The 42862-nt window shown below is 70.3% G+C and carries 37 protein-coding genes; 11 read left to right on the top strand and 26 right to left on the bottom strand.

Annotation, left to right across the window (positions count from 1 at the left end; translation table 11 throughout):
• On the bottom strand, positions 1 to 573 hold a 573-nt coding region (locus VIP82_RS19605; protein WP_414684708.1), incomplete at its 3' end, for an aminotransferase class V-fold PLP-dependent enzyme.
• Positions 574 to 686: 113 nt separating this feature from the next.
• Between VIP82_RS19605 and glgX (VIP82_RS19610) the strand changes: the two genes are divergently transcribed.
• The 3 genes from glgX (VIP82_RS19610) to glgB all read left to right on the top strand — a co-directional run bounded on the left by glgX (VIP82_RS19610) (position 687) and on the right by glgB (position 7106).
• Positions 687 to 2771: a glycogen debranching protein GlgX gene (gene glgX / locus VIP82_RS19610; protein WP_331911712.1), complete on the top strand. Its 2085-nt coding sequence runs from the start codon at positions 687 to 689 to the stop codon at positions 2769 to 2771.
• Positions 2772 to 2916: 145 nt separating this feature from the next.
• The gene (locus tag VIP82_RS19615; protein ID WP_414684709.1) at positions 2917 to 4932 is read left to right on the top strand and encodes a maltotransferase domain-containing protein; all 2016 of its coding nucleotides are present in this window, start codon (positions 2917 to 2919) and stop codon (positions 4930 to 4932) included.
• A complete protein-coding gene (glgB, locus tag VIP82_RS19620; RefSeq protein ID WP_331911716.1) occupies positions 4929 to 7106 on the top strand; it encodes a 1,4-alpha-glucan branching protein GlgB in 2178 nt (725 codons plus the stop codon). The genes VIP82_RS19615 and glgB overlap by 4 nt, the downstream gene beginning before the upstream one ends.
• A gap of 23 nt (positions 7107 to 7129) precedes the next feature.
• On the opposite strand, the gene VIP82_RS19625 is transcribed toward glgB, so the two are convergent.
• Complete coding sequence (locus tag VIP82_RS19625; protein WP_331911718.1) at positions 7130 to 8077, bottom strand: tetratricopeptide repeat protein; 948 nt, start codon at positions 8075 to 8077, stop codon at positions 7130 to 7132.
• Positions 8077 to 9942: a DUF8094 domain-containing protein gene (locus tag VIP82_RS19630; RefSeq protein ID WP_331911720.1), complete on the bottom strand. Its 1866-nt coding sequence runs from the start codon at positions 9940 to 9942 to the stop codon at positions 8077 to 8079. Before VIP82_RS19630 ends, VIP82_RS19625 begins: the two co-directional genes overlap by 1 nt.
• A 178-nt stretch (positions 9943 to 10120) precedes the next feature.
• Here VIP82_RS19630 and VIP82_RS19635 point away from each other — a divergent pair, with 178 nt between their 5' ends.
• Positions 10121 to 11188: an AI-2E family transporter gene (locus VIP82_RS19635; protein ID WP_331911722.1), complete on the top strand. Its 1068-nt coding sequence runs from the start codon at positions 10121 to 10123 to the stop codon at positions 11186 to 11188.
• Between the two features lie 43 nt (positions 11189 to 11231).
• Here VIP82_RS19635 and VIP82_RS19640 read toward each other — a convergent pair whose 3' ends face one another.
• The 9 genes from VIP82_RS19640 to rpsB form a co-directional block, all read right to left on the bottom strand.
• On the bottom strand, positions 11232 to 11960 hold the full coding sequence (locus VIP82_RS19640; protein ID WP_331911724.1) for an alpha/beta hydrolase: 729 nt from the start codon (positions 11958 to 11960) through the stop codon (positions 11232 to 11234).
• A 1-nt stretch (position 11961) separates the two neighbouring features.
• Entirely contained in the window at positions 11962 to 12246 is a 285-nt protein-coding gene (locus tag VIP82_RS19645) for an Rv1322 family protein (RefSeq protein WP_331911726.1), read from the bottom strand.
• A gap of 3 nt (positions 12247 to 12249) precedes the next feature.
• Positions 12250 to 13011: an aggregation-promoting factor C-terminal-like domain-containing protein gene (locus VIP82_RS19650; RefSeq protein ID WP_331911728.1), complete on the bottom strand. Its 762-nt coding sequence runs from the start codon at positions 13009 to 13011 to the stop codon at positions 12250 to 12252.
• A gap of 58 nt (positions 13012 to 13069) precedes the next feature.
• Positions 13070 to 13633 (bottom strand): DivIVA domain-containing protein, encoded by a 564-nt coding sequence (locus tag VIP82_RS19655; protein ID WP_331911730.1) that lies wholly within the window; start codon positions 13631 to 13633, stop codon positions 13070 to 13072.
• Positions 13630 to 14673 carry a phosphatidate cytidylyltransferase gene (locus VIP82_RS19660; protein WP_331911732.1) on the bottom strand — a complete coding sequence of 348 codons (1044 nt, stop codon included), beginning with the start codon at positions 14671 to 14673 and terminating at the stop codon, positions 13630 to 13632. Before VIP82_RS19660 ends, VIP82_RS19655 begins: the two co-directional genes overlap by 4 nt.
• A gap of 9 nt (positions 14674 to 14682) precedes the next feature.
• Entirely contained in the window at positions 14683 to 15237 is a 555-nt protein-coding gene (gene frr, locus VIP82_RS19665; RefSeq protein ID WP_331911734.1) for a ribosome recycling factor, read from the bottom strand.
• Positions 15238 to 15289: 52 nt separating this feature from the next.
• On the bottom strand, positions 15290 to 16009 hold the full coding sequence (gene pyrH / locus VIP82_RS19670) for a UMP kinase (RefSeq protein ID WP_331911736.1): 720 nt from the start codon (positions 16007 to 16009) through the stop codon (positions 15290 to 15292).
• A gap of 84 nt (positions 16010 to 16093) precedes the next feature.
• Positions 16094 to 16921, bottom strand: a complete 828-nt coding sequence (gene tsf, locus VIP82_RS19675) for a translation elongation factor Ts (protein WP_331911738.1) — start codon at positions 16919 to 16921, stop codon at positions 16094 to 16096.
• A 103-nt stretch (positions 16922 to 17024) separates the two neighbouring features.
• Entirely contained in the window at positions 17025 to 17948 is a 924-nt protein-coding gene (gene rpsB / locus VIP82_RS19680) for a 30S ribosomal protein S2 (RefSeq protein ID WP_331911740.1), read from the bottom strand.
• 336 nt (positions 17949 to 18284) lie between these two features.
• On the opposite strand from rpsB, the gene VIP82_RS19685 reads away from it, so the two are divergent.
• Positions 18285 to 18854: a murein hydrolase activator EnvC family protein gene (locus VIP82_RS19685; RefSeq protein WP_331911742.1), complete on the top strand. Its 570-nt coding sequence runs from the start codon at positions 18285 to 18287 to the stop codon at positions 18852 to 18854.
• A gap of 8 nt (positions 18855 to 18862) precedes the next feature.
• Here the strand turns inward: VIP82_RS19685 and VIP82_RS19690 are convergent, their stop codons facing one another.
• From VIP82_RS19690 to VIP82_RS19730, 9 genes are all read right to left on the bottom strand, one after another.
• Positions 18863 to 19768, bottom strand: coding sequence for a tyrosine recombinase XerC (locus tag VIP82_RS19690; RefSeq protein ID WP_331911744.1), 906 nt, complete (start codon positions 19766 to 19768; stop codon positions 18863 to 18865).
• Between the two features lie 155 nt (positions 19769 to 19923).
• A complete protein-coding gene (dprA, locus tag VIP82_RS19695) occupies positions 19924 to 21111 on the bottom strand; it encodes a DNA-processing protein DprA (protein WP_331911746.1) in 1188 nt (395 codons plus the stop codon).
• Positions 21108 to 22631: a YifB family Mg chelatase-like AAA ATPase gene (locus VIP82_RS19700; protein WP_331911748.1), complete on the bottom strand. Its 1524-nt coding sequence runs from the start codon at positions 22629 to 22631 to the stop codon at positions 21108 to 21110. Before VIP82_RS19700 ends, dprA begins: the two co-directional genes overlap by 4 nt.
• The gene (locus tag VIP82_RS19705) at positions 22628 to 22996 is read right to left on the bottom strand and encodes a YraN family protein (RefSeq protein ID WP_331911750.1); all 369 of its coding nucleotides are present in this window, start codon (positions 22994 to 22996) and stop codon (positions 22628 to 22630) included. Before VIP82_RS19705 ends, VIP82_RS19700 begins: the two co-directional genes overlap by 4 nt.
• A 107-nt stretch (positions 22997 to 23103) precedes the next feature.
• Positions 23104 to 23427 (bottom strand): DUF2469 family protein, encoded by a 324-nt coding sequence (locus VIP82_RS19710; RefSeq protein ID WP_045297888.1) that lies wholly within the window; start codon positions 23425 to 23427, stop codon positions 23104 to 23106.
• Positions 23428 to 23488: 61 nt separating this feature from the next.
• Positions 23489 to 24148, bottom strand: coding sequence for a ribonuclease HII (gene rnhB, locus VIP82_RS19715; RefSeq protein WP_331911752.1), 660 nt, complete (start codon positions 24146 to 24148; stop codon positions 23489 to 23491).
• Positions 24145 to 24921: a signal peptidase I gene (gene lepB, locus VIP82_RS19720; protein ID WP_331911754.1), complete on the bottom strand. Its 777-nt coding sequence runs from the start codon at positions 24919 to 24921 to the stop codon at positions 24145 to 24147. The genes rnhB and lepB overlap by 4 nt, the downstream gene beginning before the upstream one ends.
• Positions 24922 to 25054: 133 nt before the next feature.
• Entirely contained in the window at positions 25055 to 25402 is a 348-nt protein-coding gene (gene rplS / locus VIP82_RS19725; protein ID WP_179432961.1) for a 50S ribosomal protein L19, read from the bottom strand.
• Positions 25403 to 25570: 168 nt separating this feature from the next.
• Complete coding sequence (locus VIP82_RS19730) at positions 25571 to 26065, bottom strand: MFS transporter permease (RefSeq protein ID WP_331911756.1); 495 nt, start codon at positions 26063 to 26065, stop codon at positions 25571 to 25573.
• Between the two features lie 119 nt (positions 26066 to 26184).
• Here VIP82_RS19730 and map point away from each other — a divergent pair, with 119 nt between their 5' ends.
• A complete protein-coding gene (gene map, locus VIP82_RS19735; protein WP_331911758.1) occupies positions 26185 to 26967 on the top strand; it encodes a type I methionyl aminopeptidase in 783 nt (260 codons plus the stop codon).
• Between the two features lie 2 nt (positions 26968 to 26969).
• Here map and treZ read toward each other — a convergent pair whose 3' ends face one another.
• Genes treZ through glgX (VIP82_RS19750) form a run of 3 tightly spaced genes read right to left on the bottom strand, consistent with a single transcriptional unit; the run spans position 26970 to position 33269 of the window.
• Entirely contained in the window at positions 26970 to 28703 is a 1734-nt protein-coding gene (gene treZ / locus VIP82_RS19740; RefSeq protein ID WP_331911760.1) for a malto-oligosyltrehalose trehalohydrolase, read from the bottom strand.
• Entirely contained in the window at positions 28700 to 31045 is a 2346-nt protein-coding gene (gene treY, locus VIP82_RS19745; protein WP_331911762.1) for a malto-oligosyltrehalose synthase, read from the bottom strand. The genes treZ and treY overlap by 4 nt, the downstream gene beginning before the upstream one ends.
• 10 nt (positions 31046 to 31055) lie before the next feature.
• Positions 31056 to 33269, bottom strand: a complete 2214-nt coding sequence (gene glgX / locus VIP82_RS19750; protein ID WP_331911764.1) for a glycogen debranching protein GlgX — start codon at positions 33267 to 33269, stop codon at positions 31056 to 31058.
• A gap of 312 nt (positions 33270 to 33581) precedes the next feature.
• On the opposite strand from glgX (VIP82_RS19750), the gene nirB reads away from it, so the two are divergent.
• Genes nirB through VIP82_RS19770 form a run of 4 tightly spaced genes read left to right on the top strand, consistent with a single transcriptional unit; the run spans position 33582 to position 38459 of the window.
• Positions 33582 to 36161, top strand: coding sequence for a nitrite reductase large subunit NirB (nirB, locus tag VIP82_RS19755; protein ID WP_331911766.1), 2580 nt, complete (start codon positions 33582 to 33584; stop codon positions 36159 to 36161).
• Positions 36158 to 36556, top strand: a complete 399-nt coding sequence (gene nirD / locus VIP82_RS19760; protein ID WP_331911768.1) for a nitrite reductase small subunit NirD — start codon at positions 36158 to 36160, stop codon at positions 36554 to 36556. Before nirB ends, nirD begins: the two co-directional genes overlap by 4 nt.
• Complete coding sequence (cobA, locus tag VIP82_RS19765) at positions 36553 to 37326, top strand: uroporphyrinogen-III C-methyltransferase (RefSeq protein WP_331911770.1); 774 nt, start codon at positions 36553 to 36555, stop codon at positions 37324 to 37326. The genes nirD and cobA overlap by 4 nt, the downstream gene beginning before the upstream one ends.
• A complete protein-coding gene (locus VIP82_RS19770) occupies positions 37323 to 38459 on the top strand; it encodes a uroporphyrinogen-III synthase (protein WP_331911772.1) in 1137 nt (378 codons plus the stop codon). Before cobA ends, VIP82_RS19770 begins: the two co-directional genes overlap by 4 nt.
• Positions 38460 to 38465: 6 nt before the next feature.
• Here VIP82_RS19770 and trmD read toward each other — a convergent pair whose 3' ends face one another.
• Complete coding sequence (trmD, locus tag VIP82_RS19775; RefSeq protein WP_331911774.1) at positions 38466 to 39167, bottom strand: tRNA (guanosine(37)-N1)-methyltransferase TrmD; 702 nt, start codon at positions 39165 to 39167, stop codon at positions 38466 to 38468.
• Between the two features lie 183 nt (positions 39168 to 39350).
• Between trmD and VIP82_RS19780 the strand changes: the two genes are divergently transcribed.
• Complete coding sequence (locus tag VIP82_RS19780) at positions 39351 to 40784, top strand: MFS transporter (protein ID WP_331911776.1); 1434 nt, start codon at positions 39351 to 39353, stop codon at positions 40782 to 40784.
• A gap of 221 nt (positions 40785 to 41005) precedes the next feature.
• Here the strand turns inward: VIP82_RS19780 and VIP82_RS19785 are convergent.
• Positions 41006 to 42862, bottom strand: a 1857-nt coding sequence (locus VIP82_RS19785; RefSeq protein ID WP_331911778.1) for a diflavin oxidoreductase, incomplete at its 5' end; no start/stop codon positions are given.

Consider the following 42862-nt stretch of genomic DNA (forward strand, 5'->3'; position numbering starts at 1 on the left):
CCAGTCGCGGAACGACACCGGCACATGTCCGAACGCGGCGACCGCATCGAGGTGCAGCGGCACGCCGGCCCCGGCGGCCGCGGCCGAGAGAGCGGCGGCGTCGTTGATCGTCCCCGCCTCGTTGTTGGCGACGAGGGCCGTGGCGACCGCGGCCCCCGGCAGCGCAGCGGAGAACTCGGTGAGGCCGATGCGGGCGGTGGCGTCGATGCCGACGTGCCGTACGCGCGCGCCCTGCGCTTCGAGCCACTCGACCGCGTCGAGGGTGGCGTGATGTTCGCCGTCGGGCAGCACGACGGCGTCCGCATCGGCCGGACGCGCCCACCACAGGCCCTTGACGGCCAGGTTCACGGCCTCGGTGCCGCCGGACGTGAAGACGACCTCGATCGGGTCGGCGTCGATCACCGCTGCCAGGCGCTCGCGCGCCTCTTCGAGCACGCGCCGCGCGTGCTGGCCGGCGCCATGGATCGACGAAGCGTTGCCGACCGCGGCGGCGGCATCGAGCCACGCGTCGCGCGCCTCGGGGCGCAGCGGTGCGGTCGCGGCGTGGTCGAGATAGATCTGCACGTCGTTCATGACCGCTCGACCTCCTTCACGATCGCCTGCCCGGCCGGTGCATCCCAGTTCCGTGGACCGCGGGACCGGGTCTCGTAACAAGTCCGACTCGGACCATGGTTATGGTAGTCCGCATGATCAGCCCGGAGTCCGTCCTCTCGCCCCCAGCCGCGGGTCTGCTCAGCTCGCAGCTCGACGGGCTGGGCGTCGTGCTGCATTCCGACGGCGGCCGACTGCGTGTGTGGTCGGGCGCGGCGGACGCCGTCGACCTCGTCGTCTTCGACGACACCGACCTCGACTGGATCACGGCGACCGAGCCCCTCGCCCCCATCGGCGGTGGAGTGTGGGAGATCTCCACCCCGCTCCTGCGGCAGGGCACCCGGTACGCCATCCGCGTCGACGGTCCCCAGGGAGCCGGCAACACCTTCAACCGCGGCACGCTCCTGCTCGACCCCTACGCCCGCGGCCTCGAGCGCACCGGCTACGACGGCTGGCGGTCGGCCGTCGTCGAGGGCTCGTTCGACTGGGGCGGCGTGTCCAAGCCCGCTGTCCCCCTGGACCGCACCGTTCTCTACGAGGGACACCTCAAGGGCCTGTCGAAGCGGCATCCGGATGTTCCGGGGAGCCTGCGCGGCACGTACGCCGGGCTCGCGCACCCGGCGATGGTGCAGCACTTCCTCGACCTCGGCGTGACGAGCATCGAACTCCTGCCGGTCCACGCGTTCGCGACCGAGCCGCGCCTGCTCCAGCACGGTCTCGCGAACTACTGGGGCTACAACTCTCTCGGGTTCTTCGCGCCCCACGGTGCGTACGCGACTGAGGAGGCTCGCCGCCAGGGACCCGAGGCCGTCCTGCGCGAGTTCAAGGGCATGGTCCGGCTGCTGCACGAGGCGGGTCTCGAGGTGATCCTCGACGTCGTCTACAACCACACGGCGGAAGAGGGCATCGGCGGCCCGCGCTCGAGCCTGCGCGGCATCGACAACCGCGCGTACTACCGCCAGCAGGACGACGGGGTCTACATCGACGTCACGGGCTGCGGCAATTCGCTGGACACGTCGACGGATGCCGCGGCCCGCCTGGTGCTCGATTCGCTGCGGTACTGGGCGAACGACGTGCAGGTCGACGGGTTCCGGTTCGATCTCGCCGCGACGCTCGGCCGCAACGAGGCACACGCGTTCACGCCGGAGCACCCGCTGCTGCGCGCCATCGTGGACGACCCCGCGCTGGCGGATGTCAAGAAGATCGCAGAGCCCTGGGACGTGGGCATGGGGGGCTGGCAGACCGGCAATTTCGGAGACGGCTGGAGCGAGTGGAACGACCGCTACCGCGATCGCGTCCGCAACTTCTGGCTGAGCGACGTCGATTACGCGCGCCGCGCGTCCACCTCACCCGTCGGCATCGGCGGCTTCGCCAACCGGCTCGCCGGTTCGGCGAACACGTTCGCCGACGAGCGCGGCCCGCTCGCCGGCGTCAATTTCGTCACGGCGCACGACGGTTTCACGCTGCGCGATCTCGTCTCGTACGACGTCAAGCACAACTTCGGCAACGGGGAGCACAACCGCGACGGCGCCGACACGAACCGCTCCTTCAACCACGGCGCCGAAGGGCCGACAGACGACCAGGGGATCCTCGCCACGCGGCGCAGGGCCATGCGCAATCTCCTCGGCACGCTGCTGCTGTCGGCAGGCGTGCCGATGCTGACCGCCGGCGACGAGTTCGCACGCACGCAGCGCGGCAACAACAACGCGTACTGCCACGACTCGGTCCTCACCTGGCTGTCGTGGGAGCACGCTCCGTGGCAGCGCGATCTGTACGCGCACGTGCGGCACCTGCTGCGGCTGCGACGGGAGAACCCGGCCCTGCGCCCCAGCCGCTTCGCGCGCCTCGGCGAGCGGACGCCCTCGGCATCCGTCATGGAGTGGTACGACGAGCGCGGCGAGACCATGTCCCTCGAGCGGTGGACCGACCCCGCGCACCGCACGCTCCAGTACGTGGCGGCGTCCACGCCGGAGTTCGAAGGGTTCAACCGTGTGCTCCTCATGGTTCACGGCACCGAGCGTCCGACCACGGTCACCCTTCCCGACGTGGAGGGCGTGACCGGCTATGTCTCGCTGTGGTCGAGCGCCGACGAGACGCCCTCCGAGCGCACGCCGACCTTCGCACCGGGCGACACGGTCATGCTGCCCGGCACATCGATGCGCCTCTTCCGTGCCGAATAGACCGGAAGCGGTGACCCGGCGGACGCGCCCCGTCACGTCGCTGTCATCCCGGTCGGTCGCGCGATAGGTTCGACACGTGGTCACGACGACGCGCTCCGCGCGCTCCCGCCCGTGGCGGAGCGCCTCGGCCCTCCCTGTCCGCGACATCCATGCCTGGCAGGCTGAACGAGACACCGCCGCACGGCGCGTTCCGCTCGCCCAGCCGTCGCCCGCCGTCCCCTGGGGCGACTACCGGCCGAAGGCGTACGACGGCGAAGCGGTGCCGTTCCGCGTGACGGCGTTCCGCGAGGGACACGACCGCATCGGCGTCCAGGTGCGACTCTTCTCGCCGTCCGGCGACGAGTCGCTGCACCGCCTCGCATCGCTCGAGGACGGCTTCGACCGCTGGCAGACCGAGGTGGTGCTGCTCGAGCAGGGCGTCTGGCGCTTCCGGTTCGAGTCCTTCGGCGACGATTTCGCCACGTGGGAGCACGCCGCTTCGCTGAAGATCGCCGCCGGAGTGGATGCCGCGCTCATGCGCGAACTCGGTGCGCTCCTGTTCGATCGCGCCGGCGCCGAAAAGGGACGCCCGGTCGCCGAGCGCCGCGCTCTCGCCGCGGCGGCGGCATCGCTCCGCGACGCGACGCTCGATGACACGGCCGCGCTGACCATCGTCGAAGACCCGGTGATCGCCGGCTTCTTCCGACAGCGGCCTCTCATGTCGCTCGTCACGATCGGCGACGACCTCGAGCTGCTCGTCGAGCGCGAGCGCGCCGGAGTCGGCGCGTGGTACGAGTTCTTCCCGCGCTCCGAGGGCGCCCGACGACTCAAGGACGGCACGGTCAAGAGCGGCACCTTCCGCACTGCGACGAAACGCCTTCCGGCCGTGGCCGAGATGGGCTTCGACGTGCTCTATCTCCCGCCGATCCACCCGATCGGCACCGTCAACCGCAAGGGACCCAACAACACCCTCGACGCAGGTCCGGGCGATCCCGGCTCGCCCTGGGCGATCGGGTCGGCCGACGGCGGGCACGACACGGTCCATCCCGATCTCGGCACGCTCGCGGACTTCCGGGCTTTCGTGCGCAATGCCCGTGCCTCCGGCATCGAGGTCGCCCTGGACCTCGCGCTGCAGGCCGCTCCCGACCATCCCTGGGTCGCAGCTCACCCGGAGTGGTTCACGACGCTCCCCGACGGCTCCATCGCGTACGCCGAGAATCCGCCCAAGAAGTACCAGGACATCTACCCGGTCAACTTCGACAACGACCCGGCCGGCATCCGTGCCGAGGTCCTCCGCATCGTCCGCCACTGGATCGCGCAGGGCGTGCGCATCTTCCGCGTCGACAACCCGCACACGAAGCCCCTGCAGTTCTGGGAGTGGCTCATCGCGACCGTCACCGCGGAAGACCCCGACGTGGTGTTCCTCGCCGAGGCCTTCACACGCCCCGCGCCGCTGCAGAGCCTCGCGTCCGCGGGCTTCCAGCAGAGCTACACGTACTTCGCCTGGCGCAACACCAAGGCCGAGCTGGAGGAGTTCCTCTCGGCCTTGGCGCACCAGACCGACGACTTCCTGCGGCCGAACCTCTTCGTCAACACGCCCGACATCCTCACCGAGTACCTGCAGTTCGGCGGGCGCGCCGCCTACCGCATCCGGGCCGCCATCGCGGCCACCGCGGCGCCGACCTACGGCGTGTACGCCGGCTACGAGCTTTACGAGAACGTGGCGCGTCCGGGCTCGGAAGAGAACATCGACAACGAGAAGTACGAGTACAAGTTCCGCGATTGGGCGGGAGCCGCCGTGCGCGGCGATTCGCTGGCGCCGTTCCTGGCCCGGCTCAACGAGATCCGGCGCGCGCACCCCGCCCTCCGGCAGCTGCGCAACCTCAGCATCCACTGGAGCGACGACGACGCGATCCTCGTGTACGCCAAGCATCTGGACGCGGCGCTCTCCCCCGACGGTCGCAGTGACACCGTCATCGTCGTGGTCAATACCGACCCCCACTCGGTGCGCCAGACGATGGTCCACCTCGACACCCGCATCTGGGGCGTCGAGCCCGGTTCGCCGTACGAGGTCGAGGACCTCGTCACCGGCGGTCGGTGGACGTGGTCGGATCACAACTACGTGATGCTCGACGCGTTCACAGAGCCGGTCCACATCCTCCACGTCAAGGGGCCGCGATGACGCTCACCGACCAGATCCTCGATGCCGTCTCGACGGGCACGTACCACGACCCCCACGCCGTGCTCGGCATCCATCCCGACACGGATGCCGAGGGCACTGCGACGTGGATCATCCGCGCGCGCCGACCGCTCGCCCGCAGCGTCACGGCGGTGTTCGCCGACGGCACGCGCGTTCCGCTCGAGCACGTGCGCGCGGGGATCTGGGAGGGCACGCGCGCCGGCGCCCTCACCCGCTACGAGCTGCTCACCACCTACGCGCACGGACCCGACTACGTCGCGGACGACCCATACCGCCACACGCCGACGATCGGCGAGCTCGACCTGCACCTGATCGCCGAAGGACGCCACGAGGAGCTGTGGCGTGCGCTCGGCGCGCACGAGCGCGAGCACGACGGCACGATGGGCACCGCCTTCACGGTGTGGGCGCCCAACGCGCGGGCCGTGAGGGTGGTCGGCGACTTCAATGGCTGGGACGGCCAGGGCCACGCCATGCGCTCGATGGGCGCGAGCGGCGTGTGGGAGATCTTCGTCCCGGGCATCGGCCAGGGCACCACCTACAAGTTCGAGCTGCGCGGTCGTGGCGGCGAGTGGGCACTGAAGGCGGACCCCATGGCCCGGTTCGCCGAGGTGCCGCCGGCAACGGCATCCGTCGTCGTCGGCTCGTCGTACTCCTGGGGCGACGGCGCCTGGCTCGCCGAGCGCGCCCGCTCGACGCCCGTCTCGCGACCCATGTCGGTGTACGAGCTGCACTTCGGCTCATGGCGTCAGGGACTGACGTACCGCGACGCCGCGGATCAGCTGATCGACTACGTCACCGGCCAGGGATTCACGCACATCGAGTTCCTCCCGCTCGCCGAGCACCCGTTCGGCGGCTCGTGGGGCTATCAGGTCACCGGCTATTACGCACCCACCAGCCGGTTCGGGCACCCCGACGACCTGCGTTACCTCATCGACAGGCTCCACCAGGCCGGCATCGGCGTGATCATGGACTGGGTTCCCGGCCACTTCCCGAAGGATGCCTTCGCACTGGCCCGCTTCGACGGCGAGCCGCTGTACGAGCACGCCGATCCTCGACGCGGCGAGCACCGCGAATGGGGCACGTACATCTTCGACTACGGCCGCAGCGAGGTGCGCAACTTCCTCGTGGCCAACGCGCTGTACTGGTTCGAGGAGTTCCACGTCGACGGCCTGCGGGTGGACGCGGTCGCGTCCATGCTGTACCTCGACTACTCGCGCAACGAGGGCGAATGGGCGCCGAACGTCCACGGTGGCCGCGAGAACCTCGAGGCGATCCACTTCCTGCAGGAGGTCAATGCGACCGCGTACAAGCGGTACCCCGGCATCGCGATGATCGCCGAGGAGTCGACGAGCTTCCCCGGCGTGACGGCGCCGACGAGTCAGGCGGGCCTGGGATTCGGGTTCAAGTGGAACATGGGCTGGATGAACGACTCGCTCCAGTACATCAAGCGCGACCCGATCTATCGCGCGCATCACGAGGGCGAGCTGTCGTTCTCGTTCGTGTACGCGTTCAGCGAGAACTATGTGCTGCCGATCAGCCACGACGAGGTCGTGCACGGCAAGGGCAGCCTGTTCGCGCGGATGCCGGGCGACCACTGGCAGCAGCTCGCGAACATGCGCGCGTTCCTCGCCTACATGTGGGGGCACCCGGGCAAGCAGCTGCTGTTCATGGGCCAGGAGTTCGGCCAGCTGTCGGAGTGGTCGGAGGGTCGCTCACTCGACTGGTGGCTGCTCGATCAGCCCACGCACGCCCAGCTGCAGCAGTTCGTCGGCGTCCTCAATCGCGTCTACCGCGAGCAGTCCGCGCTCTGGGCGCGTGACAGCGACGGCGCGGCGTTCACGCGGCTCGGCTCCCCGAAGTGGAACCCGAACGTGATCGCCTTCGCCCGGCGCGACTGGCACGGCAACACGATCGTCGTCGCGGCGAACTTCTCGGGACAGCCGCTCACGTCGTACGAGCTGGACCTGCCCGAGAGCGGCGTGTGGCACGAGATCCTCAACACCGACGCACAGGCGTACGGCGGATCGGGGGTCGGGAACCTGGGCGTCGTGCACGCGGGAGCGGACGGCCGCGCGTCGCTCGTGCTTCCGCCACTCGGGGTGCTGTGGCTCCGCCATGAGACGAGCGCACACATCCCGTCACCGACGCGGGGCTGACCCGCCGTCGATCGCGGCGCGACTCAGAACAGCAGGGAGGCGAGGCGACCGCGTGCGGCGAGGACGCGCGCGTCGCCGTCGCCCACGAGCGCGAAGAGCTCCAGGAGGCGCTCGCGCACGGGCGTGCGCTCGTCCGCCGGCAGCTGCGCGAACAGATCGAGCAAGCGACCGAAGGCGTCCTCGACGTGGCCGCCCGCGAGGTCGAGATCGGCGACCGTCAGCTGCGCGGGGATGTCCTGCGGCGCGGATGCGGCGGCCGCACGTGCCGCCTGGAGGTCGACGCCCTGCACACGGAGCAGAAGCTGCACCTGTCCGAGCCCGGCACGCGCCTCGGCGTCGCGAGGGTTCTCCGCGAGCGCCTTCTCGTATGCCGTGACGGCCCGGGCGTAGTCGCCCTCCTCGATGGCCTCGAACGCCTCGGCGTGCAGCGGCGGGAGCGCAGGCTCCTCGGGCGCCTCCTGCGGCGCCTCGCCGTCGACGGCGACCGTGCCGGTCACACCGTTCTGCGCCGCGAGCTGGAGGAGCTGCGCGAACACCTCGCGCACCTGCTGCTCGGGGACTGCTCCGGTGAACATCTGCACCGGCTGCCCCGCGACGAGCGCGACGACCATCGGGATGGACTGCGCGCGGAACGCCTGCGACAGCTGCGGATTGGCGTCGACGTCGACCTTCGCGAGTACGAGGCGGCCGCCGAGCTCGAGGACGACCTTCTCGAGGATGGGGCTCAGCTGCTTGCACGGGCCGCACCATTCGGCCCAGAGGTCGACGACCACGGGAACGGTGCGCGACAGCTCCAGCACCTGCGGGAAGGTCTCATCGGTGACATCGAGCACGAGGGACGGGACCACGGCCGCGCTCCCCGCGAGAGCCTCCTCACCGGGTGCGGTCGGCGCAGTGGACGCGGGCCGATTGCGGAGAGTGGACAGGTCGACGGCACCACGCAGCGAGGCGCCCAGAGTGGGATCGGTCACTACAGAATCTTCGCATCGAGAATGTTGGATGAGTAACCGAGCAGGCGGATCTTCTCGTTCGAGCCGGCATTCGGCACGTAGAAGAACACCTGATCGCTGAATGTCGTCTCGAATCCCGTGGCGGACTGGTCGGCGCCGGCCAGTGTCTTGACCGTCCGGTTGTTCTCCACCTTGATGACCGCGTCCGCATTCGTGGGCTTGGCCGTGTCGACCTCGTTGATGTTCACGACCACGATCGCTCCGCTTTCGACCGTCTGCAGCGCGAACGGCGTCTGCGGGCCGGCGACCGCGCTGAACTCGAGGCTTCCTGTGGTTGCGCCGGAATTGGCCGTCTGGTTGAACTCGTCGAGCCGTCGCTGTCGGTCTGCGGCGATGCTGACACGCAACTGATCTCCGTCGGGCTCGAAGAGGTCGTAGGACGCGCTGTCCTCGCCGTGGCTGATGACGTCCGCGTATGCGGCGGCCACCTGATCGGGCGGCAGCACGAGGAACGGCGAGTCGGGCTCGACCGCCGGCGCGCCGATATAGGCGGGGGCAAGGTCCGGAATGGCGGTCGACGCCTCCAGACTGCCGACATACGACAACTTGTAGTCCGACCACTGATCCTGCTGGGTCAAGACCATGATGCTCGAGGTCTTCGACTCATCGTCGTCGGCGATGGCGATCACCGATCGAGGCCACGCGTCGTAGGCCTGCGGCAGGATGATCTCGAGCGGCTTCGCGAGGATCGCGGGGAGCGCGGGATAGTCGCCGAGCGTCGAGCGCAGCTTGTAATTCGTATCGCGTGCGGCCAGTGCCGCACCCTCCAGCCGCGTGTCGGCGAGGTCGCCGTCCATCGCAGCGTCGGCGTCCGCCACCGTGGATGCGATGCGCGTGAGGATCCGCTCGGCCTGCGCCTTCGTCACCGCCGGAGCCTGCTGGCCGTCGGGAGCGATGACCGTCGCGGTCGGCGAGGGGGTCGGCGATGCGCCGAGCTGGGGCCAGGCATCGGCAGAGCAGCCCGTGAACAGCAGGGCCGAGACCGCGACGACCGGCAGGAACGCGAAGGCACGGCGCCCGCTCGAGACCGCGCGCCGCGTGCGGGGCGAGCTGCTGATGACGCCCTTGTCGTCGCCGTCGATCGCGATGTCGATCGGCTCGGTCACCGGCAGGGGCAGGCCCTTGCGACGAGGGCCTCGCTTCCGACGGGCGTGGCGGATGCCCAGGATGTAGAGGAACACGCCTGCGGCCATGAGGATGCCGCCGCCGACGATGAGCGGACCCGCCCAGGGCGTCGAGGTCTGCAGGGGCCAGGTCACGGTGACCTTGCTCGGTGCGGGTGCGGTGCCGTCGGCGGCGACGAGCACGCTCATCTCCTCGGGCAGCTGGAGGGGCGCGATGAGGAGGTCCTTCTGCTGATACTCGTCGAGCCACAGGTCTGAACCGACCGGGCTGCGGCCCGCGGCGTCGGTCGCGGCATCCGTCGACGCGTCAGCCGGAGCGTCGTCTGTCGTGGAGCCGTCCGCCGGCGCGTCCGTGGCGGGGTCGGCGATCGCGTCGATCTCGGGCTCGACGACCTCTGTCTCGATCTCGCCGTCGCCGGCCACGGTGACGTGGGTGTACGTGGTGTCGGACAGCCACGCCTCCATGTCGGCCGTCCGCCCGTACGAGGCGAAGATGTCGCCCTCGGTCTGGGCGCGAAGTGTCTGGGTACCCGGCATCTGGTTGAGCACGGCGCCGTCGATGAGGAGGTAGGGAGTCTCCTCCTCGACCGAGATCGCCGTGCTCTCGGTCCTGGGACCCTGGAAGATCGTCCGCTGGGCGATGCCCGCCCCGATCATCACGGTGGCGAGCACGAAGGCCGCCACGGCCCATACGAAACGCACGAAGAACACCTTTCCCGGGCGCGCAGACGCAGCGCAGCCCTTCGATTCGACGTTTCAGACTAGCGGGAATGACCTGGGAGGCGCGTGGGAGGGACCATTCCACGGGCTGAGCGCTCCGCATGCGTATCCTGGGCGGACACAACGCATCGACGGGAAGTCGATCGGCAGGGGGACCTCGATGAAGCTGCACAGCCCGTTCCGCACCGCGCTGCTCGCGACGCTCGGTGTCGGCTTGGGTCTGCTGCTGATCGGCAGCATCCAGAACCTCCAGACGATCCTGCTCTACGTCGGCACCGCACTGTTCCTCTCGCTGGGCCTCGACCCGATCGTGGCGTGGCTCGAGCGCCGCAAGCTGCCGCGTTGGGCCGCGGTGCTCATCACGATCCTCGGTGTGCTGGCGGTGTTCGCCGGCATCATTCTCATGATCGTGCCGATCATCGTGCAGCAGATCGGTCAGCTCGTGACGACCATCGAGAAGCTCGCCGGCGAGGGCATGTTCGACGACCCGGTCGGCGCGATCCAGAACTGGCTGCACGGAGTGTTTCCCGCACTGGATGTCGACGAGGTGTGGACCTACATCGAGGACTGGTACGCGTCCCTCGACGTGGGCGCGATCGGCAGCGAGGTCGGCGGCAGCATCATCACGATCGTCGGTGCCCTCATCGCGGGCTTCGCCGGGGCATTCATCGTGCTGATCCTCACCATCTACTTCACGGCGTCCACTCCGAGCTTGAAGCGCTCGGTCTACCAGCTGGTCCCCGCCTCGAAGCGGGCGCGGTTCATGGACCTCGGTGAGCAGATCACCGACTCCGTCGGCTACTACGTCATCGGCCAGGTGACGCTGGGTCTCATCAACGGCGTGCTGAGCGCGATCTTCCTGTCGATCATCAAAGCGCCGTTCCCCGCGGTGCTCGCGGTCATCGCGTTCTTCTTCTCGCTGATCCCGCTGGTCGGCACCCTGACCGGATCCATCATCATCGTCCTGACATGTCTGGTGGTGGGCTCCCCCACGACCGCGCTCATCGCGGCCATCTACTACCTGATCTACATGCAGATCGAGGCGTACGTGATCTCGCCGCGCATCATGGGTCGAGCCGTCTCGGTCCCCGGGGCGGTCGTCGTGATCGCCGCCCTCGCGGGCGGATCGCTGCTCGGGCTGCTGGGCGCCCTGGTCGCCATCCCCGTGGCCGCCAGCATCCTGATCATCTACCGCCAGGTCGTCATCCCGCGCCAGAACGAGCGCTAGGGCTGGTCTCGCACCGGCCGCACCCTGCGGGGCAGCTGCCGGATCAGAGGTCGGCGACGACGGGTCCGTCCCACTCCAGGGGCAGCGGCAACGCGTCCGGATTGACGGCAGCCACGATCTCGGTCAGCACGCGACGAGTCTGGTTCTCCCCCACCCACAGGTGCTTGCCGCCCTCGACGGGGATCAGGACCGCGTCGGGGACGCTCGCGAAACGCTCGGCCGCGGCATCCGGTCGGAGATAGTCGTCGAACTCGGGAACCAGCACGATCAGGCGCCTGTCATCGCCCGCCCACCCCGCGACCTCTTCCGCGGTCGCGCGGTGCAGCGGCGGCGACAGCAGGAGCGCGCCCTCGACCGCGTGATCGCGGCCGTACTTGAGGGCGAGCTCGGTGCCGAACGACCATCCGACCAGCCACGGCCGCGGCAGGCCTCGGCTGTGGACGAAGTCCATCGCCGCGGCGACATCGAAGGCCTCCGCCCGGCCGCCGTCGAAGGCACCTTGGCTCGTGCCCCGGGGCGAGGTGGTGCCCCGCGTGTTGAATCGCAGCACCGCCAGATCCGCCAGCGCAGGAAGGCGTCCGGCCGCCTTGCGGATGATGTGCGAGTCCATGAATCCGCCGGCCGTCGGCAGGGGATGCAGCGTCACAAGGGTCGCGACGGGCTCGCGGTCCTCGGGCAGCGCGAGCTCGCCGACGAGCGTCAGCCCGTCGAGCGTCTCGAGCTCGATGTCCTCGCGCCGCGCGGGCAGCAGCATCGGTCCGCGGATCTCCATGTCACGCCACCTTCCAGCAGTGCTGATGCCAATGCCGGCGGGCTGCGAGATCAGCGGCATCGCCCAGCACCCCGTCGGCGCGCCAGACCACCAGGTGTGCGACGCCGACATCGACCTGACGACCGCAGCCCGGGCACGTATACGGCTTCTGCGCCTGAGCGGCCGAGACCGGCTGCACGATCCACTCCACGCCGCGCCGCATCTCGCTGCGCTTCCAGCCGGCGAGGAGTCGCTCGAAGGACTCGTCGCCGCTCGAATCAGGACGGCGGCGGTTCGATCGGGGCACGGCTCAATACCAGCCTGTGCGCTGCGAGTGATCCCAGGCGCCGCACGGAGTCCCGTAGCGCCCGCCGATGTAGCCCAGGCCCCAGGTGATCTGGGTCGCCGGGTTGGTCTCCCAGTCGGCGCCGGCCGTCGCCATCTTGCTGCCGGGCAGCGCCTGAGGGATGCCGTAGGCGCCGCTGCCGGCGTTGTAGGCGTTTACCCGCCAGCCGGATTCCTTGTTCCACAGGGCGACCAGGCAGGCGAACTGGTCGTCGCCCCAGCCGCGAGCGAGCACCATGTCGTAGGCGATGGCCTGCGCGGTGCCGGGGTCGGGCGTGACGAACGGAGGCCGCCAACCGCCCGACGACGATTTCGATGCCGCCGTCGGCGCCACCGTCGGCGTGGGCTTGGGCTTCACGTACACGGAGTACCCGCCGCGGTCGAGCGCGGCGGGCTCCGCCGCCTCGACGCTTCCGTCGCCGCTCAGGGACTGGACGTCGTCCAGCGAGCTGGCGTACAGCGACACCTGCGGCTCCTCTTCGGCCGTGGCCTGCGCGAGCGCGAAGCCGGTCGGACCGATGTAGGCGACCACGAACCCGAGCACCGCGAATGCGGCGAAGCCTCCCAGCACACCGCGGCGACGTGACCACCGGGCGGGGGAACCGGCCGCGCGTACGGTCGACGCCGGAGCGACGGGCGGAGTCGAGGCGACGCGTCCCGCGGCCCGGGTCGACACCTCGTGACGACGGGCGCGCCTGGTCGGGTTCAGCTCGTTTCCAGAAGTCACAGTGCCCCGATTCTCGCATACCGGTACGACGGCGTGCCATCCGCGACGCCGGCGCGTGTCACTTCACCGCGAGCATCACCTCGACGACCGCGTCGAGCACGGCATCCACCTGCGTCTCGCGATAGCCGCCGCGCTGCATGCGGAACGCGACCGCGCGCACCTGCTCGACGGTCACGGAATCGCCGGTCTCGAGAAAGCGCGCGAGCTTGTCGGTGACGAGGTCGACCTCGGCGACCCGATAGCCGTAGCGCAGCCGGGACACCCGGTCGAAACGGCGCCCGGTCGGGCGCGACAGGCGGTCCAGCACCTCCTGCGCGAGCTCTCGGGTGTGGCCGACCCACGCCCGGGCTCCTGCGGCCGCCATCGCGGACGCGCGCTCGCGCGCCGCGAACGCGTCTTCGATGCGACCGAGCGCCGCATCGACCGACGCGATCGCGTAGCCGTGCCGCACCAGCGGGAAGGCCACCTGGCGGACGTCGGCCGACGTGAGGGACTCGCTGCCCTGCTCGAACGACGCGCGGGCGCGGGCGAGGAACTCGTCGACCGGCTGCTTGTCGTAGCCCTTCTCGCGCCCTCGCGCCTCGGGGAAGGATGTCCGGGAGGTCGTCTCGGATGCCGTCATGATGCCACCAGCGGAGTGAAGAGGTAGTAGAGGGAAAGCGCCGCAACGACCGACAGCAGGATCGAATCGAGTCGATCGAGGACGCCGCCGTGACCGGGCAGCCAGGAGCTCATGTCCTTGATGCCGAGATCGCGCTTGATCATCGATTCTCCCAGGTCGCCGACCGTGGCCGTCGCAAGGATCAGGATGCCGAACACCGCGCCCATCCACCACTCGAGGCCGAGCATGAACATGCCGACCAGCACGCCGGCGATGGTGGCCGCCGCCGCGGCGCCGGCGAAGCCCTCCCACGTCTTCTTGGGGCTGATGCGGGGAGCCATCGGGTGCTTGCCCAGGGTGATGCCCGCGATGTACGCACCGGTGTCGACGGCGACCGCCACGATGATGAACGACAGCACCCACCACTCGCCGCGGTCCTTGCTCAGCAGCACGAGGCAGAGACTCGTGAGGAACGCCACGTACAGCTGCAGGAATGCGGCGATCAGCACATCCCCGAGCACGGCGGAGTAGACGCGGCCGTCGTGGGAGGCCATCTGCGCGACGAGCCGCCACACAACCAGGAACGCCAGGACGACGAAGAGCAGCACCCACTGCAGCCACGCGTCCGCGAAGTAGGCCGACAGCATGACGACGGCACCCGCGACGAGCTGCGGGACCAGATCGACGCGGCGTCCGCTCGCGATCAGCGCGCGGGAGAACTCGAACATCGCGAGCAGCGCCGCCGCCAGGGCGAACGGCACGAACGCCCACTTCACGAAGATCAGCGAGCCGAGCAGGGCGACCCCGATGGCCAGCCCGATCAGGGTTGCGACGATGAGGTCGCGTCCCGTGCGCTCCTTGATGCGCTCGTTCGCCTCCTCGAAGTCCGCCTTCGCCTGAGCGACCTGGCTCTCCAGCTCACTGCGCGCGGCGCGAAGATGGGCCTGCAGCGCCGGCGGGGTGTCGTGGGCCTCCGCGGCACGCCGTGCGTCGCCCGCTTCGCGCCGCGTCTGCGGAGAAGCGGCCTCTTCGCCGCGCGGCGGGTCCGATGCGTCGGTCATGGGCAGACCTCAGACTTCGAGGAGCTCGGCCTCTTTGCGCTTGAGCGCGTCGTCGATCCCGTCGACGTGGGCGCGCGTCAGCGCGTCGAGCTCCTTCTCGGCGCGGGAGAGCTCGTCCTCGCCGACCTCGCCCTTCAGCGCGTCGATGTCGTCCTTGGCCTTGCGACGGATGCCGCGCACATGCACCTTGGCGTCCTCGCCCTTGCCGCGCACGAGCTTGACGTACTCCTTGCGACGCTCCTCGGTGAGCTCCGGCATCGTGATGCGCAGGAGGTTGCCGTCGTTCGTCGGGTTCACCCCGAGGTTCGGGATGTCGCGGATCGCCTGCTCGATCGCCTTCAGCGCCGACTTGTCGTACGGCGTGACGAGGAGCGTGCGCGCCTCGGGGTTGTTGATCGACGCGAGCTGTGCGAGCGGCGTCGGGCTGCCGTAGTAGTCGACGAGGACCTTCTGGAACAGCTGCGGGTTCGCGCGTCCGGTGCGCACCGTCGCGAAGTCCTCCTTCGCAGCCTCGACAGCGCGGTCCATGCGCACTCCGGCATCGGCCAAGACGTCCGCGATCACAGTGTCTCCTTCAGGTAGATGGGGCTGGTCAAGTGTATCGGCGGCAGCGTCGTCACGCCGTGACGAGCGTGCCGATGGGCTCGCCGAGGAGCGCCTTCGTCACGTTGCCCGCCGGCTCCATGCCGAACACTCGCATGTCCATGCGGTTGTCCATGCAGAGGCTGAATGCGGTCGAGTCGACGACCTTGAGGCCTCGCTGCAGCGCGTCGAGGTAGGTGATGCGATCGATCAGCGTGGCCGAGGCATCTTTCTTCGGGTCGGCCGTGTAGACGCCGTCCACGCCGTTCTTCGCGACGAGGACCTCCTGGGCGTCGATCTCGAGGGCGCGCTGAGCGGCCACGGTGTCGGTGGAGAAGTACGGCAGACCGGCGCCGGCGCCGAAGATCACGACCCGGCCCTTCTCCATGTGCCGCTCTGCGCGGCGCGGGATGTAGGGCTCGGCGACCTGGGTCATCGAGATGGCCGACTGCACGCGCGTCGCGGCGCCCGCCTGCTCGAGGAAGTCCTGGAGGGCCAGGGCGTTCATCACGGTGCCCAGCATGCCCATGTAGTCGGCGCGGCCGCGGTCCATGCCGCGCTGGCTGAGCTCGGCGCCGCGGAAGAAGTTGCCGCCTCCGACGACGACGGCGATCTCGACACGGTCGACCGCGGCAGCGATCTCCTGCGCCATCTGGCTGACCACGTCGGGGTTGACACCCAGCTGGCCCCCACCGAACGCCTCGCCGGACAGCTTCAGAAGGACGCGGCGGCGCCCGGTGTTCTCGTTGATCACTGTGGTCCTCTCGTCTACGACAAACTACCGAAGGGCATGAGAAAAGGCCCGCATCGGATTGCCGATGCGGGCCTTCTCAATGGATCAGGCGCCGACCTTGTAGCGGGCGAAGCCCGTCAGGGTCAGACCGGCGTCCTTCGCGACCTGCGCGACGGACTGCTTGTTGTCCTTCGCGTAGTCCTGGTCGAGAAGCGACACCTGCTTGAAGAACGCGTTCACGCGACCCTCGACGATCTTCGGAAGGGCAGCCTCGGGCTTGCCCTCGTTGCGGGAGATCTCGGTGACGATCTCGCGCTCCTTGTCGACATCCGCCTCGGGGACCTCGTCGCGCGACAGGTACGACGGGTTGGCGAACGAGATGTGCTGCGCGATGCTGCGCGCCGTCTCGGCGTCGTCGCCCGAGTAGGCGAGCACGACGCCGACCTGCGGCGGCAGGTCCTTGCTGGTCTTGTGGAGGTAGATCTCGAAGTTGTCGCCCGAGAGCGTGCTCACGCGGCGCAGCTCGACCTTCTCGCCGATGATCGCGGCCTCGTCCGAGATGAGCTCGGCGACGGTCTGAGCGCCGGCGGGCGCGGCCAGTGCAGCCTCGGCCGAGTCGGCGTGAGCGGCTGCGGCCGCGTCGAGCACCTTGTCGGCGAGGGCGATGAAACGCTCGTTCTTCGCGACGAAGTCGGTCTCGGTGTTGAGCTCGATGATCGTGACCTGACCGTCGACCTCCTTGGCCGCGACAAGTCCCTCGCTCGTGGAGCGGTCGGCACGCTTGGCGTTGCCCTTCGCGCCCTTCAGACGCAGGATCTCGACGGCCTTCTCGAGGTCGCCGTCGGCCTCCTCGAGCGCCTTCTTGGTGTCGACCATGCCGGTGCCGAGCTGCTCGCGCAGGGCCTTGATGTCGGCGATCGTGAAGTTTGCCATGGGTGGCGGCTCCTTGATTCTCGTGAGTTCTCGTGGATGCCTCGGCGGGACCGTCCGGCCGTGGGGCCAGGACGATCCCGCCGAGGCGGAGTGTGAGTGAGGCTTACTCGGCGGGGGTCGCCTCGGCGACCTCGGCAGCGTCAGCGGCCTCAGCGGTCTCGACGACCTCAGCGGTCTCGGCGACCTCAGCGGCCTCGGCGCCGGCCTCATCGGCGGCGGACTCGGTCGCGATGGTCTCGACCTCGGCGACGTCCGTCTCGACGGGCGCGCCCTGCTCGAGCAGCTCGCGCTCCCAGTCGGCGAGGGGCTCCGCGTCAGCGGTCTCGTCGGTGGGCTGGTGGCGCTGGATCAGGCCCTCTGCGGCGGCGTCGGCGATGATGCGGGTGAGCAGGCCCACCGAGCGGATCGCGTCGTCGTTGCCGGGGATCGGGTACTGGAACTCGTCGGGGTCGGCGTTCGTGTCGAGGATGCCGATCACGGGGATGCCGAGCTTGGACGCCTCGTCGATGGCGAGGTGCTCGCGCTTGGCGTCGACGACCCAGATGGCCGAGGGGGTCTTCTGGAGGTTGCGGATGCCGCCGAGCGACTTGTGCAGCTTGTCCAGCTCACGCTTCTTGAGGAGGAGCTCCTTCTTCGTGAAGCCGCTCGCTGCCGGGTCCTCGAAGTCGAGCTCCTCGAGTTCCTTCATGCGGGCAAGACGCTTCGACACGGTCGAGAAGTTGGTGAGCAGACCGCCCAGCCAGCGCTGGTTCACGTAGGGCTGGCCCACGCGCGTCGCCTGCTCGGCGATGACTTCCTGCGCCTGCTTCTTGGTGCCGACGAAGAGAATGGTGCCGCCGTGGGCAACCGTCTCCTTGACGAACTCGTACGCCTTGTCGATGTACGTCAGCGACTGCTGCAGGTCGATGATGTGGATGCCGCTGCGCTCCGTGAGGATGAAGCGCTTGACCTTCGGGTTCCACCGGCGGGTCTGGTGTCCGAAGTGCACGCCGCTGTCGAGCAGCTGGCGAATGGTGACGACGGCCATGGCCGTTCTCCTGTTCCGGCGCGTGTGCGCCTGTTGCGGTTGTTCTCGCGCCGGCGTGGAGCCGGCGAGCCTGGTGCCCGGCACATTCCCACCCCGCGCCCGCTCATGAGCGTTCGCAGGGACCGTTGGGAGTGGATGCCGCGCCGTCACCCTTCGTCAGACTCGGGGTGTGTGGCGCTGTGGGCACGCGGAGTCACTCCGACATGCTGAGTGCGCGTCCAGTGTACCAGCAGGCGACCGGGCCGACCCTCCTCCCCCATCGGTGCCGGGCGACCGTTCTCCACGGGTCCGCTGCGCGGATCATCGCGCCCGAACGGCATGCGGGATGGTCGGGTGATGCCCGCCATCGCACCCGCTTCTTTCCGGCGCTTTCGTGCAGCAGCGGCCCTCGCGCTCGTCGTGTGGATCGCCGCAGCGCCCGCGACCGTGTCGGCGGCGACGCCGGATGACCGCGACGGTCCGGGCGGGCGCTCCGCGGACGGCGGGTCGGTCTCTCTCGCGCGCGACTGGCTGTGGCCCCTGCATGCGTTCCGCCTCGAGCGGCCCTTCGTCGCGCCGCCGCACGAGTACGGCCCCGGCCACCGTGGCGTCGATCTCGCGGTGCTCGGCGACGACGGCGTCTACGCCCCGGCTGCGGGCGCGGTCGCCTTCTCCGGCCAGGTGGCCGGGCGCGGCATCCTGACGATCGACCACGGGGATGGCCTCGTGTCCACCCTCGAGCCGGTGGAGTCCACCCTGGTCGCCGGCACGCCGGTGATCGCCGGTGCCGCCGTCGGGCACGTCTCCGTCGGTGGCCACACGGCGCCCGGCGCGCTGCACTTCCGCGTGCGCCTCGACGGTCAGTACATCAACCCGCTCGTGCTGCTCGGCGACGTGCCGCGAGCGGTGCTGCTGCCCTGCTGCTGAGGGCTTGTTCAGGCGCGCGGATGTGCGAGGCGGTAGGAGGCGGCCAGCCGCTCGCTCGAGACGTGGGTGTAGATCTGCGTGGTTCCCAGACTCGCGTGGCCGAGCATCTCCTGCACGGCACGGAGGTCCGCGCCCCCGTCGAGCAGATGCGTCGCCGCCGAGTGGCGCAGCGCGTGCGGGCCGACCTGCCCGCCGAGTTCGGGCCCGAGCTCGCGAGAGACCAGGTCGTAGACCGCACGAGGTCCGATACGGCCGCCTCGCGCACCGAGGAACAGGGGGGATGCCGCAGGCTCGTCGACTCGACGCGCCACGAGCGCAGGCCGGCCGCGCACGAGGTACGCATCGACTGCCCGCAGCGCAGGCAGCCCGAAGGGGACGACACGCTCCTTGGAGCCCTTGCCCAGCACCCGGGCGGTTCGCCGTTCGCGGTCGAGGTCGCCGACGTCCAGTCCGCACAGCTCGGAGACGCGCACCGCCGCTCCGTAGAGAAGCTCGAGCATCGCGTGGTCGCGCAGCGCCAGCGGGTCGCCTTCCGCGGCTGCGGATTCGAGCCGCTCCAGGACGCCTGTCAGCGCATCGGCGGTCGCGACTTTCGGCAGCGTGCGACCGCGCTTGGGGGCGACCAGTCGCAGGCTGGGGTCGGACGCCACGGCGCCGGTCTCGGTCGCCCAGGCGAAGAAGCCCCGTACGGCAGCGGTCCGCCGGGCGATGGTGGCGCGGCTGTCGCCCCGCTGCACGGCCTGCCACAGCCAGTCACGGAGGTTCTCGAGGTCGATGACGGCGAGATCGACGTCGCCGCACGCGACGGCGAGCCCGGCGAGGTCGGAGCGGTACGCACGGACCGTCGCCGGCGACAGCCGACGAACCTCCGCCAGATGGCGCAGATATGCCTCTGCCGCGTCGACGATCTCCACACCCCCAGCTTGCGCCCCCACGCGGTGCGCGGCGAAGCGACGCACCGCGCGGTTCGCACTCCCCCGGCGAGCCGAGACGGAGCGCCTGTTGCAGCGGGCCGGAACGTGCTGGCTGTGCGCTCGTCACGTTGCGCGTGCGTCACGCTGTGCGCTCGTCATACCCCCACGCGTCGCAGCCTCCAGCCCTCGGCGCCGGCCTCCACGGCTCCGTCGAGGCGCAGCAGGCCGAGAGCGCCCTCGACGGCGTCGGCGGCCATCCCCGCGCGCCGCGCGATGTCGCCGGCCTCGCGCCACGCGCGTGTACTCATCGCGTCCATCACACGGGTCGCCTCCCCTGTGTGGCCCGGTACCCGAGCGGCGCCGGCATCATTCGCCGACGGCAGTCCGAGCAGTTCCCGCACATCATCGGCCCCTGTGATGCACTGCGCGCCGTATTCGCGGATGAGGCGGTGCGTACCCGCAGACGTGGCCGAGGTGATCGGGCCTGGGACGGCGCCGAGCGGCCTCGACAGCGCCGCCGCATGTCCGGCGGTGTTGAGGGATCCACTCCGCCAGCCCGCCTCCACGACCACCGTCGCCGCCGACAGCGCGGCGATCAGCCGATTGCGCTGCAGGAAGCGCCACTTCGTCGGAGCGGAGCCGCACGGCACCTCGCTCGCCACGACACCGTGCCGGGCGATGTCGTCGATCAGACCCGCGTGCCCGGCGGGATACGAACGGTCGGCGCCGCCCGCGAGCAAGGCGACCGTCAGACCGCCCGCGGCGAGGGTCGCGCGGTGCGCGGACCCGTCGATGCCGTACGCGCCGCCCGACACCACCGCGATGTCGTCACCGGCGAGGTCGGCCGCGAGCTCCATGGCGACATGGTCCCCGTAGCGCGATGCGGCCCGTGCGCCGACGATGGCGACGGATGCGTCGAGCCGTCGGAGAGCGGAGGCATCGCCGCGCGCCCAGAGACACAGCGGCGCGTGCGCCTCGAGGTCGTCCAGCTGGACCGGCCACTCGGGATCGGCCCGCGTCACGAGGCTGACGCCGCGCGCCGCGGCCGTGCGGAAGGAGTCCGCGACGGCGCGCGCCGAAAGCCGCGGCAGCCACCGCTTGCGGCCCTCCGCGAGTTCCCGCGGGCTGACTTCTGCCACTGTGCTCTCGCCCAGCACCGCCTCGAGCGCGGCCGCGGCACCGCGAGCGGCGACAATGCGCCCTGCTACGGAGTCGCCGGGCTCGACCAGGTGGCACCACACCGCGGTCGCGTATCGCTCACGAGCCGCGTCCGCACTGTGGTGAACGCCCAGCGGCGCGAGCGCCCGCCGGGCGGCGTCGGTGCCCAGGTCGAAGGCGGTCACAGCGCCAGACCTTTCTTCAGATAGAGCGCGCGCCCGATGTGCTCGGCACTCAGCTGCCCGCGCCCTTCGATGTCGGCCAGCGACCATGCCACCCGCAGCACGCGATCGTAGCCGCGTAGCGTCAGCGCACCGCGGTGCAGGGCGGCGTCCAGCGGGCGTCGGACCACGGGCGGCGGAGCGACTGGACCCTCGCGGAGCCAGGTTCCCGGCACATCGGCGTTCACGCGCCAGGGCGTTGCCTGGAGGCGGTGACATGCGCGCGCACGGGCCTCCGCAACCCGGTCGCGCGCCGTCGCGGTCGAGATCGTCGGTCCGAGGCCCCGCTGGGCGACTGAGACCCTCGTCAGCGTCAGCTCGATGTCCATGCGGTCCAGCAGCGGCCCGGAGAGCCGGCCGAGGTAGCGGCGGATCGCCGCCGGCGGGCAGGTGCAGGTGCCGCCCCGGATCCCGTAGTCACCGCACGGACACGGGTTCGTGGCGAGCACCAGCTGGAAGCGCGCGGGGTACTGCGCATACGTGCCCGCGCGATGGATCGTGATGGCCCCGGACTCCAGAGGCTGGCGCAGCGCGTCCAGAGCGCTCGCCGCGAACTCGCCCGCCTCGTCGAGGAACAGCACGCCTTCGCTCGCGCGGGCGATCGCACCGGGCCGGATGAGGCGCGATCCCCCGCCCACGAGAGCGGCGACGCTCGCACTGTGGTGCGGCGCCTCGAACGGCGGTGTCCGTGACAGCTCCACCACGCGCGAGCCCGCGAGACTGCGGATCGACGCACTCGCGAGCGCCGCGCCGTCGTCGAGCGCGGGAAGGATGCCGGGCAGCCGTCGCGCGAGCATCGTCTTGCCGGCACCGGGCGGTCCGCACATCAGCAGGTGATGCCCGCCCGCCGCTGCGACGATGAGCGCGTCCACGGCGTCGCGCTGCCCGATCACCTCGGCGAGATCGAGCGCGGGCGCGGGCGCCGGCTCGTCGTCTGGCAGTGCGACGGGCTCTTCGTCGGCGACCTCCACGTCGCCACCGTGCCAGGCCACCACCTGTGCGAGGTTGACGGCGGCGAGCACTTCCATCCCACCGACCAGCGCGGCCTCGGCGCCGTTGGCGTGCGGCACGACGATCCGCCGATGCCCCGCCCGCCGGGCGGCGACCACGGCCGGCAGCACGCCCGGGACCGGGCGCAGGCGCCCGTCGAGGCCGAGCTCTCCGATGTGCACGGCCGACGCGACGGAGGCCGCATCCATCGAGGACTCGGTCGCGAGCGATGCGACCGCGATCGCGATGTCGAAGCCTGATCCCTGCTTCGGCAGGCTCGCCGGCGACAGATTCACCGTCAGCCGTCGCCGCGGCAGCGGCGTGCCGCTGTTGGCGCACGCGTTGTGCACGCGCTGCACCGCCTCGCCGAGCGCCTTGTCGGGCAGTCCGATGATGCGGAACTCCGGCGTCTGCTGCGACAGATCGGCCTCGACCTCGACGCATTCGCCCTCGGCGCCGACGAGCGCGACGGCCCACGTGCGCGCGACGCTCACGGCACCTCCACGTCGACGAGGTGCTCCAGGCGAGCCGTCGAAGCCTCCGTGCCGGTGAGCCCGATCGCGTCGATGCGCAACCGGCGCCCCTGCACGAGGTCGCGATGCTGGCTCGCCCAGGCGACGCCGAGCCGCCACAGCCGTATGCGCTTGCGCGCGTCGATGGCCTCGAAGGGGTGCCCGAACTCTTCGCCGCGCCGCGTCTTGACCTCGACGACGACCACCGCGGAACCGTCCGCCACCACGAGGTCGAGTTCGCCCTCACGGCATCGCCAGTTGCGCGCGAGGACCGTGAAGCCCTGGGTCTCGAAATACCGTGCGGCGCGGTCCTCGCCCGCTCTGCCGAGCACGTCTTTGTCTGCCATTCCGGCATCGTCGCGCGCGGGGATGCACGCGCGGACGCGCGGCGGCGGCATCCGTTCAGAACCGGCGTGCGGTCCCGGATCGTGAGGGCTGGGGAGGAGCCGGTGGCTCAGGTGTCGAGCGAGAGCTCTTCGGGCAGGTGGAAGTCCCGGCGCGACAGCTCTTCGACGTTGACGTCCTTGAAGGTGAGGACGCGCACCGCCTTGACGAAGCGGTCGGCGCGGTAGATGTCCCACACCCAGACGTCCGACATCGAGATCTCGAAGTAGAAGTCGTGCTCGGTGTCGCGGCGCACGACGTTGACCTCGTTCGCGAGGTAGAAGCGCCGTTCCGTCTCGATCACGTACTGGAACTGCGAGACGACATCGCGATACTCGCGGTAGAGCGCGAGTTCGAGTTCGCGGTCATAGTCTTCGAAGACCTCGTCATCCATGGTGCTCCCATCCTATGGGCGCGAACGGATGCCGCGACGCCGGTCCGCGCGTGGCGAACGCTCAGAAGAGTGTCGGCGCGTCCGCGATCGACCAGGACGCGCGATGGTGTCGGCTGATGCCGTGCGTGCGGATGGCCTCGCGGTGGTCGGGACTCGCGTAGCCCTTGTTGCGTGCCCAGTTGTAGGCAGGAAGCTCGTCGTGGAGCTCGGTCATGAGACTGTCGCGCGCGACTTTGGCGATGACGGACGCCGCCGCAGCCGACGCGCAGTCACGATCGGCTTTGATGACCGGCTGCACCGTCAGCCCCCATGCGCCGGCGGGACGGATGTAGTCGTAGTTGCCGTCCAGGATCACGATGGCGTCCTCGGGGACGACCCCGTGAGCGCGAAGGTCGGCGATCGCGCGGATGGCGGCGAGCCCGAGTGCGCGCATGATTCCGATCTCGTCGATCTCCTCCGAGCTCGCCCAGCCCACCGCGCTCGCGGCGACCCACGACGCCGCCCGCGCGGCGACGTCCGCGCGCCGGGGTTCCGGGACGAGCTTCGAGTCGCGCAGCCCCTGCGGGATCCGCCTACGCGAGCGGGGGGCGTCGACCACCGCAGCGCCGACGGCGACAGGACCGGCCAGCGCGCCGCGGCCGACCTCGTCGCACGCGATCACGAGCGTGTGCTCCCGCAGGAGTCGGCGCTCGAGCGTGAGACGAGGCTCCGCAACGGTCACTTCGCGCCGCCCTCCGGCTCCGGCGCGGGAACGCCGGCGAACACGTCGTGATGGAAGTCGAGGAAGCCGAACCTGTCGAAGGGCCAGGTCACGAGGAAGGCGCGCCCGACGAGATTGTCGATCGGCACGAAGCCCTTGCCCGGCTGGTCGGTGTTGTACCGCGAGTCCTTGGAGCGGTAGCGGTTGTCGCCCAGCACCCAGAGGCTGCCCTCGGGCACGACGATGTCGAAGGGGTCGCCGGACGCGGCCGACTCCCCCGCCGGCAGCTTGATGTAGCCGCTCTCGTCGATGGGAACGTCGTTGACCGAGATCTGACCGATCGCGTTGCAGCACACGACGTGATCGCCCGGGAGTCCGACGATGCGCTTGACGAGGTGGTCATCGCTGTCGGGCGCGGCAAGACCCACGAGGGACAGCACCCACTCCACGCCCTCGACGATCGGCGGGCGCGCCGGCTCGGTGCTCGGCGGCAGCCAGCCCCCGGGATCCTGGAACACGACGATGTCGCCCCGGTCGTAGTCGCCGAACCGCGGGGTGATCTCGTCCACGAGGATGCGGTCCTTGACGTGGAGGGTGTCCTCCATCGATCCGGAGGGGATGTAGAACGATCGGACGAGGAACGTCTTCACGACGAGCGAGACGAGGACGGCGATCAGGATGATCACGATCACATCGCGCAGGAAGACGAGCCAGCCCCGACGACGCGGCTGAATGGTCGCTGCGGGCTCGGGCCCGGGCGCCGGCTCGGCAGGAGCCGACTTCTCGGTCGTCATGGAGTTCCTTCGCGGGTGCCGACGGTCGCGGCGACCCGCCTTCAAGGGTCGCACATTCCGGCCCGTCCGGAGTACGGACGAGGCCCCGGACGCAAGCGTCCGGGGCCTCGAGACAGCGCTGCAGGCAGCGGTGTCAGTTGTCGCGCTTCTCCTTGATCTTGGCCTTCTTGCCACGGAGGTTGCGCAGGTAGTAGAGCTTCGCGCGGCGCACGTCACCGCGGGTCACGACCTCGATGTGGTCGATGACCGGGGAGTGCACCGGGAAGGTGCGCTCGACGCCGACCTGGAAGCTGATCTTGCGGACCGTGAAGGTCTCGCGCACGCCGTCGCCCGAGCGGCCGATGACGACGCCCTGGAAGACCTGGATACGCGAGCGGTTGCCCTCGGTGATGTTGACGTGCACCTTCACGGTGTCGCCGGCGTTGAAGGCGGGGATGTCGGAGCGGAGTGAAGCCGCATCGACGGCGTCGAGGATCTGCATGATCGTCTCTCTCTGCGGCCGCCACAGGTCGACCGCGGGAAGTAAGGTGAAGGACTCGGTGTGCCGCAGGCCTCCGGCGTGACGCCGTTCAGCTGATTCCCCTGAGGCAGAACCGGTCAGGGCACAAACAGCCATTCTGCCATGGATGCCGCACCCGGCCAAACCGCGTCAGCTCGCGGGCGGCGTCTGCTTCTCAGAGATGATGAAGACCTCGCGTTCGGCGGCGTGCGGCTCGTCCGCCTGCGCCGGGATGTAGGCGACGCCGTCGGCTGTGCGCAGGACGAATCGCGACGGCCGAGCCTCGCTCCACAGCTGCCACAGCTCGAGCCAGAACAGCCCGACACCGGCAAGGATCGTGACGACCATCACCGGAGCCCACCACGCCTCGGCGAAGAAGCCGAGCGAGATCACGAGCAGGTGCCAGACGGTGAAACCGAGGACGTCCCACCACGAGACGGCACGATGAGCACGAACAGTCCCGCGCGCCCGCACCAGGAGGGTGAGGATCAGCTGCCAGACGAAGACGCCGGGGATCGCGAGGAACAGCACCCAGAGGAACGCCCATCCGCCCGCATTGAAGACGGCCCATCCGACGAAGAGCCACAGCGGCAGCAGGAAGGCCGCCGGAATGAGCCAGCCGAAGAACGCGCGACGCAGCCACATGCCTCCGATGCTACGCCGCAGATGCGGGTCATGGCGCGGTTCCGCGTGCCACGGGGCATCCTCCCAGCCCACCGGCGACGAGTCCGACAGAATGGAGGAGGACTGAGAGGAAGCTCCACATGATCGAGTTGCGCACCCCTGCCGAGATCGAGGCGATGAAGCCCGCCGGGCGATTCGTCGCCGAGACGCTCGCGACGCTGCGCGACGAGACCAAGGTGGGCACGAACCTCCTGGCGATCGACCGCCGTGCCCACGAGCTGATCCGCCGGGCCGGCGCCGAGTCGTGCTACATCGACTATCACCCCTCCTTCGGCGCCCGCCCCTTCGGCAAGGTCATCTGCACCTCGGTCAACGACGCCGTGCTGCACGGGCTGCCCTTCGACTACGCCCTCCGTGACGGAGATCTGGTGTCGCTCGACTTCGCCGTCTCCATCGACGGCTGGGTGGCCGATTCCGCGGTCTCCTTCGTCGTGGGCACACCGCGTGACGAGGATCTCGCGCTGATCGACACGACGGAGCGGGCGCTGGATGCCGCGATCGCGGCGGCGACGGTGGGCAACCGCATCGGCGACATCTCCGCGGCCATCGCCGCCGTCGCCCACGGCGACGGCTACTCGATCAACACGGACTTCGGCGGCCACGGCGTAGGTCGCGAGATGCACGGCGACCCGCACGTCGCCAACGACGGCAAGGCGGGGCGCGGCTACCCCCTGCGGGCAGGGCTCGTGCTCGCCCTCGAGCCGTGGTTCCTTCAGACCACCGACGAGCTCATCACCGACCCGGACGGCTGGACGCTGCGCTCGGCCGACGGATCGCGTGGCGCCCACTCGGAGCACACCGTCGCGATCACCGAGGAGGGGCCGATCGTGCTCTCGGACCGCTCGTGGCTCGGCGTCCGCTGAGCTCAGTCCACCTCGATCGCGACCACCAGCGCTGAGCGCGGCGGCAGCGCGAGCGTCTCCCCCTCCGCCGATGCTGCCGGATCGGTCGACAGCAGTATCCGTCGCGGGCCGCTCACCGGCAGGTGCAGGAGCCCGGTCGAGAAGTTCACGACGATCTCTGTTCCGCCGCGCTCGAGCCAGAACCAGCGTGCGCGGTCGTCGGCCGTGGCCGCGATGCGGCGGAAGTCGGGGTCGGTGAGTTCGGGGCGCTCCCGTCGCAGCGCGAGGAGCTCGCGGTAGAGAGCGAGCACCCGCGCGTGGGTGCCGGCAGCATTCTCCTCCCACCGCAGGATGGAGCGCCGGAACGTCTCGGGATCCTGCGGATCCGGCACGACGGACTCGTCCCAGCCCATGCGTGCGAACTCCGCCTTGCGTCCGCGGGCGGTGGCCGCGCCCAGCTCGGGTTCGGGGTGCGAGGTGAAGAACTGCCAGGGCGTGGAGGCCGCCCATTCCTCGCCCATGAACAGCATGGGCGTGAACGGTGCGAGCACCGTGAGGACCGCGGCGATCGCGAGACCGCCTTCGTCGAGCGTCTGCGAGAGGCGGTCGCCGGCCGCCCGATTGCCGATCTGATCGTGATCCTGCGAGAACGTGACCAGCCGCCAGGTGGGGAGGCGGGTGTCGATGGGATGGCCGTGCTGACGATCCCGGAACGAGGACCACGTGCCGTCGTGGAAGAAGCCGCGCGTGGCTGCCTTCGCCAGCGCGTCGAGGGAGGCGAAGTCGGCGTAGTAGCCGGTGGTCTCTCCGGTCACGGCCACGTGCAGAGCGTGGTGGTAGTCGTCGCTCCACTGCGCCGTGAGCCCGTAGCCGCCGGCCTCGCGCGCCGAGATCAGCCGCGCGTCGTTCAGGTCGGATTCCGCGATCAGCGTGAGCGGCCGGCCGAGGTGGGCGCTGAGCGCGTCGACGGACTCCGCGAGCTCCTGCAGGATGTGGACCGGCCCGTCGTCCTTCAGTGCGTGCACGGCGTCGAGCCGCAGGCCGTCGACGTGGTGGTCCCGCAGCCACATCAGCGCGTTCTCGACGATGTAGCGGCGCACCTCGGCCTCGTCGAGGTCGACGGAGGACCCCCAGGTGTTCGACTCCGCATCGCGCAGGTAGGGTCCGAACTCCGGCAGATAGTTGCCGCTCGGGCCGAGATGGTTGTACACGACGTCCTGGATCACGCCGAGCCCGACCGCATGGCACGCGTCGACGAAGCGCTGGTAGGCGGCCGGACCCCCGTACGGCTCGTGAACGGCGTACCAGAGCACGCCGTCGTAGCCCCAGTTGTGCACGCCGTTGAAGCCGTTGACCGGCAGCAGCTCGACGAAGTCGATGCCGAGCTCGACGAGGTGCCCGAGCCGCCGGGCGGCGGCATCCAGTGTCCCCTCGGGCGTGAAGGTGCCGACGTGCAGCTCGTAGACCACTCCCCCGGCGAGCTGCCGCCCCGTCCACGAGCCGTCATTCCACTCGTGCAGGCCGGGGTCGAAGACGGCGCTCAGCTCGTGCACGCCGCCAGGCTGGCGCCGTGATCGCGGATCGGGCCGTGCGACCGTCGCGTCGTCCAGGACGAAGCCGTACTCGTCGCCGTGCTCCAGCTCGACGGCAGCGCGCCACCAGCCCCCGCCCACGTGGGTCATCGGCGCGTCGGCTCCGCGGCCCGGCGCGCGGAGCGCCACCGTCGTCGCCCGCGGAGCCCAGACCTCGGGGATCATGACGGCTCCTCTGCGATCAGCAGCGCGACCGGATAGACGTCGAGCAGCTCCGCCATCGCGATGTGGCCTGTGAACGACCGCCCGGTGAGCACGTCGGTGGTCGGTCCGGCGTGCCGCAGCAGGACCGTGTCGCCCCACGGGGATCCGGTCGCCTCACCGCGCCGCGCCAGCCCGACCGGGCGGCGCGTCGCCACCGCCACCGCGCCGCCGCGGTCGGCCGCGATCGCGTGCTCGGCGGCGGAGCCGACCACCGTCATGGGCGTGTAGCGCGTGAACAGCTCGGGGTGCTCGCGGCGCAGCCGCAGGGCGCGGGAGGTGACGAGCAGCTTCGCCGCGCCGCTCCGGTCGACGATCGGCTGCTCGCCCCCGTCGATGCGCGCCAGCAGCCGGCGACGTTCCTCGAAGTCGACGGCCCTGCGGTTGTCGGGGTCTACGAGGCTCTGCTCCCACAGCTCGCTGCCCTGATAGACGTCGGGGACCCCCGGACCGGTGAGCTGGAGCAGCTTCGCCGACAGCGCGTTCGACCAGCCGGCGCCCTCGATCTCGGAGACGAAGCTCTCCAGGCGCGCCGCCGCTGCAGGGTCGTCGAAGGCAGTGTCGACCGCCGCGTGGAGGCGGCGCTCGAACGCCGGGTCGGGCTCCAGCCACGAGGTGGCCTCGCCGGCCTCGCGCGCCGCTTTCTCGGCGTACGCGTGCAGGCGCTCACGCGATGCCGGCCAGGCACCCACGATGGCCTGCCAGAGCAGGGCGTCGAAGGGTCCGTGGCCGGTGGAGGCGGCATCCGTCAGCTCCTCGAGCACCTCGCCCCACCGCTCGGGGATCTCGGAGAGCACCGCGAGCCGCGCGCGCACGTCTTCGCCGCGCTTGGTGTCGTGCGTCGACAGGGTCGTCATCGAGTGGGGCCAGGCGGCGTGCCGGGCGGCCTGGGCGGCGTGGAACTCGTCGACCGACAGCGCGAACACAGAGGGATCCGCGCCGACCTCGGTGAGCGTCCCGAGACGCGTCGTCCGGTAGAACGCCGTGTCTTCCACGCCCTTCGCCATCACCATGCCGCTGGTCTGCTGGAAGCGCAGAGCGGCGGGATGCCGCGGGTCGGCGAGCGCCGGCAGAATCGCGTCGAACGTCGGGGCCAGGTCGGGCCGGTGCGCGCGGGCGGCGGTTGCGGCCGCGTCCAGGTGGTCGCGGCCCGCCGGCAGATAGGACCGGTACACCGGGAAGCGCGCGAGCAGCTCGACGAGCGCGTCCTCGGTCACGGCATCGTCGGGCGCGCCGAGGTCACGGGCGAGCCGGCGCACTTCGGAGCGCAGGATCCCCTCCCCGATCGCCCGCTTCGTCGCTGCGATCGCCTCGGGCCACGGCAACGCGGCGGGGAGGTGCGAGCGCTCGCGCAGCCTGGCGTCGAGGGCGTCCAACGGCGCTTCGCCGGCGGCATCCACGAGCACCCGGTCGATCGCGGCGAGCGCCTCGTAGCCCGTCGTGCCGTCGGCGGCGAAGAACTGCGGCAACGCCTCGCCGTGCTCGAGGATCTTCTCCACGAGGACGTAGGCGCCGCCGGTGAGCGCGTTCAGGCGCTCCAAGTACTCCACCGGGGCACGCAGACCATCGGGGTGATCCACCCGCAGGCCGTCGACCAGGCCGTCGGCGAACCAGCTGCCGATCTCGCCGTGGCTCGCCTCGAACACCGCCGGGTCCTCGACTCTTACCGCGGCAAGACTCGAGACGCCGAAGAACCGGCGGTAGTTGAGGTCGGAGGCCTCTCGGCGCCACGACGTGAGCTCGTAGTGCTGGCGCGCGTGGACGGCCAGCACGTCGTCAGGGTCGGATTCGGCGCTCCCCGGCGCGAGCGGAAAACGGTGGTCGTAGTAGTGGAGCTCGCCGTCCACGACGCGAAGCGTGCCGGCCGCCGCAGCCTGCTCGACGTGTTCGCCGAGGACCGGCAGCCGCACCTTCCCGCCGGCGAAGTCCCAGTCGATGTCGAAGGTCTCAGCCCAGCGCGACTGGCGACCGTGCGTCAGCAGATCCCACCACCACGGGTTCTCCTCGGGGCGCGCGACGCCGACGTGGTTCGGGACGATGTCGACGAGGACGCCGCGGCCGGCCGCATGGAAGGCGTCGGCGGCACGCTCGAGCGCAGCCCTGCCGCCCCGCGAAGGGTCGACGGACGTCGGGTCGACGACATCGTAGCCGTGGTCGGATCCCGCGGAAGCGGTGAGCAGGGGCGAGAAGTACACCCAGTCGACGCCGAGATCGCTCAGGTAGCCGCGGAGCGCGACGGCATCATCGAGCGTGAACGACGGGCGGATCTGCAGACGATACGTGGAGGCGGGACGCGACGTCGGCATGGCTCTCCTCTCAGTGGCGGAGCTCTGGGCGCGGGGCGGCTGCGCGCACCTCGTCCGGTCCGATCGGAGTCGCGGCCGCGAGCGACGCCGCAACGGAGTGGTCGACCTCCGGCTCTGGCAGCTCGTGCTCTCGCAGCACCATGAGCGACCGGGGCGGCACTGCCAGCGTTGACCCCGGCTCGATCGGCTCGGTGTTGGCGTGAACCCCCGCGGTGTCGACGATGACGTCCCACTTCGGGCTGAACTCGACGGCCGGGATCAGGAAATCCACGGAGTCGTCTCCGGCATTGAAGAGCACGATGAAGTGGCGGTCCGAGATCGCTTCGCCCCGGCGGTCGCGCTCGCGGATGCCGCCTCCGTTGAGGAACACCGCGACGGCACGGCCGAAGCCCGAGCCCCAGTCCTCCGGCTGCATCTGCGAACCGTCGGGACGCGCCCACACGATGTCGGGGATCGGCGCTCCCTCTTCGCGCCGTACCGGGCGTCCATCGAAGAAGCGACGGCGACGGAACGTCGGATGCTCACGACGCAGCCGCGCCAGAGCAGCGGTGAACTCGAGGAGGGGCTGGTCGGGCGCCGACCAGTCGACCCACGTGATCTCGTTGTCCTGCGCGTAGCCGTTGTTGTTCCCGCTCTGGGTGCGGCCGAGCTCGTCACCGTGCAGCAGCATCGGAACGCCCTGCGACAGCATGAGCGTGGCGATGAAGTTCCGCTGCTGACGGGCACGCAGCGCGAGCACGTCCGGATCGTCCGTTGGCCCTTCGACGCCGCCGTTCCACGAGCGGTTGTCATCGGCGCCGTCGCGGTTGTCCTCGCCGTTGGCCTCGTTGTGCTTCTCGTTGTACGAGACGAGATCACGCAGGGTGAAGCCGTCATGCGCGGTGACGAAGTTGATGGATGCCACCGGCCGGCGCCCCGAGTGCTCGTAGAGGTCCGACGAGCCGGTGAGTCGCGAGGCGAACTCCCCGAGGGTCGCCGGCTCGCCCCGCCAGAAGTCGCGCACCGTGTCGCGGTACTTGCCGTTCCACTCCGTCCACTGCGGCGGGAAGTTGCCGACCTGGTAGCCGCCGGGGCCGACGTCCCACGGCTCGGCGATGAGCTTCACCTGCGACACCACCGGATCCTGCTGGACCAGCTCGAAGAAGGTGGATAGGCGGTCGACCTCGTAGAACTCGCGCGCGAGCGTGGATGCGAGATCGAAGCGGAAGCCGTCGACGTGCATCTCGAGCACCCAGTACCGCAGCGAGTCCATGATGAGCTGCAGCGTGTGCGGGTTGCCGGCATTGAGGCTGTTCCCGGTGCCGGTGTAGTCGGTGTAGTAGCGCTTGTCGTCGTCTTCGAGACGGTAGTACGCCTCGTTGTCGATGCCGCGCATCGACAACGTCGGGCCGAGGTGGTTCCCCTCGGCGGTGTGGTTGTACACGACGTCGAGGATCACCTCGATGCCCGCGGCGTGCAGGGTCTTGACCATGGCCTTGAACTCCTGCACCTGCTGGCCGCGCTGGCCGCTCGAGGAGTAGGTGTTCTGCGGTGCGAAGAACGAGATGGTGTTGTAGCCCCAGTAATTCGAGAGGCCCTTCTCCTCGAGCCCCGAGTCGTTGACGAACTGGTGGACCGGCATGAGCTCGATCGCCGTCACGCCGAGCTTCTCGAGGTGCTCGATGATCGCGGGGTGCGCGATCGCACTGTAGGTGCCGCGGATCTCCTCGGGAATCGCCGGATGCAGCTTCGTGAGCCCGCGCACGTGCGCCTCGTAGATGAACGACTCCGCGTACGGCGTCTTGGGCTGCCGGTCACCGGTCCAGTCGAAGTACGGATTCACGACGACGCCCATCATCTGGTGGGACGCGGAATCCTCGTCGTTGCGCGAGTCCGGCTCTCCGAAGTCGTAGCCGAACACGGCCTGCCCCCAGCGCACCTGGCCCTCCACCGCCTTGGCGTAGGGATCGAGCACCAGCTTGTTCGCATTGAACCGCTTGCCTGTCGCGGGGTCGTACTCTCCGTGGACCCGATAGCCGTAGCGCTGCCCCGGCTGGATGGAAGGCAGATAGCCGTGATGCACGAAGGCGTCGACGTCGACGAGGTCGACGCGGGTCTCGGTGCCGTCCTCGTCGAAGAGGCAGAGCTCGACGCGCTCGGCGCCCTCGCTGAAGAGCGCGAAGTTGGTGCCGCTGCCGTCGAACGTCGCCCCCAGCGGATACGGGGAACCGGGCCAGATCTGCATGCGACCTCCATTTCGGCGGGGCCTTCACCCTAGCGGGCGCGAGGGAACGGAGGCGCGGGGTGGCGCCGAGCGTCGGAGGCGCGGTATGCGCGCGGCGGGCCAGCCGTTCTCACACCCCTGCCGATCGGGCTGTGAGAGAAACGTTCGCTCAGGGTAACGGTGGGCGGTCGGGGGGTGAAACACCGCCCTCGTAGCGTCTGGATCACCGAGACCTTCGCCCCACAAGGAGGAGCCATGGCCCACCGGGAACGTGTCGACAGCCGGAAACATGACGCTGACGCTGCTGCAACATCAGCCGCGTACGGTGACGACATGAGCGACACCCCTGCCCTCGGCACCCACGTGGTGGTCGTCGGTGCGGGAATGGTCGCGCACCGATTCGTCGAGAGCCTGCTGAGCCGGGCCGGCGAGCAGTGGCACATCACGCTGATCGGCGAGGAGCAGCGCCACCCGTACGATCGGGTGGGGCTGACGGGCTTCTTCGCGGGAGCGTCCGCCGAGGATCTCGAGCTCGAGCGCGCGGTCCTCGAAGACAGCCGCGTGCGCTTCCTCCGCGGGGACGCCGTGACCCGCATCGATCGCTCGGCGCGCCGCGTGACCACCCGCAGCGGCACGAGCGTCGCCTACGACCGGCTCGTGCTCGCGACCGGCTCCTACGCCGCGCGGCTCGCCGTCGACGGCTTCGGCCTCGAGGGCTGCTTCGTCTACCGCACGCTCGACGACGTCGAGAAGCTCGAGGAGTTCGTGCAGCGACGTTCGGCAGAGCTCGGCCGGCCGCTCGTGGGCACCGTGATCGGCGGCGGCCTGCTCGGGCTCGAGGCGGCCGGTGCGCTGCAGGGGCTCGACGTCGCCTGCACCGTGGTGCAGTCCTCCGACCGCCTGATGTCGGCCCAGCTGGATCTGCCCGGCGGCAACGCGCTCCGCCGGCTCATCGAATCGCGCGGCATCGCCGTCAAGACCCAGACGGTGACGACCCGACTGGACCCTGATCGATCGGGCCAGGTGACCGGCCTCGAGTTCCGCGACGGCTCATATGAGCGCACCGACGTCGTGGTGTTCACGGTCGGCGTACGGCCGCGCGACGAACTGGCCCGCACGGCGGGCCTCGACGTGCACGAGCGCGGCGGCGTGCTGATCGACGACGGGTGTCAGACCTCCGACCCGCGTGTGCTCGCGATCGGCGAGGTCGCCAACTTCGACGGCATGTGCGTGGGACTGGTCGCCCCCGGCTACGCGATGGCGGAGGTCGCGGCGACACGTCTGCTCGGCGGCGAGGCGTCCTTCCCCGGCTACGACCTGTCGACGAAGCTCAAGCTGTCGGGCGTCGATGTCGCGAGCTTCGGCGACGCCTTCGCCGAGACCCCCGGCGCCCTCGACGTGACGTACGCCGACCCCGTGGCCGGCGTCTACAAGAAACTCGTGCTCTCGGACGACGCCAAGACCCTGCTCGGCGGCATCCTCGTCGGCGACGCCTCGGCCTACGGCTCGCTGCGTCCCCTCGTCGGCGGTGCGCTCGGTGGCGACCCGGCCGCCTACCTCATGCCCGAGGGCGGCGTCGCGGCTCCCACCGGCGATCTCCCCGACGACGCGCTCGTGTGCTCGTGCAACAGCGTCACCGCCGGCCGGATCCGCCACGCGGTCCACGAGGAGGGTTGCACCGACGTCGCCGGCATCAAGGCGTGCACGAAGGCGGGAGCCGCCTGCGGCTCGTGCGTGATGATGGTCAAGAAGATCGTCGGCACCGAGCTCGCGAAGACCGGTGCGGCGCTGAGCAACGCCATCTGCGAGCACTTCGACATGTCGCGCCGCCAGCTGTTCGACGCGGTCCGCGTGTCGGGGCTCACCACCTTCAGCGCCGTGATCGAGCGCTTCGGCACCGGCCGCGGCTGCGACATCTGCAAGCCCGCGCTCGCGAGCATCCTCTCGACGCTGGTGCGCGGACACGTCCTCGACGGCGAGAACGCGACGCTGCAGGACACCAACGACCACGTGATGGCCAACCTGCAGAAGGACGGCAGCTACTCGGTGGTCCCCCGCATCCCGGGTGGAGAGATCACCCCCGAGGGACTCGTCGTGATCGGCGAGGTCGCAAAGGACTTCGGGCTGTACACCAAGATCACCGGCGGGCAGCGCATCGACATGTTCGGCGCCCGCCTCGAGCAGCTGCCCGACATCTGGCAGCGCCTCGTCGAGGCGGGTTTCGAGTCCGGCCACGCCTACGGCAAGTCGCTGCGCACGGTGAAGTCGTGCGTCGGATCCACGTGGTGCCGGTACGGCGTGCAGGACTCGGTCGGCATGGCCGTGCAGCTGGAGCTGCGCTACCGCGGCCTGCGCTCGCCGCACAAGATCAAGCTGGGCGTCTCGGGCTGCGCCCGCGAGTGCGCCGAGGCGCGCGGCAAGGACGTCGGAGTCATCGCGACCGAGGCGGGCTGGAACATGTACGTCGGCGGCAACGGCGGCTTCACGCCGCGCCACGCGGTGCTGCTGGCCGAGGGGCTCAGCGACGAAGAGCTCCTCACTGCGATCGACCGCTTCCTGATGTACTACATCTTCACCGCCGACCGCCTGCAGCGGACCGCGCCGTGGTTCGAGGATCTGGACGGCGGCATCGAGGGACTCCGCGCCGTGATCTTCGACGACAGCCTGGGCATCTGCGCCGACCTCGACGCCGCCATGGCCGCGCACGTGGACTCCTACGAGGACGAGTGGAAGGCCACGCTCGAGGATCCCGAGAAGCTGCGTCGATTCGCCTCCTTCGTGAACGCGCCGACGACCCCCGACCCCTCGCTCGCCTACACGGCCGAGCGCGGACAGCCCCGACCCGCGACCGAGGACGAGCGCACCGACTCGCGTGTGCTCATCGCCGGAACGACACTGGAGGTGCGCCGATGACGCTCGTCGACCCGCAGACGGCCGAGTACGCCGCTCCCGACGGCTGGGTGCGCGTGTGCGCCCTGGACGATCTCGAGGTGGAGCGCGGCAGGGCCGCCCTCCTGGGCGGCACCCAGATCGCCCTGTTCCTCCTCCACGGACCGGACGGGTCGGGCGGCCGCGTGCACGCGGTGTCGAACCTCGACCCGTACAGCCACGCCCACGTCATCTCGCGCGGCATCGTCGGAACACGGCAGGACGTCCCCACGGTCGCGTCCCCCATGTACAAGCAGGTCTTCGACCTGCGGACGGGCGTGTGCCTCGACACCCAGGGCAAGGAGCCCCTGAACCTCCATGTCTGGCCCGTCGCAGTCGACGACGGACACGTGCTCGTCCGCTGGGAAGGCGAGAAATGACCGGGCGGGGAGAGAACACTGTCGGGCGCGTCGACCTCATCGGCGGCGGTCCGGGGCCGATCGACCTGCTCACCCTGCGGGCGTGGCGTCTGCTGCAGCGCGCGGACGTCGTCGTGATGGACCGGCTCGGTCCGACCGACATCCGCGACCACGTCGGGCCGGGCGTCGAGGTGATCGATGTCGGCAAGCACCCGGGGCACCACCCGGTGCCGCAGGAAGACATCAACGACCTCCTGGTCGCCCGCGCGCGCGACGGCAAGCGCGTGGTGCGCCTCAAGGGCGGCGATCCGTTCGTCTTCGGCCGCGGCGGCGAAGAGGTCGCGGCCTGCCTGGCGGCGGGTATCCCCGTCGACGTGGTGCCCGGAATCTCGAGCGCCATCGCGGTGCCGCAGGCCGCCGGCATCCCGGTCACGCATCGCGGCGTCGCCGGTGCCGTCCACATCGTCAACGGGCCGTCCGAGGTCACCGACGCGACGCTCGCGGCGCTCCGCGACGACAGCGTGACCACCGTGATCCTGATGGGCGTCGGCGCGCTGCCCCGCATCGTCTCCGACGCGCTGCACGCCGGAGTGCCGGCCGACCGCCCGGTGGCGATCGTCGAGCGCGGACACCACCGCGATCAGCGGACGACTCGCAGTACGCTGGGCTCGGTGGTGTTGGACGCCGGTCGTGCCGGTGTGCGAAACCCCGCCGTCATCGTCGTGGGCGACGTCGCCCGTGCCGGGCTGCTGCAGCCCGAACACCAGCTGGCAGGTGACACCGTCCGTTGAGCTCCACCACCCGCCCCACCCTGTCGGCCGCACTCGACGGCTGCACGATCGTGATCGCGGTCGACCGTCGGTCGTCCGAGCTCGCCGCTGCCCTCGAGCGCCACGGCGCGCAGGTCCGCCACGCGCCCGCGCTCACGATCGTGCCGCACATCGACGACGACGCCCTGATCGCGGCCACGCGAGAGCTCATCGCACGTCAGCCCGACGTGGTGGTAGCGACCACCGGCGTGGGCTTTCGCGGCTGGATGGAGGCGGCCGACGAGGCCGGGCTCCTCGACGACCTCCACGCGGCGCTCACTCGCGCGCAGATCGTCGCCCGCGGCCCCAAGGCCCGTGGCGCGATCCAGCAGGCGGGACTGACCGCCGACTGGGTGGCGGAGTCGGAGACGTCCGTGGAGCTCGGCGAGTTCCTCCTCGCCGAGGGAGTCGCCGGCAGGCGCGTCGCCGTGCAGCACCACGGCTCCGGCGCCGACGGCCTCGACGAGCTGTTCACGCGTGCCGGCGCCGACGTGGTGAGCCTCACCGTGTACCGCTGGGGCCCGCCGCCGGATCCCGTTGCCGTCTCCCGCTCGGTCGTCGCGGCCGCGGCGGGCGAGGTCGACGCCGTCCTCTTCACCTCCGCGCCGGGCGCCGCCGAGTGGATCACCGCGGCACGCCAGGAAGGCGTGCTCGAGGCGATCGTGGAGCGCGAGAACGAGCGGCGCGTGCTCATGGCTGCCGTGGGGCCGATCACCGCAGGTCCGCTGCAGGATGCGGGCCTCCATCCGCTCATCGCAGAGCGCGGCCGCCTCGGCTCTCTCGTACGCGCCGTCGTGACGCATTTCGGCGGCGGCGGCGCGGCATCCCTCCCGACATCCGCCGGCCGGCTCGAGCTGCGCAGCGGCGGGATCGTGCTGGACGGCCGGCACATCGCGCTCTCACGGAGCGCCACCGACATCGTCGCCGCCCTGTTCGACGCACAGGGCGGGGTGGTCTCACGTCCCCGCCTGCAGGCGGCACTTCCCCGGTCGGGAGAGAACACCCATGCGGTGGAGATGGCCGTCGCACGGCTGCGCGAGGCGCTCGGCGTTCCCGACCTGGTGAAGACGGTCGTCAAGCGCGGCTACCGGCTCAACGTGATCGAACCCGCCTGAGCCGTGTCAGGGCGCCGACTCGGGCTCGGGCTCCCGCAGCAGATCGGGGCGGTGCGCCCGGGTGCGTTCGAGGCTCTGCTCGCGCCGCCAGGCGGCGATCGCCCCGTGGTTGCCGCTGAGCAGCACCGGCGGAACCTCCAGGCCCCGCCATTCGGCCGGCTTGGTGTAGCTCGGATACTCGAGCAGGCCCAGCTCGTGCGACTCCTCCACGAGGCTCTCGGGGTTTCCGACGACCCCGGGGATGAGGCGCGACACGGCCTCGATGACCGCCATCGCGGCCACCTCGCCGCCGTTGAGCACGTAGTCCCCGAGGCTGACGAGCCGCACGCGCCCGCGCGCGGCGTAGTGATCCACGACTCGCTGGTCGATCCCCTCGTAGCGTCCGCAGGCGAAGACGAGGTGCTTCTCCTCGGCCAGCTCCCGCGCCATCGGCTGCGAGAACAGCTCTCCGGCGGGCGAGGGCACCAGAAGCACGGCATCGTCGCTCAGCAGCTCGTCGAGCGCCTCGCCCCACGGCTCCGGCTTCATCACCATGCCGGCGCCGCCGCCGTACGGGGTGTCGTCGACGGTGCGGTGGCGGTCGTGCGTCCAGTCACGCAGATCGTGGACGTGCATGTCGAGGATGCCGCGGTCACGGGCCTTTCCGATCAGCGAGACCCCGAGCACGTCGAAGAACGTCGGGAAGATCGTGACGATGTCGACGCGCATGCCTCCGAGTCTAGGAGGCCGCCGTGTTTCCGATGTGTGACGGCCCGTCCACCTCGACACGGCGCCAGCGGTGACGCAGAAGTGATCGAGAAGTAACCGCACGGGCTGACGGGCGGAAACACCGCCTTCCTAACGTGGAGACACACTCACCCCCACGTGTTTGCTCACCCTCAGGGAGGCGCCATGACCACGACCGATTCGCCGTCGTTGACGGATACCGCATCACCGCCCCGCACCACCTCGCCGGCCGATGCGCCGGTCGCCCTCGCTCATCGCCCCGGGCGCTGGATCGACGGGTGGAACGCCGAGAACGCGACGTTCTGGCTCGGAGAGGGTCGCGCCATCGCGCGGCGCAACCTCGGCTGGTCGATCTTCGCCGAGTTCCTCGGCTTCATCATCTGGCAGCTGTGGAGCATCGTCGTCGTGATGCTCCCGGCGGCGGGCTTCGAGCTCACGAGCTCTGAGTCGTTCTGGCTCATCTCGCTGCCCAGCCTCGTCGGCGCGACCCTGCGCTTCCCCTACACGTTCATGGTCGCGATCTTCGGCGGCCGCAACTGGACGATCGTGTCGGCAGGCCTCCTGCTGATCCCGGCCGTGCTGCTCGGCATCGTCGTCGGCAATCCCGACACGCCGTTCGGCGTGCTGCTGCTCGTGGCCGCGCTCGGCGGTGTCGGCGGCGGCAACTTCGCGAGCTCGATGGCGAACATCACCTACTTCTTCCCGCAGAAGGAGAAGGGCTGGGCGCTCGGCCTCAACGCCGCGGGCGGCAACCTCGGCACGTCCGTCGCGCAGTTCGCGGTCCCGATCGCGGTGACCATCGGCGCCGGTGCGACCCTCAACATCTCGCTCGCCGGATGGATGTGGATCCCGCTGATCCTGGTGGCGATGTTCGGGGCGTGGCGCTACATGGACAACCTGTCGTCGGCGAAGGCCGACTTCGGCAGCTCCGCCGCGGCCCTGCGCGAACCGCACCTGTGGATCATGGCCGTGCTCTACATCGGCACGTTCGGCTCGTTCATCGGCTTCGCGAGCGTGTTCCCCAAGCTCATCGCCGACCAGTTCCCGGAGTTCTCGACCATCCAGGTCGGGCAGGCCGCCGTCTCGCTGGCGTTCCTCGGCGCGCTCGTCGGCTCGCTCGCCCGTCCCTACGGCGGCCGTCTCGCCGACCGTTTCGGCGGCGCGCGGGTCACCGTGTGCGCCTTCTCAGTGATGGCGCTCGGCGCGCTCACGCTCGTCTGGACGCTGCCGCTGGGCAACTTCGCGGTGTTCCTCGCGTGCTTCCTGGTGCTCTTCGCCGCGACCGGAATGGGCAACGGCTCCACCTACCGCATGATCCCGAGCATCTTCGCCGCCCGTACGATCGCCAAGGGCTTCTCGGCGGGCACGCCTGAAGCCGTCAAGATGCAGCGCAAGTCGGCCGCGGCCCTCGGGCTCATCTCGGCGATCGGTGCGTACGGCGGCTTCCTGGTGCCTCAGGTGCTGAACGCGTCGCAGCTGGCCACCGGCGGCTACTCGGCCGCGTTCGTCGGCTTCGTCGCCGCCTACGTGGGGCTGCTCCTGCTGACCCTGTTCGTCTACGTCATCCCGCGCCCGTCGCTGGCGAAGCAGCGCATCTGAACGCACGTCGTCACCGGAAGAGCGGATGCCTCGAGTCGAGGCATCCGCTCTTCTGTGTGTGGCACGGAGGCCGAGCGGCGCTGACGTGGTTGGTGCCGGAGGGTCGCGGTCAGGGAGCCCGGACGGGACGCCGGTACGCGTGCGCACCGGTGTGACGACGGCGCACCAGTACCCGTCGCCGTCGACGCCGCGAGGCGCGTCAGCGCCCTGACGACGGCGTGTCAGTACACGTCGCGGACGTAGCGCTCGTCGGCGGCGAGCGTGCGCGTGTACTCCGCCGCAGCCTCCTCCGAGAGCTTGCCGTGCTGCTGCGCGATGGCGACGAGGGTCGCGTCGACGTCCTTGGCCATGCGCGTCGCGTCGCCGCACACGTAGACGTGCGCGCCTTCCTCGAGCCAGCGCCACAGCCGCGCACCGTGCTCGATCATGCGGTCCTGCACGTAGATCTTCTGCCGCTGGTCGCGTGAGAAGGCGAGGTCGAGGCGTGTGAGGAAGCCGTCCTCGCGCATCTCCTCGAGCTCCTCACGGTAGTAGAAGTCCGTCGCGGCGTGCTGCTCCCCGAAGAAGAGCCAGTTGCGGCCGGTGTGCCCGTCTGCCCGGCGATCGTGGAGGAACCCGCGGAACGGCGCGATGCCGGTGCCCGGGCCGATCATGATCATCGGGGCGTCGCCGGCGGCGGGCGGCCGGAAGGCCGGTGATCGCTGCAGGTAGACAGGAGCCGAGGCCGCATCGCCGTCGGCGAGGAACGTCGAGCACACGCCACCGCGCGCGCGGCCAGATTCCGTCTCGAAGCGCACGACCGAGACCGTCAGCTCGACGATGTCGGGGTCGCTCTTCGGACTCGACGAGATCGAATACTGCCGCGGCTGCAGCCGCTTGAGCACGCCGACCCAGTCGGCGGCGGTGGCCGTCACTGGGAAGTCGCGCACGAGGTCGACCGCCTGCTGGCTCCACAGGAACTGCTCGAGACGCCCCTTGTTCTCGCGCCTGAGCAGCGCCGACAGGGTGCCGTCGCCACTGCGCTCCGCGATGAACCGGACCAGGTCGAGGGGGGTCTTGGTGATGTCGAGTCGCGTGCGCAAGGCGTCGACGAACGTGCGCTCCTGACCGTCGAGTTCGACGATCGTGTGCGGCGCGATCCCGGTGGCCTCGAGCCACTCCGCGACGACACCGGGCGAGTTGGCGCAGACCACACCGAGCGAATCGCCGGCCTCGTACCGCGCGCCCGTGTCGGCGAGGTCGAACGCGATGCGCCGCACCTCCTTCTGGGAGCCCGGGCCGCTGAGCAGGTCGTTGCGCACCAGCGTCGCGCCCACCGGGTTCGAACGGCTGAAGAATCGGCGTGCGGGCGGCGCCTGGAGCCCGAGTGCTCCACCGCCGCCGAACGACGCGGCGTCCGCGCCCTCGGCCGCCAGAGTCTCGAGGATCTGGGCCAGCCACGCCGCGCGCGGCTCGTCGGCATCCGGTTCCAGGTCGACGCGCTCGAGGAGAGCCGTCGCGCCGAGCTCGCCGAGTCGCGCATCGAGACGGCGCCCGTGGCCGCAGAAGTCGTCGTAGTTCGAGTCGCCGAGCGCGAGCACCGCGTAGCGCAGCCCCGACAGCTCGGGGGCGCCGTCGGCGTTCAGCTCGTGCCAGAGCGCCGCCGCGTTGTCGGGCGGGCCGCCGTCGCCGAACGTCGACGTGACGACGAGCAGCCGGCGCACGGCGGTCAGATCCGACGCGCGCAGCTCCGCCATGCTCCGGGCACGCGCCGGGATGCCGCGCGCGCCGAGCGCCGCGGTCGCCGCGGTCGCGAACTCCTCGGCATTGCCGGTCTGCGAGCCCCACAGCACCACGACCTCGTCCTGGGCAGCGACCGCCGGCATCCCGCCGCCCCCGACGGTGGTGCGCGAGAAGGCGCCGGCGAGCACGCCGTCGAACCACGCTCGCGCACGCGCACCGAGGGGCGCCTCGACGGGCAGCACCGGAACCTCGCCGGGCGCGAGCACCGCCGAGCGCACCGTCGACAGGAAGCCCGCGAGATAGGCGCCTTCGAGGTCGTTGAGCGCCGGCGGCGCGAGGTCGACGCCCGCGGCGGC

Source organism: Microbacterium sp., assembly GCF_036566905.1.
Taxonomy (GTDB): Bacteria; Actinomycetota; Actinomycetes; order Actinomycetales; family Microbacteriaceae; genus Microbacterium.

Excerpts from the sequence above, each read along its gene's own strand:
- glgX (WP_331911712.1), top strand. The coding sequence starts at position 687 with ATGATCAGCCCGGAGTCCGTCCTCTCGCCCCCAGCCGCGGGTCTGCTC.
- glgB (WP_331911716.1), top strand. The coding sequence starts at position 4,929 with ATGACGCTCACCGACCAGATCCTCGATGCCGTCTCGACGGGCACGTAC.
- VIP82_RS19635 (WP_331911722.1), top strand. The coding sequence starts at position 10,121 with ATGAAGCTGCACAGCCCGTTCCGCACCGCGCTGCTCGCGACGCTCGGT.
- VIP82_RS19640 (WP_331911724.1), bottom strand. The coding sequence starts at position 11,960 with ATGGAGATCCGCGGACCGATGCTGCTGCCCGCGCGGCGCGAGGACATC.
- VIP82_RS19655 (WP_331911730.1), bottom strand. The coding sequence starts at position 13,633 with ATGACGGCATCCGAGACGACCTCCCGGACATCCTTCCCCGAGGCGCGA.
- VIP82_RS19660 (WP_331911732.1), bottom strand. The coding sequence starts at position 14,673 with ATGACCGACGCATCGGACCCGCCGCGCGGCGAAGAGGCCGCTTCTCCG.
- tsf (WP_331911738.1), bottom strand. The coding sequence starts at position 16,921 with ATGGCAAACTTCACGATCGCCGACATCAAGGCCCTGCGCGAGCAGCTC.
- rpsB (WP_331911740.1), bottom strand. The coding sequence starts at position 17,948 with ATGGCCGTCGTCACCATTCGCCAGCTGCTCGACAGCGGCGTGCACTTC.
- VIP82_RS19685 (WP_331911742.1), top strand. The coding sequence starts at position 18,285 with ATGCCCGCCATCGCACCCGCTTCTTTCCGGCGCTTTCGTGCAGCAGCG.
- VIP82_RS19705 (WP_331911750.1), bottom strand. The coding sequence starts at position 22,996 with ATGGCAGACAAAGACGTGCTCGGCAGAGCGGGCGAGGACCGCGCCGCA.
- VIP82_RS19710 (WP_045297888.1), bottom strand. The coding sequence starts at position 23,427 with ATGGATGACGAGGTCTTCGAAGACTATGACCGCGAACTCGAACTCGCG.
- lepB (WP_331911754.1), bottom strand. The coding sequence starts at position 24,921 with ATGACGACCGAGAAGTCGGCTCCTGCCGAGCCGGCGCCCGGGCCCGAG.
- rplS (WP_179432961.1), bottom strand. The coding sequence starts at position 25,402 with ATGCAGATCCTCGACGCCGTCGATGCGGCTTCACTCCGCTCCGACATC.
- VIP82_RS19730 (WP_331911756.1), bottom strand. The coding sequence starts at position 26,065 with ATGTGGCTGCGTCGCGCGTTCTTCGGCTGGCTCATTCCGGCGGCCTTC.
- map (WP_331911758.1), top strand. The coding sequence starts at position 26,185 with ATGATCGAGTTGCGCACCCCTGCCGAGATCGAGGCGATGAAGCCCGCC.
- treZ (WP_331911760.1), bottom strand. The coding sequence starts at position 28,703 with ATGATCCCCGAGGTCTGGGCTCCGCGGGCGACGACGGTGGCGCTCCGC.
- treY (WP_331911762.1), bottom strand. The coding sequence starts at position 31,045 with ATGCCGACGTCGCGTCCCGCCTCCACGTATCGTCTGCAGATCCGCCCG.
- glgX (WP_331911764.1), bottom strand. The coding sequence starts at position 33,269 with ATGCAGATCTGGCCCGGTTCCCCGTATCCGCTGGGGGCGACGTTCGAC.
- nirB (WP_331911766.1), top strand. The coding sequence starts at position 33,582 with ATGAGCGACACCCCTGCCCTCGGCACCCACGTGGTGGTCGTCGGTGCG.
- nirD (WP_331911768.1), top strand. The coding sequence starts at position 36,158 with ATGACGCTCGTCGACCCGCAGACGGCCGAGTACGCCGCTCCCGACGGC.
- cobA (WP_331911770.1), top strand. The coding sequence starts at position 36,553 with ATGACCGGGCGGGGAGAGAACACTGTCGGGCGCGTCGACCTCATCGGC.
- trmD (WP_331911774.1), bottom strand. The coding sequence starts at position 39,167 with ATGCGCGTCGACATCGTCACGATCTTCCCGACGTTCTTCGACGTGCTC.
- VIP82_RS19780 (WP_331911776.1), top strand. The coding sequence starts at position 39,351 with ATGACCACGACCGATTCGCCGTCGTTGACGGATACCGCATCACCGCCC.